Annotated in this window: 51 protein-coding genes (1 of these 51 cut by a window edge); 28 read left to right on the top strand and 23 right to left on the bottom strand. The window is 47.3% G+C overall.

Features of this window, described 5'->3' with window-relative positions:
• Positions 1-1,243 carry the 5' portion of a PhoH family protein gene (locus OS145_RS01735; protein ID WP_006954261.1) on the bottom strand. The gene continues 161 nt to the left of window position 1, outside the view, so 1,243 of the gene's 1,404 nt are visible here — the first part of the coding sequence; it begins with the start codon at positions 1,241-1,243; the stop codon falls past the left edge of the window.
• A gap of 135 nt (positions 1,244-1,378) precedes the next feature.
• Between OS145_RS01735 and rapA the strand changes: the two genes are divergently transcribed.
• From rapA to OS145_RS01750, 3 genes are read left to right on the top strand one after another with little or no spacing between them, the layout of a single operon-like run.
• Positions 1,379-4,033 carry an RNA polymerase-associated protein RapA gene (gene rapA / locus OS145_RS01740; RefSeq protein ID WP_006954262.1) on the top strand — a complete coding sequence of 885 codons (2,655 nt, stop codon included), beginning with the start codon at positions 1,379-1,381 and terminating at the stop codon, positions 4,031-4,033.
• A complete protein-coding gene (locus tag OS145_RS01745; protein ID WP_006954263.1) occupies positions 4,033-4,689 on the top strand; it encodes a pseudouridine synthase in 657 nt (218 codons plus the stop codon). Before rapA ends, OS145_RS01745 begins: the two co-directional genes overlap by 1 nt.
• A gap of 41 nt (positions 4,690-4,730) precedes the next feature.
• Positions 4,731-5,525, top strand: a complete 795-nt coding sequence (locus tag OS145_RS01750; RefSeq protein WP_006954264.1) for a DUF3530 family protein — start codon at positions 4,731-4,733, stop codon at positions 5,523-5,525.
• 3 nt (positions 5,526-5,528) lie between these two features.
• On the opposite strand, the gene djlA is transcribed toward OS145_RS01750, so the two are convergent.
• The 3 genes from djlA to OS145_RS01765 are packed head-to-tail and all read right to left on the bottom strand — an operon-like array spanning position 5,529 to position 8,034.
• Entirely contained in the window at positions 5,529-6,362 is an 834-nt protein-coding gene (gene djlA / locus OS145_RS01755) for a co-chaperone DjlA (protein ID WP_006954265.1), read from the bottom strand.
• Complete coding sequence (gene murU, locus OS145_RS01760; protein WP_006954267.1) at positions 6,362-7,039, bottom strand: N-acetylmuramate alpha-1-phosphate uridylyltransferase MurU; 678 nt, start codon at positions 7,037-7,039, stop codon at positions 6,362-6,364. The genes djlA and murU overlap by 1 nt, the downstream gene beginning before the upstream one ends.
• Positions 7,036-8,034 (bottom strand): aminoglycoside phosphotransferase family protein, encoded by a 999-nt coding sequence (locus tag OS145_RS01765; protein ID WP_006954269.1) that lies wholly within the window; start codon positions 8,032-8,034, stop codon positions 7,036-7,038. Before OS145_RS01765 ends, murU begins: the two co-directional genes overlap by 4 nt.
• Before the next feature lie 138 nt (positions 8,035-8,172).
• Between OS145_RS01765 and OS145_RS01770 the strand changes: the two genes are divergently transcribed.
• From OS145_RS01770 to OS145_RS01800, 7 genes are read left to right on the top strand one after another with little or no spacing between them, the layout of a single operon-like run.
• Positions 8,173-10,467 (top strand): LPS-assembly protein LptD, encoded by a 2,295-nt coding sequence (locus OS145_RS01770; protein WP_006954272.1) that lies wholly within the window; start codon positions 8,173-8,175, stop codon positions 10,465-10,467.
• A gap of 11 nt (positions 10,468-10,478) precedes the next feature.
• Positions 10,479-11,777 carry a peptidylprolyl isomerase SurA gene (gene surA, locus OS145_RS01775; protein WP_006954274.1) on the top strand — a complete coding sequence of 433 codons (1,299 nt, stop codon included), beginning with the start codon at positions 10,479-10,481 and terminating at the stop codon, positions 11,775-11,777.
• Position 11,778: 1 nt separating this feature from the next.
• A complete protein-coding gene (gene pdxA, locus OS145_RS01780; protein ID WP_006954276.1) occupies positions 11,779-12,765 on the top strand; it encodes a 4-hydroxythreonine-4-phosphate dehydrogenase PdxA in 987 nt (328 codons plus the stop codon).
• Positions 12,762-13,571, top strand: a complete 810-nt coding sequence (gene rsmA / locus OS145_RS01785; protein ID WP_006954278.1) for a 16S rRNA (adenine(1518)-N(6)/adenine(1519)-N(6))-dimethyltransferase RsmA — start codon at positions 12,762-12,764, stop codon at positions 13,569-13,571. The genes pdxA and rsmA overlap by 4 nt, the downstream gene beginning before the upstream one ends.
• A complete protein-coding gene (gene apaG / locus OS145_RS01790; RefSeq protein ID WP_006954280.1) occupies positions 13,568-13,945 on the top strand; it encodes a Co2+/Mg2+ efflux facilitator ApaG/CorD in 378 nt (125 codons plus the stop codon). Before rsmA ends, apaG begins: the two co-directional genes overlap by 4 nt.
• Before the next feature lie 4 nt (positions 13,946-13,949).
• Positions 13,950-14,762, top strand: a complete 813-nt coding sequence (locus OS145_RS01795; protein ID WP_040487580.1) for a symmetrical bis(5'-nucleosyl)-tetraphosphatase — start codon at positions 13,950-13,952, stop codon at positions 14,760-14,762.
• 25 nt (positions 14,763-14,787) lie between these two features.
• On the top strand, positions 14,788-16,788 hold the full coding sequence (locus tag OS145_RS01800; protein ID WP_006954284.1) for a methyl-accepting chemotaxis protein: 2,001 nt from the start codon (positions 14,788-14,790) through the stop codon (positions 16,786-16,788).
• Between the two features lie 63 nt (positions 16,789-16,851).
• Here the strand turns inward: OS145_RS01800 and tyrS are convergent, their stop codons facing one another.
• The gene (gene tyrS / locus OS145_RS01805) at positions 16,852-18,054 is read right to left on the bottom strand and encodes a tyrosine--tRNA ligase (RefSeq protein ID WP_006954286.1); all 1,203 of its coding nucleotides are present in this window, start codon (positions 18,052-18,054) and stop codon (positions 16,852-16,854) included.
• 163 nt (positions 18,055-18,217) lie between these two features.
• Between tyrS and OS145_RS01810 the strand changes: the two genes are divergently transcribed.
• Both OS145_RS01810 and OS145_RS01815 read left to right on the top strand, forming a co-directional pair.
• Positions 18,218-19,534: a peptidoglycan DD-metalloendopeptidase family protein gene (locus tag OS145_RS01810; protein ID WP_006954288.1), complete on the top strand. Its 1,317-nt coding sequence runs from the start codon at positions 18,218-18,220 to the stop codon at positions 19,532-19,534.
• Entirely contained in the window at positions 19,534-20,643 is a 1,110-nt protein-coding gene (locus OS145_RS01815; RefSeq protein ID WP_006954289.1) for an anhydro-N-acetylmuramic acid kinase, read from the top strand. Before OS145_RS01810 ends, OS145_RS01815 begins: the two co-directional genes overlap by 1 nt.
• A gap of 2 nt (positions 20,644-20,645) precedes the next feature.
• On the opposite strand, the gene pepQ is transcribed toward OS145_RS01815, so the two are convergent.
• The 3 genes from pepQ to OS145_RS01830 all read right to left on the bottom strand — a co-directional run bounded on the left by pepQ (position 20,646) and on the right by OS145_RS01830 (position 23,186).
• Complete coding sequence (gene pepQ, locus OS145_RS01820; protein WP_006954291.1) at positions 20,646-21,962, bottom strand: Xaa-Pro dipeptidase; 1,317 nt, start codon at positions 21,960-21,962, stop codon at positions 20,646-20,648.
• A 68-nt stretch (positions 21,963-22,030) separates the two neighbouring features.
• Entirely contained in the window at positions 22,031-22,375 is a 345-nt protein-coding gene (erpA, locus tag OS145_RS01825; RefSeq protein WP_006954293.1) for an iron-sulfur cluster insertion protein ErpA, read from the bottom strand.
• A gap of 58 nt (positions 22,376-22,433) precedes the next feature.
• A complete protein-coding gene (locus tag OS145_RS01830) occupies positions 22,434-23,186 on the bottom strand; it encodes a DUF6776 family protein (protein ID WP_006954295.1) in 753 nt (250 codons plus the stop codon).
• Between the two features lie 90 nt (positions 23,187-23,276).
• Here OS145_RS01830 and OS145_RS01835 point away from each other — a divergent pair, with 90 nt between their 5' ends.
• The 4 genes from OS145_RS01835 to hemL all read left to right on the top strand — a co-directional run bounded on the left by OS145_RS01835 (position 23,277) and on the right by hemL (position 27,816).
• On the top strand, positions 23,277-24,974 hold the full coding sequence (locus OS145_RS01835) for a chloride channel protein (RefSeq protein ID WP_006954297.1): 1,698 nt from the start codon (positions 23,277-23,279) through the stop codon (positions 24,972-24,974).
• Between the two features lie 17 nt (positions 24,975-24,991).
• Entirely contained in the window at positions 24,992-25,423 is a 432-nt protein-coding gene (gene hemJ / locus OS145_RS01840; protein ID WP_006954299.1) for a protoporphyrinogen oxidase HemJ, read from the top strand.
• A 69-nt stretch (positions 25,424-25,492) separates the two neighbouring features.
• Positions 25,493-26,500, top strand: a complete 1,008-nt coding sequence (locus OS145_RS01845; protein WP_006954301.1) for an aspartate carbamoyltransferase — start codon at positions 25,493-25,495, stop codon at positions 26,498-26,500.
• Between the two features lie 29 nt (positions 26,501-26,529).
• Positions 26,530-27,816 carry a glutamate-1-semialdehyde 2,1-aminomutase gene (hemL, locus tag OS145_RS01850; RefSeq protein WP_006954303.1) on the top strand — a complete coding sequence of 429 codons (1,287 nt, stop codon included), beginning with the start codon at positions 26,530-26,532 and terminating at the stop codon, positions 27,814-27,816.
• On the opposite strand, the gene mrcB is transcribed toward hemL, so the two are convergent.
• The 3 genes from mrcB to pepB are packed head-to-tail and all read right to left on the bottom strand — an operon-like array spanning position 27,813 to position 33,887.
• Positions 27,813-30,080 (bottom strand): penicillin-binding protein 1B, encoded by a 2,268-nt coding sequence (mrcB, locus tag OS145_RS01855; protein WP_006954304.1) that lies wholly within the window; start codon positions 30,078-30,080, stop codon positions 27,813-27,815. The genes hemL and mrcB overlap by 4 nt on opposite strands.
• Positions 30,070-32,568 (bottom strand): ATP-dependent helicase HrpB, encoded by a 2,499-nt coding sequence (hrpB, locus tag OS145_RS01860; protein WP_006954305.1) that lies wholly within the window; start codon positions 32,566-32,568, stop codon positions 30,070-30,072. The genes mrcB and hrpB overlap by 11 nt, the downstream gene beginning before the upstream one ends.
• A gap of 20 nt (positions 32,569-32,588) precedes the next feature.
• Positions 32,589-33,887, bottom strand: a complete 1,299-nt coding sequence (pepB, locus tag OS145_RS01865; protein ID WP_006954306.1) for an aminopeptidase PepB — start codon at positions 33,885-33,887, stop codon at positions 32,589-32,591.
• 57 nt (positions 33,888-33,944) lie between these two features.
• Here pepB and sfsA point away from each other — a divergent pair, with 57 nt between their 5' ends.
• The 7 genes from sfsA (at position 33,945) to panC (ending at position 39,728) form a co-directional block, all read left to right on the top strand.
• Entirely contained in the window at positions 33,945-34,664 is a 720-nt protein-coding gene (gene sfsA / locus OS145_RS01870; protein WP_006954307.1) for a DNA/RNA nuclease SfsA, read from the top strand.
• 129 nt (positions 34,665-34,793) lie between these two features.
• Positions 34,794-35,243 carry an RNA polymerase-binding protein DksA gene (gene dksA, locus OS145_RS01875; protein WP_006954308.1) on the top strand — a complete coding sequence of 150 codons (450 nt, stop codon included), beginning with the start codon at positions 34,794-34,796 and terminating at the stop codon, positions 35,241-35,243.
• Positions 35,236-36,111: a tRNA glutamyl-Q(34) synthetase GluQRS gene (gluQRS, locus tag OS145_RS01880; RefSeq protein WP_006954309.1), complete on the top strand. Its 876-nt coding sequence runs from the start codon at positions 35,236-35,238 to the stop codon at positions 36,109-36,111. Before dksA ends, gluQRS begins: the two co-directional genes overlap by 8 nt.
• A 94-nt stretch (positions 36,112-36,205) precedes the next feature.
• Positions 36,206-37,570, top strand: a complete 1,365-nt coding sequence (pcnB, locus tag OS145_RS01885; RefSeq protein ID WP_006954310.1) for a polynucleotide adenylyltransferase PcnB — start codon at positions 36,206-36,208, stop codon at positions 37,568-37,570.
• Positions 37,563-38,075 (top strand): 2-amino-4-hydroxy-6-hydroxymethyldihydropteridine diphosphokinase, encoded by a 513-nt coding sequence (folK, locus tag OS145_RS01890; protein WP_006954311.1) that lies wholly within the window; start codon positions 37,563-37,565, stop codon positions 38,073-38,075. Before pcnB ends, folK begins: the two co-directional genes overlap by 8 nt.
• A 10-nt stretch (positions 38,076-38,085) precedes the next feature.
• On the top strand, positions 38,086-38,883 hold the full coding sequence (gene panB, locus OS145_RS01895; protein ID WP_006954312.1) for a 3-methyl-2-oxobutanoate hydroxymethyltransferase: 798 nt from the start codon (positions 38,086-38,088) through the stop codon (positions 38,881-38,883).
• A 2-nt stretch (positions 38,884-38,885) separates the two neighbouring features.
• Positions 38,886-39,728 (top strand): pantoate--beta-alanine ligase, encoded by an 843-nt coding sequence (panC, locus tag OS145_RS01900; protein WP_006954313.1) that lies wholly within the window; start codon positions 38,886-38,888, stop codon positions 39,726-39,728.
• On the opposite strand, the gene panP is transcribed toward panC, so the two are convergent.
• The 6 genes from panP to mpl are packed head-to-tail and all read right to left on the bottom strand — an operon-like array spanning position 39,705 to position 45,779.
• On the bottom strand, positions 39,705-41,366 hold the full coding sequence (panP, locus tag OS145_RS01905; protein WP_040487582.1) for a pyridoxal-dependent aspartate 1-decarboxylase PanP: 1,662 nt from the start codon (positions 41,364-41,366) through the stop codon (positions 39,705-39,707). The two genes, panC and panP, sit on opposite strands and share 24 nt — an antisense overlap.
• A 4-nt stretch (positions 41,367-41,370) precedes the next feature.
• Entirely contained in the window at positions 41,371-42,075 is a 705-nt protein-coding gene (gene trmB, locus OS145_RS01910) for a tRNA (guanine(46)-N(7))-methyltransferase TrmB (RefSeq protein WP_006954315.1), read from the bottom strand.
• Positions 42,072-42,848 carry an ABC transporter permease gene (locus OS145_RS01915; RefSeq protein WP_006954316.1) on the bottom strand — a complete coding sequence of 259 codons (777 nt, stop codon included), beginning with the start codon at positions 42,846-42,848 and terminating at the stop codon, positions 42,072-42,074. The genes trmB and OS145_RS01915 overlap by 4 nt, the downstream gene beginning before the upstream one ends.
• Positions 42,845-43,780 carry an ABC transporter ATP-binding protein gene (locus OS145_RS01920; RefSeq protein WP_006954317.1) on the bottom strand — a complete coding sequence of 312 codons (936 nt, stop codon included), beginning with the start codon at positions 43,778-43,780 and terminating at the stop codon, positions 42,845-42,847. The genes OS145_RS01915 and OS145_RS01920 overlap by 4 nt, the downstream gene beginning before the upstream one ends.
• Positions 43,781-43,789: 9 nt before the next feature.
• Positions 43,790-44,425 (bottom strand): flavin prenyltransferase UbiX, encoded by a 636-nt coding sequence (locus OS145_RS01925; protein WP_006954318.1) that lies wholly within the window; start codon positions 44,423-44,425, stop codon positions 43,790-43,792.
• A gap of 22 nt (positions 44,426-44,447) precedes the next feature.
• Positions 44,448-45,779, bottom strand: a complete 1,332-nt coding sequence (mpl, locus tag OS145_RS01930; protein WP_006954319.1) for a UDP-N-acetylmuramate:L-alanyl-gamma-D-glutamyl-meso-diaminopimelate ligase — start codon at positions 45,777-45,779, stop codon at positions 44,448-44,450.
• 129 nt (positions 45,780-45,908) lie between these two features.
• On the opposite strand from mpl, the gene OS145_RS01935 reads away from it, so the two are divergent.
• From OS145_RS01935 to OS145_RS01955, 5 genes are all read left to right on the top strand, one after another.
• Positions 45,909-46,883 carry a class 1 fructose-bisphosphatase gene (locus tag OS145_RS01935; protein ID WP_006954320.1) on the top strand — a complete coding sequence of 325 codons (975 nt, stop codon included), beginning with the start codon at positions 45,909-45,911 and terminating at the stop codon, positions 46,881-46,883.
• An 80-nt stretch (positions 46,884-46,963) separates the two neighbouring features.
• The gene (ppa, locus tag OS145_RS01940; RefSeq protein ID WP_006954321.1) at positions 46,964-47,491 is read left to right on the top strand and encodes an inorganic diphosphatase; all 528 of its coding nucleotides are present in this window, start codon (positions 46,964-46,966) and stop codon (positions 47,489-47,491) included.
• Between the two features lie 2 nt (positions 47,492-47,493).
• Positions 47,494-48,201: an ABC transporter ATP-binding protein gene (locus OS145_RS01945; RefSeq protein WP_006954322.1), complete on the top strand. Its 708-nt coding sequence runs from the start codon at positions 47,494-47,496 to the stop codon at positions 48,199-48,201.
• Positions 48,194-49,447: an ABC transporter permease gene (locus OS145_RS01950; RefSeq protein WP_006954323.1), complete on the top strand. Its 1,254-nt coding sequence runs from the start codon at positions 48,194-48,196 to the stop codon at positions 49,445-49,447. The genes OS145_RS01945 and OS145_RS01950 overlap by 8 nt, the downstream gene beginning before the upstream one ends.
• On the top strand, positions 49,444-49,932 hold the full coding sequence (locus tag OS145_RS01955; protein ID WP_006954324.1) for a DUF3299 domain-containing protein: 489 nt from the start codon (positions 49,444-49,446) through the stop codon (positions 49,930-49,932). Before OS145_RS01950 ends, OS145_RS01955 begins: the two co-directional genes overlap by 4 nt.
• A 5-nt stretch (positions 49,933-49,937) precedes the next feature.
• On the opposite strand, the gene OS145_RS01960 is transcribed toward OS145_RS01955, so the two are convergent.
• The 6 genes from OS145_RS01960 to OS145_RS01985 all read right to left on the bottom strand — a co-directional run bounded on the left by OS145_RS01960 (position 49,938) and on the right by OS145_RS01985 (position 57,336).
• Positions 49,938-52,154 carry a GGDEF/EAL domain-containing response regulator gene (locus OS145_RS01960; RefSeq protein ID WP_006954325.1) on the bottom strand — a complete coding sequence of 739 codons (2,217 nt, stop codon included), beginning with the start codon at positions 52,152-52,154 and terminating at the stop codon, positions 49,938-49,940.
• Positions 52,155-52,233: 79 nt separating this feature from the next.
• A complete protein-coding gene (locus tag OS145_RS01965) occupies positions 52,234-52,944 on the bottom strand; it encodes a TIGR04219 family outer membrane beta-barrel protein (RefSeq protein WP_006954326.1) in 711 nt (236 codons plus the stop codon).
• 22 nt (positions 52,945-52,966) lie between these two features.
• Positions 52,967-53,968 (bottom strand): DUF2333 family protein, encoded by a 1,002-nt coding sequence (locus OS145_RS01970; RefSeq protein ID WP_006954327.1) that lies wholly within the window; start codon positions 53,966-53,968, stop codon positions 52,967-52,969.
• Between the two features lie 6 nt (positions 53,969-53,974).
• Positions 53,975-54,394: a copper chaperone PCu(A)C gene (locus OS145_RS01975; protein WP_006954328.1), complete on the bottom strand. Its 420-nt coding sequence runs from the start codon at positions 54,392-54,394 to the stop codon at positions 53,975-53,977.
• Positions 54,395-54,429: 35 nt separating this feature from the next.
• Complete coding sequence (locus OS145_RS01980) at positions 54,430-54,753, bottom strand: hypothetical protein (RefSeq protein WP_006954329.1); 324 nt, start codon at positions 54,751-54,753, stop codon at positions 54,430-54,432.
• 171 nt (positions 54,754-54,924) lie between these two features.
• Positions 54,925-57,336: a TonB-dependent receptor plug domain-containing protein gene (locus OS145_RS01985; protein ID WP_006954330.1), complete on the bottom strand. Its 2,412-nt coding sequence runs from the start codon at positions 57,334-57,336 to the stop codon at positions 54,925-54,927.
• Between the last annotated feature and the right edge of the window lie 335 nt (positions 57,337-57,671).

Consider the following 57,671-nt stretch of genomic DNA (forward strand, 5'->3'; position numbering starts at 1 on the left):
ACACGACCAGTTTCGTATTCTCACCACAACGGGTAATTATTGTTTTTAGCTGTGATGCGGTTAAGTTTTGTGCTTCATCAAGTATAACCACCGCATTTTGAATACTGCGACCACGCATGAAGTTTAATGACTTGAACTGGATATTCGCTTTCGTCATGATGTAATTGAGACTCGAGTCCATGCTCTCATCATTCTTATGCAATACTTCAAGAGAATCCGTTATAGCTGATAACCAAGGCGCCATTTTCTCCTCTTCTGTCCCCGGTAAAAAGCCAATAGACTCAGCGATCTCTGGCGTGTTTCGGGTAACAATAATTTTCTCGTAGATCCCCTTTTCGACCACCATTTCTAATGCCGCAGCAAGCGCTAATAGCGTCTTACCACTACCCGCCGGCCCCGTCAGAATGACCATGTCCAAGCTTGTGTCAAGCAGTGCGTGCATCGCCATCGCTTGATATATATTCTTAGGGTGAATCCCCCACGCGCTGTAACCCATTAAGCGCTCATGTCCCAAATCCATCAGCGTTACAGAGGTATCGTCAAAAGTGTCCACCCGAGCTGCGAAATGTTCTGTTTCATCGATAAAATATTCGTTATAGAAAATTTGCGGCATGTGTTCGCGCGAAACCGTGTGATAGGCATCTCGCCCCTCTTGCAACGTACTGACATCACCCACTTGTTGCCAAAAGTCCCCTTCAAACTGATAGAAACCTTTCGTCAATAAACGAATATCATCAATTAATTGGTCTGTGCGATAATCCTCAACATGTTTTACGCCCGCACCTTTGGCTTTTAGGCGCATATTGATATCTTTTGTCACCAAAGTGACCGTGCTACCCGCAAACTTAATTTGCAGTTCTAACGCCACTTGAATAATACGGTGGTCATTTTCATTGAGCGCCAAAGCAGACGCACTTTGCTTCAACTCGTAGTCAGGGAAAATAGCTAACGTGCCGCTCGCTTGGTGGTCGCCACTTAACTGCGTCAAAGGGACACCTTTAACTATCTGCTCAGGTGTTGCATCCTTTAACACCTCCTCCAATGAACGAATCGCAACACGCGCATCTCGGCTCACGTCCTTATTGCGATCCTTAATATTATCTAACTCTTCTAACACGACCATAGGAATAACGACGTTATGCTCATCGAAGCTGAGAAAAGCGAGAGGATCATGCAATAGAATATTGGTATCTAAAACGAAGTACTTAGTAGCTTGGGAGGTTTGACTAACATTTGCGGTCATAGCGTACACCTTTTGTTATCGTTTGATTAAAGCTTAGACCAAAATTCGTGACACAGGGATGACAGTCGCATTGTTTTTTTCTAATCTCCCCATTACTATTGCCGACCTTTAAAGTTAGCGCATAGGAAGGACGAAGTGAGCGAGTTTAGTTTAGGGCAACGTTGGTTAAGCGAAACTGAAACAGATTTAGGCCTTGGCGTAGTCACTGCCGTGGATGGACGCCAGGTATCGGTGATGTTCCCTAGCACAGGGGAAACACGAATGTACGCTAAATCCGACGCACCTCTCGCTCGATTTGTGCTGAATGAAGGACAAGAAGCAACACATGCTGATCAATGGCGTTTTATCGTCACCGAAGCAAAAGAGCATCAAGGGTTAGCCATCTATTTCGGTGAACGCGAAGACTCAGGCGAAGAGGTGATGGTGCCAGAGTCCCAGTTAGCTCATCAAATTGATACCAATCCAGCATTAACGCGCTTTATTGCAGGGCAAGCCGATCGCCACGATCTGTATCTTCTGCGCATGCAAGGCCAACAACAATTAGCGCGCTGGCAACAAAGCCCTGTCGCGGGTCTCCTAGGCGCACGTGTGAATCTGTTAGCGCACCAGTGTTACGTCGCATCAACCGTGGCGAACCGCTACCACCCTCGAGTTATGCTCGCTGACGAGGTCGGCTTAGGAAAAACCATCGAAGCGGGCATGATTATCAAGCGCCAGCATGTCACGGGGCGTAGCCAACGTATACTAATTGCCGTACCCGATAGCCTCCGTCACCAATGGCTTGTTGAGATGAAGCGCCGATTTGCGCTTGATTTCAGTGTGTTTGATGAAGCCAGAATCCGAGAAGCGCAACTCGATAGTGATAATCCATTTTCTACTGAACAATTAGTGATTATCAACAACAAAATCCTACACGATGAACAGTGGCATGACGCACTCATGGGTGCCGAATTTGACATGTTGGTGGTCGACGAAGCCCATCACCTTAATGACAGTACACGGGGCTATGAACACTTTGCTCAGCTAGCGAAAGCCATCCCAGGCTTATTGTTATTAACCGCAACACCTGAGCAAGAAGGTAACGAGGGACACTTTAAGCGTTTGCAGTTACTTGACCCAGACCGCTTTAACGATTTTAGCGCGTTTGAGGAGGAGCAAACTCATTATCGCGAACTGGCAGATAAAGCGACGGAGCTTAAAGGAGAGGAACTCGACGAACTCCTTGATGAACACGGCACAGGCCGGGTTATGTTTAGAAACCGCCGTCAAAATGTCGGTGGATTCCCAGCGCGTCAATTTCACTCGGTTAAACTACCTGAGCCCGAGGATGACATGCGTGAACCTTGGTGGCTGGGCGACCCCCGTGTGACTTGGCTTATTGACCATATAAAAGGTAACCGGGATGACAAAACGTTGCTTATTTGCCACAGCGCGAAAACGGTAAATGAGCTCGCCGAAGCATTGCGTGTGCTTGAAGGGATAAACGCTGCCGTTTTCCACGAAGGTATGTCATTACTTGAACGCGACCGCGCTGCCGAGTTCTTTGCCGACGATGATAATGGCAGCCCGATTTTATTGTGCTCAGAGATAGGTAGCGAGGGGCGGAACTTTCAGTTTGTGCATCAACTCGTACTATTCGACTTACCTGAAAACCCAGACTTACTTGAGCAACGGATAGGACGACTTGACCGTATCGGGCAAACCCATGATATCGCGATCTACCTGCCCTACACCGAAGACTCCGACGAGGGCATTTTACTGCCTTGGTATCACACGATGAATGCATTCGAACAATGTAATCCCGTCGGACGCCGCATGTATGACGACTTTTCTCAGCAGATTAAAAAGGCTTTGCTAAGCTGCCAGCCGCTTCCGAAAGAAGTGCTGCAGCAGAGCGCAGAGTTACATCAGCAACTGATGGCCGAGGTTGAAGCGGGTCGCGATAAACTACAAGAGTTAAATGCATGCCGTCCAGAACAGGCTAAGTCGGTAATCTTGGCTATAGAAGAAAGCAGCGACGTATCAACTCTGGATGAGTTTATGACCACATTCTGGGAGCGCTTTGGTATCGATATCGAAGAACTCGACGAAAACCGAGTGTTCGTTAAACCGAGCGAGCATATGCGCGTCGAGGCTATTCCAGGCCTGCAAGAAGAAGGGATGACCATCACCTTTGACCGCACCACGGCACTTAATTACGAGGATATCGAATTCTTAAGTTGGGACCACCCTCACGTGCAAGAGGCCTTGGATATAGTGACCCAGCAAGACTTCGGTAGCGTCTGCGTTACTAAGCTAAATAACAAAGCGCTGCCTGAGGGCGCCTGGTTCATGGAGGTTGACTTTAGTGCACAGATTAACGCCCCCCAAAGCGCGGTAGCTCAGGAGTTCTTTCCGCTTCAGAACCATCGTATATTGCTTGATAGCCAAGGGCGGGAACTGACGAGCAAAGTGCCACGCGATGCATTAACCAAGCAAGCCGACTTTATGGATAAAAAAACCTCACGGCAAATTTTAAAGCAGTTGCGTGATATCACTAAGTCGCACTTAGAAGTAGCGCGTAGCTCTGCTGAAGCTTGGTTAGAGCAACAAAGCGCTGCTATCGGTTCGCGTATCAGTGAAAACTTAGGAAAGGAACTTGAACGTCTGACCAAACTAAAGCAGCGCAATCCTTCCGTACGCGAATCTGAAATTGAAGCTATCAAAATGCGCCAGCAAACCTTATTAGAATCGCTAAAACAACCGCAGCTTTCGTTGTTTGCCGTGCGTATTTTGGTCAATCATCACTAATGGCACTGCTTCACTATCAACCACCAACCAACCCTTATCTCAAGATAATACATCGAGATAATGCGTTGGTTGTGGTCGACAAGCCCGCAGGACTGCTTAGCGTACCAGGGAAATTACTCGAACATCGAGATTCCGTTTACACTCGCCTCGCTCGCATATTTCCTGATATCAAGTTAGTACACCGGCTAGATATGGCCACGTCGGGTGTGATGGTGTTTGCGCTTGGTAAAGCCGCGCAAAGCCACCTAAGTAGACAGTTTCAACAACGAACTCCAAAGAAAACCTACTTGGCAAAAGTGTGGGGAGCATTGCCCGCTGACAATGGCTGTATCGATTTACCACTTAGCTGCGACTGGCCTAATCGACCGAAGCAACAAGTCGACTTTTTCAATGGCAAGCCCAGTCAAACCTTTTACCGAGTGCTAAAACGTCAAGCTCAGGGATGCACTGTCAAACTATCACCCTACACAGGTCGTTCACATCAGCTACGGGTGCACATGTTGGCATTAAACTGTCCTATTTTAGGTGATAAGTTTTATGCACACTCAGCCGCTTTTGAGGCGGCTGAACGACTGCTCTTACATGCATTTGAACTGCGTATTACACACCCTCAGACCGAGCAAACGCTAACCTTCACCAGCCCCTGCCCGTTTTAGCTAAAGTTTAAAGAATTTCAGTCTTATGACGATAACAAAGCATGAATATTATGCGCGTTGCCATCCTGTTGTTTGTCATCTGCTGGTCTGTTATTTCACACGGACAGGATGATCGTGCTCGTTTCGTCCCCCCTGACGAGATCGTCTGGCTCAAAGACGCGACAGAGAAAGACGTACAGTATTTAGCACTGCAACTTGAGCCATTAAGAAGCTTCGAACGAGGGCAGTTTGTTGCCTTGCCGGACTGGGGTCTACACCCCTTGCAATCTTCGCTCATTAAATCCAGTTATCATGAAGCGTCGAAGATGGGTTGGCGTAGTTGGGGATTGACACCACCGAGTATGCTTATCCAACCCACCTCGTTAGCGCATCACACCCCTGACTCTGAGTTTACTCAACCCGATGATAACGCACTGGAGCCTTATAGAGCCGCGTTATTTAAGCGCCTTGAAGCACTGAATGAAAAAGTGAGTCAACACCCCGGTTTCGTTGTGTGGCTTGTTGAGGGAATCAGTGGTGCGCTCTGGATTGATTGGATCAATAAAAATCCTTCAGCCGCGCCCGATGCGGTCATCTTGTTGGATGTGTATCTGCCGCAGCCAGCACTTAATCGAGTCCTAGGCACCAAAATCGCTAAGCTCACCTTCCCGGTACTCGATATTAAATCAGCTTCAGCCAACCGATGGGTCGCTAAGCAATGGTCTATGCATGAAACACTTAGCCAAAAATATCAACAATTAAGCTATCGACCGCGTAGCTTATTGACCCGTCCCCCAGAAGCCGCCAACGAACTAAAGAGTGTCATTCAAGGTTGGTTTAAATTCCATGGCTTTTAATAGCTACCGTATGTCACGGTGTTTTTTGATTGCTTCATAGGCTGATTGGATATCCTGGGCGCGTTTTTGTGCTTCTTTCATCACATGCTCCGGCAACCCTTTTGACGCAAGCTTGTCAGGATGATGGCGCGCCATCAGCTTGCGATACGCTTTTTTAATCTCCGCATCTGACTGTTCTGGCTTCACTCCTAACACTTCATATGCATCTTGAAGTTCATTACGCGACGGCTTAGCCTGTTGGCTCCCCGCGTTTCCTTGCGAACGGTGTTGATGAAACCTAAATGCGGCTTTCTGCATCGCAAGCCACTGATCAATCTGAAACCGCCTGAAACCCAGCGCTTTACCAACATTAACAAGGACTTCATGCTCACCTCGATCAAGTACACCGTCATTAAGAGCCAAAGCCATCAACTGTTCCATAAAGACCTGAAATACCTCACGGTTGCCATAAAATGACTCCCTAAACCGCTTCATCGTATCTTCCAGTGGAAAAGTCGCCTGCTTCCCTTCTCGAAACGCCTCTTGCGCCTCTCCTCTCGCTTCAGAATCGAGTCGGAATCGGTCCATCAGTTCCGATGCTTGTGCAATATCTCGCTCGGTCACGCGTCCTTTTGCTTTAGCAAGATGTCCCATCACTGCAAACAGGGTATATAAAAATAATGCATCTTTATCGGCATCACGTTTGCCACTCATAAACTGCCCAAAACCACCACGGCTGGCAAAGTCCTGAGCCATTCCTCGGTCAAACCAGTGTCCGATTAATACGCCGATGATAGCTCCGGGCAATCGCAAAAACAGATAGCCCGCTAGCGCACCAATCACCTTTCCCCAAATCATTATGTTTCCTCTACTTCTTGATTTAACTGACTCAAACGCGTTGGCGTTCCCACATCCGTCCAAGCACCTTTTAGTAGACTCCCCGCCACTTTTCTCTGATTAATTGCATCGAGCAGCAAGGGCTTCAATGGCCTATACCCATCGCCGTAACCGGCAAAAAATGCTGGGTCATATAAGCCAATGCCGGCGAACGTAAATCCAGTCTGCTCGAGAGACTGGGCTACTACCCGGCCATCTTGCAAGGCAAAGTCGCCGCTGAGGTTATGTTCAGGGTTATCGACGAGTAATAGGTGAGCCAAGTCGTTCGTCTCAAGTTGAGTTGGCAAGTCTGTTAAGTCGGATGAGATAAAAATATCGCCATTAATGACCCAAAAAGGCGCTGTTCCCAGCATTGGTAGAGCATTAATGATGCCGCCCGCTGTTTCTAACCCACCGTCAGGTTCGGGAGAATAAATAATCTTCACTCCCCAACGTGAACCATCGCCAAGCTGAGACTCGATTTGATCCCCTAACCAAGCATGATTAATCACAATTTGCGAGACCCCGGCCCCCACCAACTTCTCAATGATGTACTCGATCAAAGGTTTGCCCGCAACGGTTAAAAGTGGTTTTGGGGTCAAGTTAGTCAGAGGTTGCATACGCTTTCCGCGACCTGCGGCCAGTATCATCGCTCTCATGAGTTTTCCCATTTGGGTATAATACGTTGGGTCAGCCATTGGTGGTAGTTACTTAATTCCGGATAACGTGCACTGACTTTACTCAGATAGCCTAATGTACGAGGCACGTCTTTCAAGTAACCGGTTTTATCATCACGGTGCGCTAGTCGGGCAAAAATGCCTGCGGCTTTCGTATGCCGCTGAAGTCCCATCCAGTCGAACCAGCGTTGCCACTGTTCTGGCTCAATATCTGCACTTAGTAGCCCATCCTCCTGCAGTTGGCTCCGTAACCGTTGAGATAGCTCATCGACTAACTCATCAGGCCACTCAATGTAACAATCTCTCAGTAGCGAGACCGCGTCATAGGTAATCGGCCCGATAACCGCATCTTGAAAGTCGATAACACCAAGCCCTTTAGGCGTCACCATCAAGTTGCGGGAGTGATAATCTCGGTGCACACCAACCTGTGGCTGAGCAAATGCATTACTCACTATCAGCTCGCAGAATTCAGACCATAGTTCGTCGTCGCGATCATCCCAGTCAAGATCGAGGTGCTGCATCAACAACCAATCTTTAAACAATGCCAGTTCGCGATCTAACAATGCTCGATCAAAGCGTGGTAAATCGCCTTCCGCTGTTGCCGTCACCCCCATAACTCGTGGCAAAATCGAAAGCGCTTGATCATAGTATTGGCGTGCGTTTTGCGCTTGGAGTTTCGACAATAGTACCGTGTGGCCCAAGTCTGTCTGCAACATGTATCCCTGCTTCAAATCAACGTTCAATACCAGCGGCACGGGAATATTTGCCGCTTGATAAGCGTCCGCTACGAGAAGAAAAGGGCGCATATCTTCTTTATCGGGTGGGCAATCAACAGCAATTAAGCTACGTTGACCATCTGAAGCTCGAAAGTAGCGTCTAAAACTCGCGTCACCAGAAACCACTTCCAGTTGCGTTTGAGGATACCCCGTCTGCGCCTCACACCATGCTGCCAGACCAATCTCACGAGAATCTTCCAAAATGCCCCCTCTGTGTGCCATTATTTGGCAAATTTAATCTCTATTTATGCGTACTAAAATAGCAGAATACGCAGATTTGCTTTATTATACCAAGCTTGTCTCTAATCATTAATTAACAACTCAAAACGGATTAGTATCTTGCCATTGCGTTACAAAGTTGCCAAAGCGTCCGCTGTCTTATTTACCTTACTCAGCGCGTCAGTTTCTGCTCAGCAGGAGCTTACTAATGTGTGCTCAGCCCGCTATAATCAGTGGCGTTTCGAAGAACCCGACTTCGACGTTTCTGCACAACTCCCTGGTAGCATATTAGTCCACTCTGATAACTCCAATGTCAGCAACAATGGCGAAGCGTTATTCTCTGGTAACGTGAGTATCCGTCAGGATGGTCAATGGCTTCTCACTGAGTCTGCACGGATCAATCAAGAAAAACAAACCATCGATGCGAATCAAGGCGTTCTGTTTTCTGACGGTTATATTCAAGTCAAAGGTCAATCGTTTAATTATAATGGCGTTTCAGCAACCGCCGAATTACGCGATACTGAATATCGAATGAAAACCACACAAGCGCGTGGCGAAGCCCAGCTACTGCGTTTATCTGAGCAGCACGTCAATCTGTTTTCTTCAAGTTTCACGACCTGTCCAACGACAGATCCGGCTTGGAAACTGACTGCTGATCGAATCGAAATCAGTCAATCAGAAGACTTTGGTGAGGCATGGGGCGCTAAAGTTGAGTTGTTCGATATCCCCGTTATTTATTTACCGTATTTTACGTTTCCAGTTAACGATAAACGTAAAACAGGGTTTCTTTATCCGACCATTGATACCTCATCTGTCAGTGGCCTTGAGGTAGAAGTCCCTTATTACTTTAATATTGCGCCGAATATGGATGCAACGCTTGCTCCCGTATACATTAGTAAGCGCGGGACAATGTTAAAAACAGAGTACCGCTTTCTAACCGATAGCTATGGTGGTCAAATCAATCTTGAGTACCTTCAAAGCGACTCACTTCGACTCGATAACGCCGATCGCTATTTATGGCATATTGATCAGCAAGCGCAACTCGGCGAGCACTGGCGCGCCTATGTGGATGCAACGCAAATCAGTGATGACAACTATCTCAATGATTTTGGTAGTGATTTTGCGGGGCGAGCAGACACCCACTTGTACCGTGTGGCGCAAGTTGATTATTTAAAGGATAACTTTTTTGCACGCATCCGTGCTGAAGACTACGAACTACTAGGGCAATATCAAAGCCCGTTTAGAACACTGCCACAAATTTCAATGCGTTACGATGAAGGTGCATACACGGGCTTTAACTGGGCGATCGAAAGCGAACTCACCTACTTTCAAAGCCAAGACGACTCAAACGTATACGCGACACGCGCCCACCTTCAACCCAGCTTAAGTTACGCGCTCGAAGCGCCTGCTTACGATGGTGAAGCTGAAATCACTTATTTATATACGCACTATCGTCAACAAGGGACAAGCCCTGAGCTCGACGAGTCCGTGTCGCGCGCGTTGCCAAGAGCTCGCTTAAGAGGTCGCCTGCACCTAGAGCGCTTTTTTGACGGCGACGGCGTTGACGCATACCGCCAAACATTGGTACCACAACTTCAATACCTCTACGTCCCGTACAAAGACCAGTCTAATATCGGCATCTATGATACATCGCTGATGCAAGACGATTATTACGGCCTGTTCCGCGCCCAGCGCTATTCCGGTTTAGACCGCATTGCAGAAGCGAATCAAATAACCTATGGTGCCACAACAAGCATTTTTGATAAGCGCGAGCGTGAACTGTTGCGCTTTGCGTTTGGCCAAATTTATTATTTTGATAAAAGTCGGACCGAGCTATTGCAGCAAAATACGTCGCGGACATCCAGCAATACAGAATGGGTTGCCGACTTAACATGGGCGATTACCCCTCATTGGAGTATCAAGAGCGCGTTACAATACGATACGGAACTAAATCAAACACGAAAGAGTCAGACCGCTTTAGAATATCGCTTTGACAATAAAAACTTGCTTCAAGTGAATCATCGTAAAGCAACCAATATTTTAAATAGCGATATTGAACAAGTCGGCGCGCAAGCGGTTTGGGAAATTAATAACCAATGGCAGGTCGCTGCTAACATTTACTATGATTTGGTAAATCGCCGCACCAATGATGCCATTCTTGGGGTGCAGTACAGCAGTTGTTGTTGGGCGCTACGTGTAAGTGCGTACCGTCGAATCAACCTGAATTTAGAGCCTGCTATGGCTGGAGCGGCAAACGCTGGTATGATGCAAAGCACGTTTGCGGCACCCGAATTTGACAACGGTGTTAGCTTACAGTTTATCATCAGCGGCCTTTCAAGCGACGGAAGCAGTCTGATCGAAATGTTAGAGAAAAGCATTTACGGCTACAGACGACCTTTTTACTTAAGTAACTAGTGGTACAAATAATGAAACAGTTAGTTAAATTCAGCACATCAGTCAGTATCGCGTTGATGATGTGCATAACCGCAACGGTGGCGCATGCACAACAAGTGCTGGACCGCGTGGCAGTTATTGTCGACGATGGCGTTATTTTAGAAAGCCAAATTGAGCAGCTTATAAAACAAGTAAAACAATCCGAAAACTTCTCATCGGCTAATGCACCATCAGACAAGGTGCTACGCACGCAAGCGACCGAACGCTTGATCCAGCAGGAGCTTCAGCTGCAGATGGCGGAACGCATGGGTATTGAGGTATCGGAAGCTCAGCTTGACCAAGCCATCTCGAGGATAGCGCAGGATCGCGGCATGAGTGTCGACGAGCTGCGCGAGAATACAATTAACTCTGGGCAAAGCTGGCCGGCATTTCGCGAGCAGATTAAAACTGAGATAATCACGAGCCAAGTTGAGCGAGCCGCTGTTCAGAGACGTGTTTCTGTCACGCCACAAGAAGTAGAGAATTTAGTCAACTTGATTGAGCAAAATGACGCTTCACCTACAGAGTACCGTTTACGCCAAATTTTGATTGGTGTTGACTCTGACGCACCGAATGAAAAGCAGGAAGCGGCCAAACGTCGCGCGCAAGCCGTCATCGATCGCCTCGAGGAAGGTGAAGACTTTTCGCAACTTGCTATTCGTTCATCGTCAGGCTCAAATGCGCTAGACGGCGGTGATCTTGGCTGGATGACTGAGAATTCCATGCCGACATTGTTCGCAGAGGTCGTAAAAGGTAAATCAAAAGGTGAAATTATTGGCCCTATCCGCAGCGGCGTGGGCTTTCATATTTTACAAGTCGCAGATAAGCGAGGCGAGCAAGTCGTCGAAGTACAGGAAGTCAAAGCGCGACATATTCTTATTAAGCCATCAGTGATTTTATCGGATAACAAAGCCAAAGAAATGCTTGCTCAGTTTCGTGAGCAAATCTTAAGTGGTGAAAAAACATTTGCCGAATTGGCGAAAGAGCACTCCGCTGATCCAGGGTCCGCATCACGCGGAGGGGACTTAGGTTGGTCACGTCCAGATCGGTATGCCGAAGAATTCAAACAACGCGTCAGTACGTTGGAAAAAGGTGTGATCAGCGAACCTTTCCGCACCCAATTTGGCTGGCATATTGTAGAGGTGACTGACCGCCGCACGCTCGATGCCACGCAGGAAAGTAAACGCGACAAGGCATACCAAATGCTATTCTCGCGCAAGTATCGAGAAGAAGTGGACACGTGGCGACAAGAAATGCGCGATCGTGCTTATGTTCGCGTCGTAGCCAAGTAAAATGCGACCATTACTCGCTTTTACCCCCGGCGAGCCCGCCGGGGTAGGTCCCGATTTAGCCGTTATGATGGCACAACAGCATTGGCAAGCAGATATTGTTGCCATTGCGGATGCAGGCTTACTCAAACAACGAGCCACGGAACTCAACCTGCCACTTGAACTCATTCCCTATGAAGGTGCCCGCCCTCAGTCGCCAATGCAACCAGGTCAGTTGCTTATAAAACACGTTCCCCTTGCTGAAACCGCAATTGCTGGAGCGCTGAACGTCGCTAACGGTCAATACGTTGTGGAGACCCTATCCATTGCCTCGGATGGTAATTTAAGCGGAGAGTTTGACGCTATCGTTACCGGGCCTGTACACAAAGGTATTATTAACGAAGCAGGTGTCGCTTTTTCTGGTCATACCGAGTTTTTTGCGAATAAAGCAGACTGTTCTGATGTTGTAATGATGCTGGCAACAGAAGGGTTACGCGTTGCGTTAGTAACCACTCACATTCCGCTTGCTTACGTATCAAAAGCGATTACACCTGAACGTCTAGAGAAGATTATCACAATCTTGGACGCGGATTTGCGACAAAAATTTGGAGAGGAGCAACCCAACATATTAGTGTGCGGATTGAATCCGCATGCCGGCGAGGGAGGTCATCTCGGGCATGAGGAAGAAACAATTATTGCGCCCGTAATAAGGTCATTACAAACTAGGGGAATGACGGTGTCTGGCCCTTACCCTGCTGATACAGTCTTTCAGCCCAAGTACTTGGAGTCGGCGTCAGCTGTCGTTGCGATGTACCACGATCAAGGTCTACCTGTGTTAAAATATAAAGGCTTTGGCAAAGCGGTGAATATTACACTCGGATTACCTTATATTCGAACATCAGTCGACCATGGTACGGCATTGGATATGGCAGGCAGTCCAGCGATTAACTCAGGTAGCTGTCAACTCGCCATAAAGACAGCAATTGATATGGTAAATAACTCAAAATTATGAGCAAAACTCACTTAGGTCACCGAGCGCGAAAGCGATTTGGTCAAAACTTTCTAAATGATGAACACATTATCGAATCAATTGTCGATGCGATTCATCCACAGCCAGGTGAAAATTTAGTTGAGATAGGACCAGGCCTAGCTGCATTAACCGAGCCAGTGGCAGAAAGGTGCCAGCAACTTCGCGTTGTAGAGTTAGACAGAGATCTCGCCGACCGTTTAGAGACCCATCCGTTTTTGAGTCAGCATTTGGACGTCATTCGTGGCGATGCCATGAAAATCGACTTTAAAGCGTTCGCCTCTCCTGAGCAAAAACTACGCGTGTTTGGTAATTTACCTTATAATATTTCGACACCTCTAATTTTTCATTTGTTAAAGTTCAGCGATTATGTCGAGGATATGCACTTCATGTTACAAAAAGAAGTGGTTGATCGATTAACAGCTGAGCCTGGCAGTAAAACATATGGTCGTATCACCGTGAGTGTGCAACAACGCTGCGAGGTTCAAAAAGTATTGGATGTGCCACCTGAAGCATTTACTCCACCGCCTAAAGTTGAATCAGCTGTTGTGCGTTTGCGACCCTACGTGAAGAGCCCAACGCCTGTAAAGGATGTTCAACAATTGCAGTCGTTATGTTTGACAGCTTTTAATCAAAGACGTAAAACAATTAAAAACAACCTTAAAAAGCTCATTGATGATACGCAATTAGAGGCACTAGGCATTAACCCGAGTGCTCGCCCAGAAACACTCACAGTTGCTGACTATTGTAGAATATCGGATTGGCTGACGGATAATCAGAAGTCCTTATGACGGTAAAAACACAAGTCCATATCGAAGTTTCTACGCAATATATTGCGGCTCAATCTAACCCTAATCAGGGTCAATATGTGTTTTCGTATACCATAAAGATTAGTAATAACGCTGCCCAAGACGTGACACTTAAAAGTCGCGAGTGGCGTATTACTGATGCTGAAGGAAAAATCACCCGCGTCGCTGGCGAAGGGGTCATTGGCCAGCAGCCAACGATTGCGCCAGGAAAGTCATTTAGTTATACCAGCGGTACTGTTATTGCGACTCCAGTCGGCATGATGGAGGGTCATTACTTAATGTTTTCTGAGCAAGGTGAACAGTTTAAGGTGCCAATTCCCTCATTTCGTTTAGCCATTCCCAATATTATTCATTAGATCGATGGCGACATATATAGTTGGTGATATCCAAGGCTGTTATTCCGAACTTATGGAGCTACTGAATCAGGTAGGCTTTTCCCATAAATCGGACTCACTGTGGTGCGTTGGTGATATCGTTGCGCGAGGGCCTGACTCAAAAGCTTCGATAGATTTCTTCCTTAATAGCGGCTCTTCTGTAAACACGGTACTTGGCAATCATGATCTGAACTTATTAGCTATCCTGTTGGGTGCGCGCGAAGTGAATCCAAAGGACAAATTAGAGGCTGTTATTTCATCGTCTAGACGACTTGATTATATCGACTGGATCCGTCAGCAACCATTACTACATCATTTCAAGCACCACAACACGTTGTTATGCCATGCTGGCGTCTATCCGCTTTGGTCAACTCAGCAGGCGGCTGAGCATGCAAACGAAGTTGAACAGTTACTAACCAGTGATGACATGCCGCGGTTAGTAAACCATATGTTTTCTAATCAACCTAGCAATTGGCGCTCAAGTCTTAGTGGATTTGACCGATACCGATTTATAATCAATGCGTTTACGCGCATGCGTTTTTGTAGCAAAACCGGTGAGCTGGACTTTCACCGAAAAAACCATCCACGAATAGACACGGACGCTCAGTGGAAACCCTGGTTTGAATTGTCCCATAGTAATGACCGCATTGTTTTCGGACACTGGGCGGCACTCATGGGAGAAACTCAAAATACGAAATATATTGGTTTAGACACAGGTTGTGTTTGGGGTCAACACATGACGCTTTTTCATTTAGAGGAAGCGAAATACTTTACACAGCCTGCTCTGTCCCAACTGTAGTTGTAGCGATGCTGAGGACTATCTTATGAAAATGACTGTTGCAATGCGAGTTATTGGTGGCTTCGCACTGATTACTTTGCTTTTGCTTGTGATCAGTTTGAGCTCACTGTTTAACATTAACAGTATAGGCTCATCGGTTGAACGTTTAAATGATAAGGCAGTTCCTGCCCTAGAAAGCGTAGCGGGTCTTAAAGTCGACGTATTGCAGCTCGGCGCTCTGCAAAGTGAAACGTATTACGATGAGTCATTAGATCAGCTCCAAAGCCACACTCAAAGCTTCTCCAGCACAAGACAACAGTTTTCGAATTCGCTTGATCAAACCATGAACTTAATTCGAGGCGAAGGTTATTCGAAGCTCGTTGAGCGACTGGAAACCGATGCTAATAAGTATGTCGACTCGATAGACAATCTATTCGCACAGCAACGCAAATATTTAGAGCTAGAGCAAACGGCAAAAGCTCAGTTAGACGACATCGCATTTAATATTGATGACGCATCAATCATGATGCTTGATACCTCAGACATGTCAGACGTGCCTGAGGTTAAACAGCTAGCACGCTCCATAGAATCATCTTTATCGTCGTTAGTAACACTGATGTACGATTTAAGTAAAGCAGATGCAATTGATCGCGCAGAAGTAATTCAGAGCGAGATCGGGATCAATATCGATTCACTGCGCCCACGTTTAGACAGCTTGGAGTCTGCGGTAACGAGTGATAACGAAAAATTGGTCAATGACGGACTTACTCTTATTCGCGGTGCTCTGAGCAATTTGCAAGGCGCGGGGTCTTACCCAGATAACATTGTCGCGCGTTTGAAAACACGTGATGTCGAACAACAAACGTTAGCTCAATCGAAACAAGAATTGGATGGGTTGATTGAGTTAGCAAATGAACTACAAGCTGCTGTGCGTAGCATCGCTGACGAAACACGCACTAATGTTGAGTCATCCATCTCGACCTCAAGCTGGATAAATAGCATTTTAACTATTGTATCTATTGCGCTTGCCGTCGTGATATCGTGGGTAACCGTCCGAAGCATCAGCAACCCGCTCGGCAAAGTAAACCACATGCTCAATATTATGGCCGAGGGAAATCTCACTGAGCGTGTTGCATATGATTCGCAAGATGAGTTTGGTACGCTCGCTGAGAATACCAATAAGCTAACCGACAACCTGCGTAAACTGATCGAAGGTATTGCGAATCGAGCAACACAGTTGGCAACGGCAGCGGAAGAGTCCTCAAGCGTCTCGGATCAAACCACACACGCGATTGAAGAACAACGCAGTCAAATCGAGCAAGTTGCAACAGCAACTCAAGAAATGAATAGCACGGCGAGTGAAATGGCAAGTGGCGCCGACCAAGCGTTAGCTGAAATCCAACATTCCGACCAAGAAGCTAAACGAGTACGCGGTATTTCAGAACAGAACCGCGCTACAATTGAACAGCTTGCAAAAGAAATAGAAGGTGCCTCTTCGGTCATCAATCAGCTTTCTGAAAACAGTAAAAATATCGGCGGTATTTTGGATGTGATCCGCGGTATTGCCGACCAAACCAACCTATTGGCGCTCAACGCGGCTATTGAAGCAGCGCGTGCGGGTGAGCAAGGACGCGGATTTGCAGTCGTTGCCGACGAGGTGCGCACGTTGGCGAGTCGAACTCAAGAGTCGACTGAAGAAATTCAAAGTATGATCGAATCTCTGCAAACCGACTCTCAACGTGCTGTCGAAGTGATGGAGCGCGGTCGGGCACAGGCGGAGCAAAGTGTACAGCAGACCGACGAGGCCGCTTCAGCACTCAATGCAATCACCGAGTCAGTACATCAAGCGGCGGATAGCAGCACTCACATTGCCAGTGCAGCGCAAGAGCAAAGCCGTACGGCGCATGATATCAGTGAGCGTCTGGAAGCCATCGTATCCATTGCAGAACAAACCGCGTCGGGTTCGAAACAAACAGCGCAGGCATCCAATGAAGTTGCCAAGTTGGCAGATGAATTACAAGACTCAATTAAGAGCTTCACCGTTTAAATTAGGTGATTATCCAAAAAAGGCTTGCCCAGTGGGCAAGCCTTTTTTTATCGCCATCGCGAATTAAACAAAGATAATTTTAGCAAATTTGCGCTTGCCGACTTGATATACGCCTGAATCTTCTTTTGTGCACATCAGTTTCGTGTCAGTGATTTTCTCACCATCCCGCTTGACGGCTGACTGTTTAATCATACGCATCGCATCAGATGTTGACGATACCAACCCCGCCTCCTTCAAGGCGTTGCCAATGGCGATACCGTCGTCTCCAACTTTGACTTCAACTTCTTTGATATCATCCGGTATCGCATTTTTCTGGAACCGCTGGATAAAGTCTTGTTCCGCCTTATCTGCTGCTGCTTCATCATGGAAGCGCGCAATGATTTCCTTAGCTAGAAGAACTTTGATATTACGCGGGTTTTCACCATCAGCGACTTGCTGTTTAAAGTCTTCGACTTGTTCCAACGGACGGAAGCTCAATAACTCAAAGTAACGCCACATCAGTTCATCTGATATCGACATGACCTTGCCGAACATCTCGTTAGCGGGCTCAGTAATACCAATATAGTTATTCAATGACTTCGACATTTTTTGAACGCCGTCGAGCCCTTCGAGTAAAGGCATCATGATGACCGTTTGAGGGCGCTGCCCTTCTTCTTTCTGAAGCTCGCGTCCCATCAACAAGTTAAAACGCTGGTCGGTACCCCCCATTTCAACATCGGCCTTGAGTTCGACAGAATCCCAGCCTTGCACAAGAGGATACAAAAACTCATGAATCGCGATAGACTGATTGGCCTGATAGCGCTTCTTGAAATCATCTCGCTCTAACATGCGAGCCACAGTTTGGCGCGCTGCTAGTTTAATCATGCCATCCGCGCCGAGATTATTCATCCACTCTGAATTAAAGCGAATTTCTGTTTTCGTCGGATCGAGAATTTTAAAAACTTGCTCTTTGTAAGTTTCCGCGTTTGCCAGAACATCCTCTCGCGTTAACGGTTTACGCGTAACGTTTTTGCCCGTCGGATCACCAATCATCCCGGTGAAGTCACCAATGAGGAAAACCACCTTATGGCCATAATCCTGAAATACACGCAGCTTATTAATTAAGACCGTGTGGCCTAAATGAAGATCCGGTGCGGTCGGATCAAAGCCTGCCTTGATAATCAGAGGTTTACCCTGCTCTAGCTTGTCAGCAAGTTCACTCTCGATAAGGACTTCATCGGCACCGCGTGTAATTTCTGCTATTGCTTCGGCCACCTGAGGGGTCATTGAGCCAATCTCCTACGTCGTGAATAAAGTGTAAAAGTGTTAGTTTACGCCATTTATAGCCCTGTTTTAACCTCTTTAATACTGGTATTCTTGAATTTTTCATATTATCCTCAAGAAAATCGCCTTGAGCGAAGTTTAAACAAATAACGAAGTGCGCAACCAAATGAATGTCCAAGCAGTACATAAAATCAAACAGTTTATCGTTGATTTACCTCGCTCCCATAGAGTGCTAATCAGCTCTGTGAGTGCGCTGTTATTCTTGTTGCTGTTCGTGCCAACCGAACAAGCAACCGCCTCTAAAAATAGCACAAAGCCAGAGCAGCTTTTGCCGGGTCAACGCTATCAGCTTGATCTCGTTTTTGAGCCCGAGCAACAAGTCGATAATCAACAGCCTGAACTTTTCTGGCAAACCTACGTGGTTAAAAGTGGCGATAGTTTAGCTAAGATATTTGATACGCTGGGCTTTTCCGCACAGCAACTTTATCGGGTAACGCATTCGGGTAGCGAGGCGAAAAAATTACGCAATATGCATCCCGGCGATGAGCTCCGCATTGCAACCGATAGCAACGACGAGCTCGTGCAACTGGTTCATCATATTAGCGGTTTGCAAACCTTAATTATCACACGACAGAACGAAGACTTTGTATCTGAAATCGAAACGCGCGAAGTAGAGACGCGTACGGAGTTTGCTCATGCTGTCATCGATAGCAGCTTTTGGAGCGCTGCGATGAACGCGGGAATGACCGATAACCAGATCATGAGCGTCGCAAATATTTTTGGTTGGGATATCGACTTTGCACTCGATCTGCGTAAAGGAGATGAGTTTAGCGTATTATTCGAGCGCGAGTTCGTCGACGGTGAGTTTGTTGGTTACGGCAAAATTCTAGCGGCCGAGTTTGTTAATCAGGGCGAAGTTTTTCAAGCTGTATTGAACGCGGAAAACGGTCGTTATTACACACCGGAAGGTCGTGCGATGCGCAAAACTTTCTTGCGTTCACCGGTCAACTTCACATACGTTAGCTCAAACTTTAATCCGCGTCGACTGCATCCGGTCACGGGTCGAGTACGTCCTCACAATGGGACCGACTATGTCGCGGCGGTTGGTACGCCGGTCATGTCCGCCGGTGACGGTCGCGTAATTAAGGCAAGTTATAATTCACTCAATGGTAACTATGTGTTTATTCAGCATGGTGAGCGTTACGTTACTAAGTATCTTCACTTGAGTCGTAAACATGTCAAAACGGGCGACCGCGTTTCACAGGGGCAGATTATAGGTCGAGTGGGTTCTACAGGTCGTGTGACGGGTGCTCATTTACATTATGAATTCTTAGTTAATGGCGTACACCGTAACCCACGTACCGTGGAGTTGCCAAAAGCTAAATCGCTTTCAGAGTCGGAGCTGCCAGCATTTAGAGCACATGCCCAGCAACTCGTTGCGGTACTCAACGACAACAAGCGAATCTATCTGGCAATGCGCTGATGAGCTTGTATATTGGTTTGATGTCCGGCACCAGCATGGACGCTGTTGATGCGGTGCTATGTGACATCAAACCCGATAGAGTTCAATTTATTGATGCACACGCAGTTTCCATTCCAAACGAGCTAAAGCAACGGCTCGAACACGCCTGTCGTCCTGATCTATCCGTTACCGATTATCAATACCTTGCTCGCGAATACGCAGCGTTATGTGCTGACGCTACGTTGCAACTGATCGAGAAGGCTAAAGTCGAAAAACAAGCAATTTCAGCCGTTGCCAGCCATGGTCAAACGCTTTGGCACGCTCCTCCAAAGCACAGCGGACAGGTCGGCTATAGCATTCAGCTCAATGATGCCGATTGGCTATCAGTTCAAGTAGGCCTACCGGTTATTTTTGATTTTCGTGCTCGTGATCTCGCACTTGGCGGTCAAGGTGCACCGTTGGTACCGGCTTTTCATCAGTTTATTTTTACAAACACTCATCGAACCCCTATTGCAATACTGAACCTTGGTGGTATTGCTAATATCAGCTATTTAGATACTCAAAAGGGCATCGCGCTTGGTTTTGATACGGGCCCAGCCAACACCCTGCTCGATCAGTGGATCGAGCGTCACCAAGGGAAACGGTTTGATCAGCAAGGTCGATGGGCGCAACAAGGCATATTACAGGTCAAGCTGTTAGAAGATCTACTCAATGATCCATTCTTTCAGAACCCTCCCCCTAAGAGCAGTGGTCGGGAGCATTTCAATTTAGCTTGGTTGGAGCGCTTTATAGATCAGCCATATCGCCCACAAGATGTGCAACGCACGTTACTAGAATTAACCGCTAAAAGTGCTGTGGATAGCTTTCAATGGTTACCCGAGATTCCTACTCAGCTCATTGTATGCGGTGGCGGTGCGTTTAATTCGTTTTTACTGGAGCGCATTGCTCAGTACCTGCCCGACAAGGTGACATTGGCAGACAGTGCCCAATACGGTGTCGCGCCTCAACACGTTGAGGCAATGGCATTTGCTTGGCTAGGATGGTGTTTTGACAATAACAAACCAGCCAACCTGCCCGCAGTGACGGGCGCCAGTCGGCTGGGTACTTTAGGTAAACGCGTTAACGCATAGTATTATTCAGCGCCGAGCTCTTTAAACGCATCACGCGTTAAATTTTCATTCTCGGTTTCGCCCACCACAATACTATCCTCAATACGCACGCCGCCGTATGGACGAAGTTCATCCACGCGTTGCCAATTGATATCTGAGCTACCTTCGAACTCCTCAAGCAACTGGTCAACAACGTATAAGCCTGGCTCAATCGTGAACACTTGTCCTACTTCCACATCGCGTAACAAGCGTAAGAATGGGTGGCGTTCATTACGTGGGTAACTATCACCTTTATCATTCTTTAAGAAGCCCCCTACATCGTGCACTTGTAGTCCAATGAAGTGACCTAAACCATGCGGCATAAAGGCACTGGTGATACCTTTTTCATACGCTGACGCTGCGTCAATCGTGATAAAGTCGAACTGCTCTAAGATAGCCGCAATTTTATGGTGCATCGACACGTGTAAGTCGTAATAGCTCACCCCCGGCTTGATTTCAGTCAGGAGCTCTTGTTGTGCAGCATCGACGGCGCTAATCAAATCGGCGTAAAAACCTTCTTCTTTCGCGTAAGTGCGTGTGATATCAGCGCAATAGCCCTTATATAATGAACCCGCGTCAATCAGAAACGACCGGCTCACAGCAGGTGCTTCAGTGTCGTACACATCATAGTGCAGAATCGCAGGGTGTTCATTTAACGCGACGATACTATTGTAAGGAACCTGAGACTCGCGGAAGTTCATCGCAGCTAAGTAGTCCGCATGAATTTCGAGCTCACTTTTGCCTGCATAGAAGGCTTCTTTAGCTGCGACATGCGCTTTTGCTGCAAGCTTATTGGCTTCGCGTAAGTTATTTACTTCCCATTCAGTTTTAACCGCTCGATGAAAGTGCAAGTGGTCAATTAAGCCCTGTGGGTTACGCGCTTTCACGTTCCAGCTACAGACCGGTTCGGCAAAGTCTTCGCCAATAAATGCTGAGTTCTCAAGCTCACTCCCCAGATCGGCAACCATCGCATCTAAACTATCGATGATTTTTAAATCAACGTGTTGCTGCCAATCTTCTTCTGGGATTTTCGCTTGCGAGTGCCAAAAATCGCGTGCTTGAAACAAATAAACAATTGGCTTACCGGCACCTTTTTTGTAGAACACAGCACTTTTGGGGCTTTCAAGTACAGGTACCCAATATTTAAACAGAGGGTTTACTTTATATGGTGCGGGGTTGTCATCTAGAAACGCAACGCGTGGTTGACCTGCGTAGACCAACACAGACTCAAACTGATTGTCCTCTAGCGCCTTGTCAAAACGCTGCGTAACCGTTTCTAAATGCTTTGCGTATAAACTCATAATACTCCCTCAAATCGGAATGGATAGGAGTATTCTACCTAAACGCTGAAATGAATTCAGCCTATTGGCTAAATTGAGAAGCTCGACCCGCAACCACAGGTCGTTGTCGCATTTGGATTGTTCACAAAAAAGCGCGAACCTTGAAGGCCTTCTTCGTAATCGACAACGCCACCCACTAAGTATTGTAAACTCATAGGGTCAACAACGAGCGTAACGCCATCCTTATCGATCTGCATATCACCCGCGTTTATCTGCTCTTCGAAGGTAAAGCCATATTGAAATCCCGAGCAACCGCCTCCCGTGACATACACACGAAGCTTTAGGTTTGGATTCTCTTCTTCGGAAATTAACTTTTTAACTTGGGCCGCCGCATGTTCTGAGAACTCGATCGGCATTGCTTGCTCTACTGCCATAACATCACCTTGGTGAGCGTATTCAATACGCAATTTTCGCTTATATCGGGCGTTAAGGTCAAGATTGCTGGTTACTTTCTAACTCAAGTGAGCGGTTCTTACGTATACTTTGTGTCCAGTAAAACCGACGTTCCAATTGTCCTTGTCCACCCTGAGTGAGCGTCACCCTAACATCGACGTGCTCAGGAAGTACGCCTTCTGGTAAAATAAAGTCACCTTCGAGCAAACTAAAATAGCGCATTGAAAATGCGTGAGGTCGTGGTTCAATATTCGCTAGCTCAAGTAAGTTGTAGCGTTTCACCGTTTTTTCACCGGTTCGTGCCTGCAATTCGATGGTGATATTACCTTCGACAAATTGTCGCCGCTGCTCAATCTGTAAGAGAGCGAGAGAGAAATGGAAGTGTCGCTTATTGGCATTTGGTGTTAACGCAAATGACTCAATCACCACCCCACCTTGCTCGAGCTCAGGCGCCATAATCTTCTGATAAAAAGCGACATCTCGTCGTAGCGCATAGTTGTCATTTTGCAGCTCTGTCAGCTCTGCCTGCAACTCTTCATTTGCTGAGCGCTCAATATCAAGTTCAACACTCAACACATTGGTTTGATATTCTAAACCTTCAATTTGTTGGTAAAGTTGATCGAGACGCTCGCTTTGTTGCGCTACGGTTTTTTCGTCAACGTCAGCCAAACGTCCACCTAACCAGTAAGCAAAGTAAATACTTACACACAGCAGTGATATGATGCCGAGATAGAAAGCCAGCGGACCTATACGCTGTTTGAGTTTTTTAGGCAGATTTGTAAACTTCATCATTTGTTAACGTCTGTTTATTCTCGGTATTCATGGTATGTTAGTGCGTATTAATGACCCACTCACCTGCGAGCTGCGTGTAGGACAAAAAACATGCAATTTTCCCGGCAAGCGATAATTAAACGAGCGCGTAAACAACTCGCCGCCCCGACAACAACGGTTGCTATCTGTTTATTAGGGCTACTCGGTGGCATTGTCGCGGCTCTTTTTATTGTCGTATTCCGGTTCGCTATTGACCAAAGTGCCTATCTTGTCGGTAATGTGACTCACTGGCAACAGCCTTTACCGACTTTTTCTCGGTTTGCTCTACCAGTTGGTGCCGCGCTGGCTTTGTTCGTTTTATTTAAGCTATCCAGAGCTAAGCGCGTTCGTCTCGGTATCCCTTACGTAATCCATCGTATGAAACAGCAATATGGCATGCTTCCCTGGCGTAGTACGGTGAATCAATTTTTTGGTGGTATTATTGCATTGGCGGCAGGGTTTAGTGTCGGAAGAGAGGGACCGGCTGTGCATTTAGGCGCGGCAGCCAGCACTTGGTTAGGTTATCACATTGATACACCCAAAAACGCAGTACGTACACTTGCTGCATGCGGAATCGCAGCGGCAATAGCAGCATCTTTCAATACACCATTGGCGGCAATGGTGTTGGTGATGGAAGTCGTGCTGCGCGAATATAAAGTTCATATCTTTATTCCCGTCATGCTAGCAGCCGTTGCAGGGTCTATTATCACTGACCAAATTTTTGGTCCCGCCACCGAGTTAACGTTGTTGAAAGGGCAAGAATTGCCAGAGTCTCAGTTTGGCTTTGTCATACTGCTTGGTATATCGGTTGGTATTATCGGCGTGCTATTTAAAAAGCTCATGCTAGACGTCATGAACACGGTAAAAGACACCGCAATGCTTACGCGGTTGCTATTCGCAGGACTCATTACCGCTTTTCTCGCTGTCATAATCCCAACCAGTCTTGGCCCGGGTCTATCGACGATTCAACAAGTCGTTCAGTTCCAAGATCAACAAGCCGTACTCTTAACATTACTACTTGCTAAGCTCGTCGCGAGCGCTATTGCCTTGGGCATGGGAACACCCGGTGGCTTAATCGGCGCCGCCTTTGGCGTGGGTGCAGCGGTCGCCGCGTTATTCGTCAATATCCTCGTGCAATATCAGTTAATTGGCGCGGAGCACTTAGACTCCTATATATTATTAGGCATGGCTGGAATACTGGCTGCGTGTATTCACGCGCCTATGGCCGCTCTACTCGCCATTGTAGAGCTCTCAGGCAGTGTCGAAATCATTGTACCCGCAATGCTGGTTATCGTTCCTGCCTATTTGATTTCGTCCCAACTGTTTAGGTCAAAGTCTGTCTTTATCGCACAGCTAGAATTACAAGACCTGCCCTATCAAATTCCTCCTGTCGCCGTCGCGTTGCAAAAAACAGGAGTTGAACATGTCATGGAGACACAATTTAAATTGTTGCTGGAGCCGACCCAAAACGAGCTCTTAGATGTATTAGAAAAAGCGAGTAACCAAACCGTTATTGTCATGAATGTCGACGACAACAACCTTCCGCAGTATCGAATTGTTACTTACGATATAGGCGCTGGCGACAGTCCTTCACTTAATTACATGCCCATTAAGGGCCTCAAGGTCACTTCGACCTTGTCTGAAGTGTGGGATGAACTGAGTGGTCAGCGTCGAGGCGCTGTCTACATTTTTGATCAAGACAATGGCGAACCCTGCGGTATTGTGACCTGGGAAATCGTACGTCGCGCACTACAACGAGAACTTGCCTAAGAGGAGCTGTACCCACGATGTCCACTTTGCTTTGGATTAAAGCCTTGCATGTCATATTTATGGTGGCATGGTTTGCCGGGATATTCTATCTACCCCGTTTGTTTGTCTATCACGCCATGTCCAATCAACCAGCCGTTGATGAACAATTTAAAATAATGGAACGAAAATTACTCTATTTTGTAACGCCGTTTGCCGTTCTAACTTTAATTTTTGGTGTAACTTTAATGGCTATGTACGGTAGTGCTTGGATTGCAGCTTCTGGCTGGCTGCACGTAAAGCTGGTCCTGGTCGCTTTACTGTATGGGTATCACGGCTACTGCTTTAAATTACTAAGTGACTTTAAAAACAACCGTAATAAGCGCAGCCATCGTTTTTATCGCGTTTTTAACGAATTCCCCGTGTTATTGTTATTTGCCATTGTCATTTTAGCGATAGTGAAGCCGTTCTGATTTTTTTGCAGACAATATCTGATATACTGAGCGTCCAGTGACATCCGCTGGCAAAGGGCTTTATACGTTATGAATTTCACCGGCTCCAACATCCTCTCGGTCAACCAATTTGATCGCGACAGTGTCGAATACATTTTCTCCGTTGCGGATAAAATGCAACCCTACGCGCGACGTCAAAAGCGCACAAAAGTGCTCGAAGGCGCCATTCTCGGGAACTTGTTTTTTGAGCCCTCCACCCGCACACGGGTCAGCTTTGGCACTGCTTTCAACCTACTCGGTGGTGAGGTGCGCGAAACAACCGGTATGGAAAGTTCTGCGATTGCTAAAGGTGAATCACTTTATGACACGGCTCGTGTGTTGAGTAGCTATAGCGATGTTATCGCAATGCGACACCCGAAATCGGGTTCAGTCGCTGAGTTTTCTGAAGGTAGCCGCGTTCCAGTGATTAATGGAGGCGATGGTGCCAATGAACACCCAACACAAGCCTTACTCGATTTGTATACCATTGAAAAAGAGCTTGCCTACCACGGCCAGACTATTGATAACATGCATATTTGCATGATCGGCGACCTCAAGTATGGACGCACTGTACACTCGTTGTCGAAGTTGCTGACCATGTATAAAAATGTTCGCTTTACTTTAATTTCGCCGCGCGAACTATCAATGCCGAGCTCAGTGCTCGATGCACTCGATACCGCGGGTCATGCCTTCCATATCACAGAAACGATGGAGGGTATCGTCGATGCGGATATCGTCTACCAAACGCGTATCCAGCAAGAACGTTTTGCATCTCCTCAAGATGCTGACCAATACCGCGGACGTTTTCGGTTAAACCAAGATATCTACACCAAGCATTACAAACCTAATACCGTCATCATGCACCCGTTACCGCGTGATTCGCGCTCAGAAGCAAACGAATTAGATAACGATCTGAACCAAAATCCGAATTTAGCGATATTCAGACAAGCCGATAATGGCGTCTTAATTCGGATGGCACTGTTCGCGCTCACCTTGGGTGTTGTCGATCAGGTCGACCAATATGAGTGCCCGGTAAACTGGTACAGCGATAAGCGTTAAATCTGTCAAACAAGTTTAAGGAACTGTTCATGAGTCGTTCAGAACAATTATTTACGCAAGCACAAATTAGTATTCCAGGCGGCGTAAATTCGCCGGTACGTGCATTTAACGGTGTGGGCGGCAGCCCTATTTTTATTGAGCGCGCCGATGGTGCATACATGTTTGATGCCGATGGTCAGCGCTACATTGATTACGTGGGTTCTTGGGGTCCGATGATCCTAGGTCATAATAATCAAGTCGTTTTAGACGCCACCATCACAGCAGCGCAGCGGGGTTTAAGCTTTGGTACACCGACCGAAGTCGAAATCACCATGGCAGAGAAGATCCGTGAGTTGGTACCGTCTATTGAAAAAGTACGCATGGTGAACTCTGGCACCGAGGCGACCATGACAGCGATTCGTTTAGCGCGTGGCTATACCGGTCGCGATAAGATCCTTAAGTTTGAGGGTAACTATCACGGTCACGCCGACGCACTCTTGGTTAAGGCTGGCTCCGGTGCTCTGACCCTTGGCGTACCCAATTCACCGGGTATCCCAGAAGATTTTGCAAAGCACACGTTGACAGTTGAGTACAACAATATTGACTCTGTTAAAGATATTTTTGCTCAGTATGGCGACCAAATCGCCTGTATTATTGTTGAACCCGTTGCTGGCAATATGAACTGTATCCCTCCCGTACCTGGCTTCCTAGAAGGCTTACGCACGATTTGTGACGACTACAGTTCAGTACTTATTTTTGATGAAGTCATGAGTGGCTTCCGTGCGGCCCCAGGTGGCGCACAAGAGCGTTACAACGTAACTCCCGATCTAACCACCTTGGGTAAAGTCATTGGTGGCGGTATGCCTGTGGGTGCCTTCGGAGGTAAAAAGGAAGTCATGGACCATATCGCGCCAACGGGTCCGGTCTACCAAGCAGGTACCTTATCCGGCAACCCAGTAGCCATGTCGGCAGGACTTGCCGCACTGTCACAATTAAGTCAGGAAGGACTTTACGAGCAGTTATACGCGCGTGTCGATCAATTACTCGACGGCATGCAACAACTCGCGGACGAGGCGGGTATCCCGTTTACCACTAATCGCGCCGGTTCGATGTTTGGTTTCTTCTTCACTAAAGAGAAACAAGTGACTTCATATAAACAAGCTACCGAGTGCAATATGGAGCACTTTAAAGCGTTTTATCACAGCATGCTCAAGCAAGGTGTCTATTTAGCACCTTCTGCCTTCGAAGGTGGATTTATGTCTGCTGCTCACTCCGAACAAGACATTGAAGACACTTTGGCGGCTGCTAAGATCGCGTTTAGCGAACTCTCAGCTTAACCACCAAATAGACGCTCAAGCCAGCTTTTCTCCTCCACTTGGGCGTCACAATTCATATTTTCAGCAAGCGGTTTAGGTATAGCAGGTAAAACAATCGCTTGCTGACAATTATCCGGAATCCTCGTGCCTTGTTTTTGGTGAAAGCTCTGGAACGTCAATCCTTCGACAGGAACGAGCGATAGCGGCTCTGGCTTAACTTGCTGATAAAAGCGTGACACCATTGGTAAGGCGCCCGAACTGCCGCTTAACCAAGTGGTTTTGTTATCATCTGTACCGAGCCAAGCAGTCACCACATAGCGTCCATCGATAGATACAAACCAGCTGTCTTTGTAGTCATTTGTAGTCCCTGTTTTGCCAGCCATCGGTGTCCCCGGAAACGCCTCGCCTAACGCATGTGCCGTCCCTTTACTGACTACCCCTGCCATCGCATAGCGAGTTAAGTACGCGACTTTAGAACTTAATACACGTTTTTTAACCTCTTTTGCATTTTCGTACACCGGTAGCCCGTCGTGCGTAGTAATCGCATTGATCGCTTTCAATGGTTGAAATACACCGTCATTTGCAATGCTAGAAAATACCCGGGAAACCGCTAGGGGTGACATTTCGACAGCACCCAGTGTAAGGGATGGATAGTCACGAATCGGTGTTACTACACCCATTTTTCTTAATTGGGTAATCAGCCTCTCAACACCTACTTGCAAACCAATACGGACTGCTGGCAGATTGCGCGAATAAACGAGCGCGTCATAAATTGTCATGTCTCCCCAAAACTCGTCATCGTAGTTTTGGGGCTTCCACGGCTTACCACGCTCATCCGTTAACGTAACGGCCTCATCAACAACGTGACTATTCAGACCCATTGTCTCGGACTCGCTCATTGCGGTGGCATAAATAATGGGTTTAATGAGTGAGCCTATCGGTCTCAACGCCTTAATCGCACGGTTAAAGCCAACTTGATTCGCATTGCGACCACCGACCAAGGCGACAATATTTCCATGTTGGTAATCACTGACGACGAAAGCACCTTCTAAGTCTTGAATCTCCCGACCAGGAATACCATCAGCCATGACGCGTTCAGCGCGATGCTGTGCTTCGATATCCAGTGCTGTGAAGATTTTGAGACCATTTTCTTGCCAATTTGGTGGTAGCTTGATGCGACTAAGCTCATCTTTTACACGCTCAAGATAGTGAGGAAAGCTATCCTCTACTAGTCGACGCGAAGCACGTACTTTGATGTCAGTCTCGATCGCTGCGATAAAATCCGGTTTACTCAATAAATCGTTTTCATACATTAGCCTTAACACGAGATCTCGGCGCTGACGTACGCGTTCAGGATAACGTCTCGGGTCATAGTAAGAAGGTCCTTTAACCATCGCAATCAGCATTGCCACCTGATCAGCGGTTAGTTCCTGCACCTGACGCCCAAAGTAATAATGACTTGCAAGCCCTACCCCATGAATCGCATGGCGTCCGTCTTGACCAAAATAAACTTCATTAAAGTAAGTTTCGAGGATCGTGTTTTTGTCGAACCGATAATCGATGACTAATGACATCATCGCTTCGTGGAACTTACGCCACAATGTTTGTTCGCGTGTCAGATAGAGGTTCTTAACGAGCTGTTGAGTCAGCGTGCTACCACCTTGCACCGTTCGACCCGCGCGGATATTTGCAGCGAGTGCACGCAGCACTGAGAGAGGTGAAACGCCAGAGTGATGGTAGAAATTTTTGTCTTCAACCAATATTAGTGTCTCAGTCATCAGGCTCGGGATCATCTCTAATCCCACTAACAAGCGATCTTCATTGCTCAGCGAGTTAATGCGACCAATGAGCTGAGGCTCCAGTTGAATGTGCTGTAGCTGACGTCCGTCTGGCCAACTCACAATGGTTGCAATTTTTCCACGATGAAAGTTTAGCTCAACGCGTTGCGACATCTTGGGCCCGTCAGCAAAGTCAAACGGCCTTCGATGCACCATGAGTCTATCGCCAGCAACCGAAAAGTATCCTGTTGCTTCGGTTGAACTACTGCGCTGGTAACTTAAACGCTCAAGTACATCAATCACTTGCGCCTGACTTATCGAATCACCCACACGAAGTGTTTTTTCCGCCGCATAGACCAGTGCAGGCGCCTGATAGCGTTGATTGGCAAAAACTCGCGTGAGGGTGGCGTCCAAATAGATTAGATAGAAAGCCGAAATAACGACCACAATCAGCCCGAGTTTTAGGCCTGTTTTAATAATGTAGTTTAACCAGGGTTTACTTGTCATTCAGTTGTCGCTTCGTTTTTACTGTAGCAATTGCGTGTGTCGGATCATCGGGCCATGGATGCTTCGGATACCGTCCGCGCATCTCCTTTTTAACTTCCTGATAGCCTGAACGCCAAAAAGAAGCCAAATCATGCGTTCGTTGCAATAACCGACCTGCCGGTGAGAGCAAATCTATTGCAATGGCGACTTGTCCGTTTAGCACGGTAGGTGATGCGACTTCACCAAAAGCTTCTTGCAACTTTATTGCAACCTTTGGTGAGCGCTCAGACTCTGTGCCACTCGGATAATCAATGATGACGCGTCGACCACTGGGCGCCAACCAATGCGTCGGGCACCACTTATCCAACAGTTGCTGCCCCTCGTAAGTCAGCGTATTGAGTAACGCCTCATTTGGTTGCCATCCCCTCAACTGTCTTAAGCTCGTCATACCATGCCAATAAGGCAATGCCCAATCGGCCAAGTGCTCAAGTAAGTCCGTTTCATACGGGGCGATATTAAACAGTTCAGGTCGTGCGCGATATAGAAATTGTAGCCTGGCTAATAACCCCGCGGTACCGCTGTTCCAGCCGATGGCGCTAAGGCCTTCAGCCCGCAACCAATGAGTCAAAGCATCATTAAGTGCGTCTCTTGTTAATGCGGCGGGCTCCTGATGCCTATCCAAGACAAGTGCGCCACACATCTGCTCACTGGTTTTTATGAGCCGCTCGCCGTCTTTAGTCCAATTGTAAACCTCTCGTTCGACCAAACCTACTGCGGGATGACTCAGCAGCCTGTGTTTGTCGATCGATAAATATCCGATCAGCCGGTTATGACGTTGCTTTTCGCTCAAGCTCAGTTGCGTAGCGATAAAGTAGGATGAGTTGTTTCGATTACCAAATGAGTTCTGCAAATCGTAAATACGCGCCCCACTTGCAAGTTGTGCCTCATCAGTCCTATCCTGATAAGCAATGCGGTCAGCAAAGCCAAATAATACGGCCTCTTCGATATCTTCAAACTGTGTAGCGCCTTGCCGTTCGATTGAAAATACCTGACACCAATACGCAAACCGCTTCCACCATATCGAACCGCGTGTTGCGTTACGAAAATGTTGCTGAGCGGAAATCACGCTATCACTATTTGTGAAGCGTTTATCGGGCTGCTCATAAGTCGCTAGCCACTGCGCTAGTGCGCGCTGCTTTCCTTCAGGAAGTTTACCCCGGGCGTGTAATGCTATACACGACAGTCTAATATCGGTTCCAAAGCCAGCGACTTCTTGTCCCGCAAGCGTTAGTCGTTGCTCTTTTAACAACCCCATATCAGTCAGCGTGTCTTTAGCGGCTTCGACTAACGCGCTATCCGGTGGAGTAAACCAGTTAAGCTCCTCTACTTCTGTTCCCCACGCTTTGACTTGAACGATCAAATCCGTTAGCTCTTGAGTGGCTACATCGGGTGGGCTATACGCGGCTAAGCGCTGTTGAGTATCTTCACTCCATAATCGGTAGGCTCTACCAGGCTGCTGTCTCGCTGCACGACCTGCCCGTTGCTCACTATTGGATTTAGCGATCATTGCCGTTGTGAGACGACTGTCTCGATATTGAGGCAAATATACGGATTGTCGTTCTCGCCCCGTATCAACTACCGTATCAATACCTTCAATGGTGAGTGAGGTCTCAGCGATATTAGTAGCCAAAACCACCCGTTTACTAGCGCCCGCACGAATCACCTGCTGTTGCACATCGGCGGTTAGGCTACCATGCAAAATAGACACATCCTCACCTATTAACGTCTCCTGTAGACGTTGCTCAACATACTTGATCTCGCGCATCCCAGGCAAGAATACTAACACTCCTTTACGTGCGTGTTGAAAAGCTTCCACAATAACCGGTACGCTCTCTTCTAACCATCGTTCTAGGCGAGAGGGGGGTCGATAATGAACATCAAGATCAAACCGTTTCACGTCTACTGAGAGCAACTCAAAGCGTTGTTCTGTCGCGTTCGTGAGCCAGGTCGTTAGCGCTTCCCCCGGTAAGGTAGCCGACATGATTATCAAATTTAGCTCGGGCCGTAATGGCAGCAAGTCTAGCACCAAGCCAAGGCTCAAGTCGCTGTGTATGTTACGTTCGTGAAATTCGTCAAAAATGACAGTGGTAATCTCATGTAACTCGGGATCTTGTTGCAACCAGCGAGTGAATATACCCTCTGTAATAACCATTAGCCGTGTATCTTGGCTGCGTTTTGAATCGCCGCGAATACTGTAGCCGATGGTTTTACCGACAGATTCATTGAGTTGTTCTGCTAGAAAATTCGCTATTGATAGGGCAGCGACTCGCCGCGGTTGTAATAAAACAATGAGCCCTTCATTGTCACCGTGAAGAGCACTTGAAGCCAGTAAATGTAAGGGTAGAGCGGTCGATTTACCTGCCCCGGGAGGGGCTTCTATAACAACTCGAGCGCCTGGGCAGCGCTCGAGTAAAGATAGCTTAATCGCATCAATCGGTAGGTTTAACACGTCAGCCTACTCGTCATACATTAATCAGCCAATAAGGTTGCAGCGATTGTGCGTGCGCCCATCGCTGTCGCGCCCGCAGCCCACATTGGCGTTGATGACTTCTGATACGCACCGGCCAAATCAAAGTGCAACCAACCTTGTCCATCATTCGGTGCAAAACGCAGTAAAAAGCCAGCCGCGTTGCTTGCACCACCTGCACCGCCACCTTTCTGTGGACGACTATTCGCACAGTCTGCAAAAGGTGAAGGTGTATTTTCCATATGCCATGTTGCCAACGGCAAGCGCCATAAAAGCTCGTTCTCTTGTGCAGCGCAGTTCAGCGCAAGCGCCGCTGCCTGTTCATCAATACTGAACACCGCATTAAACTCATTGCCCACAGCCATTTGCGCGGCACCGGTCAGCGTCGCAGCATCGATCACCTGCTTAGCCCCCGCTTCACCTGCAGCCATTAAGCCATCGGCTAGCACGAGTCGCCCTTCAGCATCGGTATTGACCACTTCCACGCGAAGCCCATTTTTATAAGTAATGATATCGCCCAGCTTGTAGGCTTTGCCACTGATCATGTTCTCTGCGCAGCACAAGAATAGCTTCACGCGTTTATTCAGGCCTCGACGAATGGCCGTTGAAAGTGCACCGGCGAGCGTCGCGGCGCCACCCATATCGCACTTCATGCTCAACATACCTTCACTTGGCTTGATACTATAACCGCCCGAGTCATACGTAATACCTTTACCCACGAGCGCGTAATCAACAGGCGCGTTTTCATCGCCCGTCGGGTTGTAATCGATGACAGCCAGCACAGGCGCATGTTGGCTCGCGCGACCGACAGTATAAATACCCATCCAACCTTCGTTTTTGAGTTCATCGCCGACAATAAAACGTGCACTGACATTCTCTGGCGCAATACTCTTTAAATGCTCACTGACGCGCTCAGCTAAGCTTAACGGATAGATTTCTTCGGCCGACAAGTTCACCAGTTCGCGAGTAAATTGATTAGCCGCTCGCATATCATCAAGCTGTGAGGCGACTCCTTCATCGGTTTCGTTCCATGCCACTGTATTGTCTGACATGGTTGAATTAAAACCTTGATAGAATGCCCACTGACTTTCCATATCCCAACCCGCGCCAGCGAGTTGAACTGAAGCATAACCCTGTCCATCAAGATGACGGCCTGCTTTTTGGATTTTCCGTAAGTTTTCAACGCTGTCCGATCCAACATGAACGTTAACGCCTTGGTCGGAGTGACTCACTAAAGCCGACTGCTTTAAGAACGCCGCAGGTTTATCTAAAGTTAGAAAAACATTTACTGAACTAGACATCAGAATCATCTCCCATTAATTTGTCGATGCGTTTACTTTAGGGTTATAAGGACAGTCATGCAATTTAACAAGCCACTCGAAGTGGGTATCTTACACCAACGATATAAACGATTTTTAGCGGATATCGAGTTTGCTGCACAACCCCAAAGTATCGAAACAGTTCATTGCCCTAACACCGGCGCCATGACAGGCTGCGCGGAACCAGGCTACAAAGTATGGTGTAGTGTATCAGATAATCCCAAGCGCAAATATGCAAAGACTTGGGAGTTAGCACAAAACTTTGCCAGTGATTGGATTGTTATCAATACCCAGCGGGCAAACCAAGTTGCCGGTGAGGCATTACAGCAGGGGCTTATCACCGAGCTCGCTGAGTTCAACGAGTGGCTTGCTGAACAACGCTACGGCGAGCAAAACAGTCGTATTGATTGGCTCGGTGAAAGTAATACGGGCGCAAAGTGTTACGTAGAGGTCAAAAGCGTCACCCTGGTTGAGCAACAATGCGGCTACTTCCCCGACACCGTGAGCGCTCGAGCAATAAAGCACGTGCAAGAGCTCGAACACATGCGTGAGCAAGGTCACCGAGCGGTAATGCTATACGTCTGCATGCACTCTGGCGCAGACCACGTAAAACCTGCCGCCCACATCGATCCAAAATATGCAAACGCCTGTATTAATGCAGCGCAAAAAGGCGTCGAGTTTTATGCATTAAGCACCGATATAAATGAGCAAGGTATACGAGCTACCGGTGTGTTACCTGTCATGCTGAGTCACGAATAATACAGGCTGTATGAGTGTTCAAAAAGTACGAAAAGACGTTGCCTTAGGATGGCCTTTCTGCTATATGTAGCGTCCTTTTTTTCAGCTTGTTTAATTTAAGAGCAGCGAATTAACTGTAGGAGAACCATGATGCCAGAGGGCAAGAAGAAAACGCATGGCATCCTGGCGCTTGCCGGGCTAGAGCCGTATCAAGAGAAGCCGGGCGAAGAATACATGAATGATGAGCAATTAGCTCACTTTCGCAAAATTCTAGAAGAGTGGCGCCGCCAATTACGCCAGGAAGTGGACCGTACGGTTCACCACATGAAAGATGAAGCTGCAAACTTCCCTGATCCGGTCGATAGAGCCGCTCAAGAGGAAGAGTTCAGTATTGAGTTGCGCACGCGTGATCGCGAACGCAAACTTATCAAAAAGATCGAGAAAACTCTGCAAAAAATCGAGGAAGATGACTTCGGTTTCTGCGATTCATGTGGCATCGAAATTGGCATCCGCCGGTTAGAGGCACGCCCAACAGCCGACCTTTGTGTCGACTGCAAAACGCTTGCAGAGATTAAAGAAAAACAGATGACCGGTGCTTAAACCGATTCAACCTCAGTCTTCTGATAGCTATCGGGGTCGGTTTGCACCGACCCCGTCGGGTCCTTTGCACTTTGGCTCACTTGTTGCCGCATTGGGCAGCTTCTTGGATGCACGCGCGCACCACGGTCAATGGCTCGTGCGCATCGAAGATGTTGATAAAACCCGTGCCGTCCCCGATGCCGACACGCAGATACTCAAACAACTGGAAGCCCACAATTTACATTGGGACGAAACAGTTATTTACCAAAGCCAGCGCGACGACGTCTATGCGCGCGTGCTCGCTGATATCAGCGCGCAAACTTATCAATGTGATTGTAGCCGAAAACAAATACGTGCCCAGGGCGAGTATTACACTGGTTACTGCAGAACACGCCAACCACGCCCGACTCCTTATGCTATCCGCTTCAAAAACGACAACGCGAAAACTCACTTATTTGACCGTCGTCACCAGTACGTCGAGGCAGAGGTCCAGTTTGCCCAAGAAGATTTTATTCTACGCCGCCGTGATGGTTTGTTTGCCTACCAATTAGCTGTCGTGGTCGATGATCTAGCACAAGGCATCACCGATATTGTGCGCGGTTCGGACTTGTTAATTCCTAGCTTCTGGCAAGCAACACTGTGGCAAACATTAGGCGGAAGAACCCCTCGCTGGTTGCACCTGCCCTTAGTTACTGACCCTAACGGACGCAAACTGAGCAAGCAAAATCACGCGCCAGCGATTGATGCAACGCATCCAATAGCGAACCTCATCGCAGCCGCCAAGGTGTTATCACTCTCCCTAGGGGATGCCAACGATTATGATAGTGTCGATGCAGTGTTGACTGCAGCGATTCTACAATGGCAATCACAGTGGCAAATGATCGTATAATAAAGGTACAATATGCGCGCCCATCAATGAGCGTGCAGACTAAAAGCGGAGAACAGTCATTATCAAGCAATTCAAAAAGCTAGCTGAACGAGCAATGTCAAGCTTTAAAAAATCATCGAATAGCCGTTTACCACAGCTAACTAAGCTGACTCGCGATCAGCATCCAATATCTCGCAAAAATATAAGCGATAACGCGCTTAAAGTTTTATATCGCCTCCATAACTCAGGCTTTGAAGCCTATTTAGTGGGCGGGTGTGTACGCGATCTGCTTCTAGGTATTCAACCGAAAGACTTCGATGTCACTACCAACGCAACGCCTGAGCAGGTAAAAAAATTATTTCGCAACTGTCGCCTTGTCGGTAGACGTTTTCGCTTAGCACATATCGTATTCGGGAAAGATATTATTGAAGTCGCGACCTTCCGCGGGCATCACAAAGAAGACGATAGTGAAGCAGCATCACAAACACGTAAACAACCGACAGCCAAAACCGATGAGCAAGGTTTTTTAGTGCGCGACAATGTTTATGGCTCAATCGAAGAAGATGCTGAGCGACGCGACTTTACTGTTAATGCGATGTACTACAATATTGCTGATTTCTGCATTTACGACTTTGCGGGTGGCAAAAAAGACTTAGACGCCGGTGTCATACGACTGATTGGCGATGCTGAACAACGCTACCGTGAAGACCCAGTGCGTATGTTGCGAGCCATTCGCTTTGCCACAAAGCTTAACATGCAGATGGATAAGCATGTCCAAGAGCCTATTGTCGAAATGGCATCGCTTCTCAGGAACATCCCACCCGCACGGTTGTTTGACGAATTCCTGAAAATGTTTATGGCAGGTAAAGCCAGCGCGAACTTTGAAATGATGGTGCAGCACAACTTGTTCCAACAGATGTTCCCGGTGCTTAAAACCTATTTAAAAGATGAGCAGTCACCCGCGATAGCTCTTATCCAACGTGCACTCTCGGACACTGATAAACGAGTCAATAACGAGCAGCGCGTCACACCCGCTTATTTGTTAGCGGTAATGCTCTGGTATCCAATGGAAGCACGTCGCTCACAATTGGAGGTTGAGTCAGGACTGCCACCGATGGATGCGCTCAATATTGCCTCTGCCGACGTGATCGATAGGCAAAACCAAACGGTTGCTGTACCAAAACGTTTTTCGCTCCCCGTCCGTGATATGTGGCAATTACAGCTGCGCTTACAAAGTACCCGTGGTGGAAAGGCGATGAAGGTGCTTGAACATAAAAAGTTTCGCGCGGCATACGACTTCCTCATGCTGCGCGCCGAAGTTGAAGGTTCTAATGAGTTGATTGAGCTGAGTCAGTTTTGGACTAAGGCACAGAAAGCGCCTAATAAGGTCATTGGCAAAAAGCCAGGCCGCTCAGGACCTAAACGCCGTCGGCGACCTCGATCACGCAAAAAACCGAAGGGCTCTGAGAGTAATGAGTAATGCCTTTATTGCGTTGGGCGCTAATTTGGGTGACCCAGCGCAACAGCTCAAACAGGCGTTGTTGCACCTGAGCCAATCAGCGCATCTCAACTTGATCAATGTATCGTCGCTTTACCATTCCAAACCTATGGGACCACAAGACCAGCCCGACTACGTCAATGCCGTTTGCCAAGTCGAATGTCATGATTTAACGGCTGAGCAACTGTTAGCGCTTCTCCATCACGTCGAAGACGAATTTGGACGACAAAGAATTCGTCACTGGGGCGAAAGGACACTCGATCTCGATTTACTGCTATTTGATGACGTTCGTTCCGATACTGAAGTGCTTAAACTACCGCATCCAGGTATTTATGAGCGTCGCTTCGTATTACAGCCGCTAGCTGAGTTTGCCCCACAGCTCAAATTACCCAATAATAATACGGTAGCACAGCAACTTGCCATGCTTACTGATGAACCGCTTGCCGTGTTATGCTCACATTCTGAACTCATGACTTTGCTCAGTTAAGGATAGTCCTATGGTTGCGATGACCATTGCCAAACTACAAAAAAAGAAACAACAAGGCGAGAAAATTGCTTCTCTTACGGCATACGATGCAAGCTTTGCAAAACTAATGGTTGAGCAAGGCGTTGATTGCATTTTGGTAGGCGACTCACTCGGCAATGTTGTGCAAGGCCGTTCGTCGACTGTGCCGGTCACAATGACGGACATGGTTTATCACACTGAATGCGTTCGTCGTGGCGCACCAGAAGCCTTTATCATGAGCGACTTGCCGTTTATGAGCTACGGCACGCTAACCGATACTTTAAAAAACGCGGCTCAGCTTATGCAGGCAGGGGCCAATATGGTGAAGCTCGAAGGGGGTGACTGGCTCGTTGATTCGGTTAAAGCACTCACCCAACGCGGCATCCCGGTCTGTGCACACCTTGGTTTACTTCCCCAGTCCGTCAATGTGCTAGGTGGTTACCGTGTACAAGGTAAACAAGAGGCGCAAGCAGTGCAGCTGATTGAACAAGCAAGACAGCTCGAAGCTGCCGGCGCACAATTACTCGTACTCGAGTGTATTCCCAATTCTTTAGGCAAACGCGTCACCGAAGCACTCACCATTCCTACTATTGGCATTGGCGCGGGTCCTGACACCGATGGCCAGATCTTAGTGATGCATGACATGCTCGGTATGAACAGTGAGTACTTACCAAAGTTCGCTAAAAACTTTTTGGAAGAAGGTGATGGGATAGCCGGTGCTTTTCGTCAGTTTAGCGAACAAGTGAAGTCGGGTGACTTTCCTGAATTAAAGCATAGCTACGAGGGCTAGTTATGTTAGTACTAAAAAACTTAAAAAGTATGCGTCAGTGGCGCTCGGAACAAACCACTTCGGTTGCTTTAGTGCCTACCATGGGCAATTTACATGAAGGTCACTTGAGCCTAGTTAAAAAGGCACAAACACTGGCAGATAAAGTTGTCGTCAGCATCTTTGTGAATCCCATGCAATTTGGAGCAGGCGAAGACCTTGATAGTTACCCACGAACGTTGGAGCAAGACTGCCGTCTGTTAAGTGATGCCGGTGCGCACGCAGTCTTCACACCTACTGTCGATGAGGTTTACCCACGCGGACTCGAGCAACAAACCCGCGTCGAGGTTCCCGGCATCAGCGACATACTATGCGGTGCGAGCCGCCCAGGCCACTTTACCGGCGTGGCGACTATCGTATGTAAGCTGTTTAACATGGCACAACCCGACGTTGCGGTGTTTGGTGAGAAGGATTTTCAGCAACTGCAAGTCATTCGTTTAATGGCGAGCGACCTCTCATTACCCGTTCAGGTTATCGGTGCACCGATACAACGTGAAAGCTCGGGTTTAGCGATGAGTTCAAGGAATGGATACTTATCAACTTCGCAACGAGAGCAGGCAAGTCTTATTTATCAGCAGCTGTGTTGGGTCAAGCAACACTTGAGTAGCGCCTCTAAAGCCACTTCGTTATGCCGACAAGCAAGCCAACAGCTTTCGCAACATGGTTTTGCAGTCGATTATTTTGAAGTCCGAAATGCTAAGGACCTGACACCTGCCTCGAACGATGCCACTGAATGGGTAGTTTTGGCGGCTGCCAAACTCGGCAGCACGCGCTTGATTGATAACTTACGCGTCGCGAATCAAACCTAACTCGCGCATTTCAGTGTGTAACGCCCCTCTTAGGCTCGTTGCTTTCTCAGCAATTTCGCGTTGTTCCGCGATAATTTCACGTAGCATGTCATGGGTCGTGAGCGGATTCGCTAATACGACCCTAAAAACTACAGTCGGCACACGGTAGTAATGCTCAGGTGTCAGCTTTGTACGCGACACGAATGAGCGACCACTTTCACGCTGCCGCTTCTGAATGTAGCGCGTGAGTGCATTAAGATGCGGAGTTAGGCGCTCCACTTGCTCAACATTGGCTGCTTCCAGCGCTAGCTTCACGCGCTTAGGTACAAAGCGATAGGTTAATAAACACAACTCGGGCTCTGTGATAACCTCAAAGTCATCTTGTTCGGCGATCAAACTAGAGAAGTAGCGTGCCTTTTCAAGACTGTTATTTATCAGCAGTTCGTAACCACGACGTCCGATTACATGCATAGCGGAAAAGACCATCATTGCCATACCCGGTCGTGAACCTTCCATGGTATGAGAGCCTAAGTCTTTAGAGCCCTGACGGATAATATATTCGGCATGATGTTCAATCGCCTTAACCATCGCGGGGTCCTTGAACAGCACCAAGCCCGCGCCCATGGGCACATACATTTGCTTATGCGCATCAATGGTGACACTATCAGCGCGCTCTATGCCACTTAATAAATGTCGATAATCGTTGGACAATAACGTCGCACCACCCCACGCCGCATCAACATGAAAGTGAATACCTAATTGCTCAGCAATATCAGCCATGTCAGCCAATGGGTCTATATGCCCAGTCTCTGTGGTTCCCGCGACGCCTACTATCGACAGCACTTCGCCGCCTTGTTCACGTACGTCCTGACAGGCCTGTCGCAACGCATCAATCTTAATTCGATTATTAGCATCGGTAGCGACGGCCACTAAATTCTTACGACCAATGCCCAGCACATCAGCGGCCTTGCTCAACGAGTAATGTCCGCGTTCCGAAACTAATACCACCAAGCGCTTGTAATTATAATGCGCCAGTCCCGCAGCTAAGCCTTCTGCGGCTATCCCCGCAAAGTCACCGTCTGGCTTCAACAGTTGGTTGCGCGCTACCCAAAGTGCGGTCATATTCGCCACGGTCCCGCCCGAACAAAATGCGCCAAGTGAATGTTGTGCACTATGCATCCAGCGGTTGTAAAACGATGACTCGCGTTGGTAAACCAAGTGATGCAGCATACCAATGACATTACGCTCAAGCGGCGTAAATGCTTTGGAGGTTTCAATTTTGACAAGGTTTTGATTGAGACCAACCATCAATTTCGCGAGCGGCATCAAAAAGTAGGGTAGTGCCGACGTCATATGGCCGATAAACTTCGGTGAAGCTGTATGTACTGAGTGCGCAACTAATTTCTCAAGTAAAAACTCAGTATGGTCTGAGACAAACTGCGGATTTTCTGGAATCGACGCTTTCTCAAAGTCGCGCTCGATATCTTGTAGTGGCTTTTCTTTTGCCACGATATGATCGCCCAAGAATCCTAAAAGGTTTTCAGACAGATCTTTCTCGATTCGGCTTAGCGTTGAGTCGGGCGCCTCGGGCAACGTAAAAATCCGATACAAAGACTCTTGGTTTACTTCCGCGTATGACTTATCGTCAACGTCATTCATATGCTTACCTGTCCACATTCTCAACTGCAGTAACTGCAGCCGTTAAATCAGCGGTTAACCGCCATAGTGCCTGTCCACTGGCTAAATATTTACGCTCAAAAGGTGTCATCGCCTGCTCAGGATCCATCGCAAGGTAACCCACCGAAGCATCCACCTGATTGAGACTTAACGCTTGCGCGACCTCGAGCAAGTAGGTACTCCAATTAGAACGCATCTGTAACTGGCCACCTATTTGAACCACCGCAGGCCACACGGGTGAGCCATGCCAGCGTCGAGATAAATGCGCCTGCTTGGGCCATGGATTCGGGTATAAAATTGTATGCAATTCAACGGGCCACTCAGCTGCCGCAACCAAACGCCAGAAATCGAGTAAATCTGCTCTCACCAGATAGTAACGCTGTCCTCGCGATGAGCCCTCGTAAAAGTCATGTTTATCTAATCGATGACTCGACTTATCGACCCCCACGACTAAGGCGTCAGGATATTGTTCTGCCAACTTAGCGGTACTCTCACCGACACCGCAGCACGAGTCTAAAATAATCGGTCCCTGCCATGATTGCACAGGCTCATTCACCGCATCAAATGCTGCTTGGTTATGAGCCTGTATGGGCTTTAAAAACTCCGACCCCCAGTGCCGACGAGCGACACTCAGGGTATCTTCATGAGGACCTGTTTGGTTCGAGTGTACTGGGCGTGCTTCTTGGTTCACGAACGAATTCCCTTACCTTTTTCTAGCAAGTAATAGGCACCTGAGAAAAACACCACGTTAAAAGCAATTAAAACCCACATGGCAGTCGCAATACCCACATCTGACTGACCTAAAAAGCCATAGCGGAATCCATTTACCATATATAAGATTGGGTTTGCCATCGACACGTTCTGCCAGAACTCAGGTAGCAATGACACCGAGTAAAACACACCACCGAGATAAGTTAGCGGTGTTAAAACGAAAGTCGGTACGATAGATATGTCGTCAAATGTCTTACCGAATACACCATTCAGTAAACCACCTAGAGCAAATAGCGTTGAGGTTAATACCACGGTCAGAATGACATAGCCAATGTGCGCGATGCTAATATCGACAAACATAAAGGAGACGAATGTCACAATGACCGCCACGATCATTGCACGTGCCATACCACCACCAACATAACCAAGAATAATGGCCCACGTCGGTACCGGCGAGACCAGCATCTCTTCAATGTTGCGTTGAAACTTTGCGCTAAAAAACGACGAAGCCACGTTGGAGTAGGAGTTAGTAATCACCGACATCATGATAAGGCCCGGTACGATGAACTCCATATAAGTCACACCACTCATGGTGCCGATACGCTCACCCACAATGCTACCGAAAATGACAAAATAGAGTGTCATGGTAATTGCAGGCGGCACTAAAGTTTGCACCCAAATACGCAGAAAACGCGTGCACTCTTTTATCCAAATTGTTTTTAGCGCTATGATATTGGCCGATGCGTTACTCATTGACTACTCTCCTCTTGTTTTCGGCCGTTCTCAACCATATGAACAAATAACTCTTCGAGACGGTTGGCCTTGTTTCTCATCGATAAGACCTTCGCGCCTTGCCCGCTCAGCTGCTCAAATACGTTATTCAAGCCAGCGTCTTTCTCGACATCAACTTCGAGGGTGTTATCGTCGCTCCAGCGACTGTCGAAACCATCGATTGAGATGTCTTTATGACCTTCTGCCAAATCTAGAATAAAGGTTTCACGGCTTAATTGAGTAAGCAGCTTCTTGATAGAAGTATTCTCCACAATACGACCCGCATCGATAATGCCAATATTACGACATAACATCTCAGCTTCCTCTAGATAGTGAGTCGTTAAAATGATGGTGATGCCTTCTTTATTAATTTGTGTGAGGTAATCCCACATCGAACGGCGTAGCTCGATATCAACCCCAGCAGTCGGTTCATCTAAAATCAGTAATTTGGGCTCGTGCAACAAGGCGCGTGCGATCATGAGCCGACGCTTCATGCCGCCTGAGAGCGCGCGTGCAGGCTGGTCACGTTTGTCCCATAACCCCAATTGCTTTAGATATTTCTCTGAACGTTGATGCGCCAACTTTCGTGGTACGCCATAATAACCCGCTTGGTTAACGACGATCTGACGTACTGTTTCAAACTGGTTAAAGTTAAACTCTTGTGGTACGAGGCCAATTTGTCTTTTTAAATCGGCAAGCTGCGTATCAAGGTCATACCCAAACACCGTTACCTTGCCTTCGGTCTTATTGACAAGGCTTGAGATAACGCCAATGGTTGTAGACTTACCTGCGCCATTAGGACCTAGTAACGCATAAAAGTCACCTTCTTGAACTGTTAAATCGATCCCTTTAAGTGCTTCAAAGCCACCCTTATAGACTTTTCTTAACCCTTTGATTTCTAGTGCATTAGTCATTACTAAAGTTTACTCCTTTCCATAGCCCCAACGGTGCATCAACGACTGTTCAAGACCTAAGTGATCTAGCATCCGAGCGACCATGAAGTCGATTAAATCGTCGATCGTCTCCGGTTGGTGGTAAAAACCCGGTGCAGCGGGCATAACCGTGACTCCCTGCTCACTCAACTGCAACATATGACGCAAGTGTATTGCCGAAAGTGGGGTTTCGCGTGGAACTAGTATCAATTGCCCGCGTTCCTTGAGAACGACATCGGCAGCTCGCTCGATCAAGGTATTACTGCTACCTAACGCCACTGATGACAAAGTACTTGTCGAGCAGGGACAAATAATCATTCGCTTAGGCGCGGCGGAGCCCGAAGCAACCGGTGAAAACCACTCTTCTTTACCGAATACTTGTAGCTGGTTTGAGACAACTTCAACGCCGCGTTTTTCAAGCAACTCGACCCATTGCTGCTGCATCTTTTCAGGGGCCGCAGATAAGCTTACGTTATGTTCAGTTGCCATCACCACACGAGCCGCACTCGAGACAAGTAAATAAACCTGTTGCTTCTGCTGCAGAAGACATTCTATCAAACGAATAGCGTAAGGGGCACCCGATGCTCCAGTAATTGCGACCGTGATGCGGTTATCTTCAGATCTCATTATTAACTACCCAACTCATGATTTATGTTGCTTGTAGAGCTTTGACTAAGCGATTTTGCATACCCTCGAACCCACCGTTACTCATAATAACCACCGTATCACCCGGTACTAGATCGTCGATAGCATGTTGCAACATTGCTTCTGTGTCACCAAATACACGCGCATTAGGCACTGCGCTGGCAATGTCCCACTCGATCGATTCAGGTGCGAATATATTAATACTATCCGCATCGGCAAGTGCGTTTGCCAAAGCGTCTTTATGGACACCGCTTTTCATCGTATTTGAACGAGGTTCAAGCAATACCACTAGTCGTCCTGTTTCGCTCTTTTTAAGCGCATCCACCGTGGTTTTAATGGCGGTAGGATGATGTGCAAAGTCATCGAACACTTTTATCCCGCGGTACTCAAGCAATAACTCCAATCGCCGCTTAGGGGCCTTAAATGTTGCTAACGCTTCAGCCGCCTGTTGCGGTAATACGCCAACATGGAAAGCCGCGATCATTGCCATCACAGCATTGTGCATATTATGAGTACCCACTAGAGGCAACTTAACAGCGACTTCGTTATCGTCTCGACGAAGATTAAATAACGACGCATCCGCTGAGTTAGCATGGTAATGCCAGTCTTTGCCAACCCTTACCACGTCACTCCAACAACCCTTTGTGATCACCTGTTCGATGGCATCAACCTGGTCGGGAATGATGACTTGCCCATTTCCAGGAACAATTCGTAATAAATGGGCAAACTGCTTTTGAATATCAGCTAACGTGTCGAAAATGTCAGCGTGATCAAACTCAAGATTGTTGATAACTAGAGTATTCGGTGAATAATGAACAAATTTAGATCGCTTATCAAAGAATGCAGTATCGTATTCATCCGCCTCGATAATAAAAAAATCGCTTTCACCCAGTGCTGCACTCACATTAAAGTTACCGGGTACGCCTCCAATCAAAAAGCCAGGCTGATAGCCATTCGCTTGCAGAATCCAAGTAAGCATACTGGCAGTTGTGGTTTTACCGTGCGTTCCAGAAACAGCAAGCACCCAACGCTGACCCAAAACATTGTCATGCAACCACTGGGCTCCTGAGCAATAACTGAGCTTCTGGTTCAGTACCGCCTCAACTTCAGGGTTGCCGCGACTCAGAGCGTTGCCAATGATGACAAGTTCGACCGTTTTATCGATATTCTCCGCACGGTAGCCCTCGATGAGATCAATACCCAAAGCTCGCAACTGATCACTCATCGGCGGGTAAACCTGTTGGTCGGAGCCTGTAACCTGATGACCCAGTTCGGTTGCTAAACGGGCGATACCGCCCATAAATGTGCCACAGATGCCAATAATATGAATATGCATAGTCAATTTTCGAGCTAAAATAAAACGCTAAGTGTATCACTCACGCGCACAATCAACAGGATTTTTGCGCAGAATTAATGTACGATACGCGTCCATACACCTGTCACGAAAAAAAGGGAATGGAACGACATGAAACGCCTGCTTCCAACGCTCCGTGCTGATAATGCACCTGAAGGACTGATTTCAGTTCTTAATACCATACAAATTGCCGCCAAAGAGATCTCTTTTCGGCTGCATCAAGGCGCCCTCGCCGGGGTATTGGGCTCAACACTGGACGAAAATATCCAGGGTGAAACGCAGAAAAAGCTCGACGTAGTCGCAAACCAATTGCTCAAAACCTTATTGCTTGAGTCTCCTCGTGTACACGCAATTGCCTCGGAAGAAGAGGACAGCATTGTATTGAGCCCGAATTCAGGCGAGTACTTAGTTGCTTTTGATCCGCTTGATGGCAGCTCAAACATCGATATCAATGGTACAGTGGGTACTATTTTTTCGGTTTTACCCAAGCCAGAAAATAGCGCCAATGACGAATCTATGTTTCTGCAAAAAGGGCGTAACCAAGTTGCGGCCGGATACGTACTTTATGGTCCCTCGACTATGTTGGTAATGACAACAGGATCGCATGTCCGCACCTACACGCTTGACCAAACAGTAGGTGAGTTTTTATTGACTAAGGACACTGCGTCTATCCCAGCGGACACGCAAGAATTTGCAATAAATATGTCTAATCAACGCCACTGGGGTACTGCGGTGCGCGAGTACGTCGAACACCTGCTTTTAGGTGAGGATGGCCCTCGACAAAAGAATTTTAATATGCGTTGGAACGCGGCAATGGTTTCTGATGTCCACCGTTTAGTCACTCGTGGCGGCTTATTTACATATCCGTGGGATGCTCGTAACCCTGACAAGCCGTATAAACTGCGCTTAATGTACGAGGCTGCACCAATGGCTATGATTGTAGAGAAGGCGGGCGGCTCGGCAAGTAATGGCTATGTGCCCATTTTAGATATTGAGCCTGAGCAGATTCACCAACGTGTAGCTGTTGTCATGGGCTCGACAAATGAAGTACAAAAATGCGTTGAATATCATGAGAAGCATGGGTAAGACCTTAGCTTAATCCCTTGCCCCGATAGCGACAAACGATATAATTTAGTGGTTAACAATTAACTGATGTAGGAAACATTATGAGTTTAGGTAACGTACCTGCGGGTAACAATCTTCCCGATGAAGTGAACGTAATCATTGAGATTCCAGCAAATGCTGACCCGATTAAATATGAAGTCGACAAAGACACTGGCACCCTTTGGGTTGATCGTTTCATGGCGACGCCAATGTTCTACCCATGCAATTATGGTTTTGTGAACCATACCTTGTCTCTCGACGGTGACCCCGTTGACGTGCTTGTTCCTACACCTTATCCATTGCAAGCCGGCTCGGTCATTAAATGCCGCCCTGTCGGCGTGCTTAAAATGAGCGACGAATCAGGCGAAGATGCGAAAGTCGTTGCTGTCCCGGTGAGTAAGCTGACTAAAGAATACGACCATGTTCAGGACATTGATGACCTTCCTGAATTACTTCGTGCACAAATCACGCACTTCTTTGAGCGTTACAAAGAACTCGAAAAAGGCAAGTGGGTCAAAGTCGAAGGCTGGGGTAACGCAGCAGACGCGAAAGAGGAAATCGAGTCCTCTTACAAACGCGCTCAGAAGTAATTATGGCTTATGCCATAGAAATCGACCACCTTGCCTTTGCGTGGCAAGGTGGTCAACTCACTTTAGATATTCCCCACTGGCAAGTAGAAACGGGTGAATCTGTTTTGCTCCGCGGACCGAGTGGCAGTGGTAAGTCGACGTTATTATCGTTGCTTGCGGGTGTCAACTTAGCTCAACAGGGGAATGTGAGTTTACTCGACCAGTCCTTATCTAACCTCAGTGGCCGCAAGCGCGATAGATTTCGTGCCGATCACATTGGCTATATTTTTCAGCAATTCAATTTACTCCCATACTTAAGCGCGCTCGACAACGTGCTCCTGGCAACTCAATTTTCTCCTAAACGCCGCCAGCGCGTAGCCGAAAGTGGCCAGTCGGCGGAACAGCTCGCTATTCAATACTTACAACGGCTCGGTCTTAGTGCCTCGCAGCAACAACAAGCGGCGGCTAACTTGAGTGTGGGTCAACAGCAACGCGTGGCAGCTGCAAGAGCATTGCTCGGTGCACCCGAGTTACTGATCGCGGACGAACCGACTTCAGCGCTCGATAGCGATCGCAGAGATGATTTTATAAAACTTTTGCTCGAACTCAGCGAACAGAATAATACAACCGTATTATTTGTGACGCACGATGCGAGTCTCGGGCAGTATTTTAATCGTCATGTTGAGTTAAGCGACATCAATCGAGCAGCGGGAGGTTCACCCCATGCTTAAACTTGCTATTAAAAGCTTGGCTAATCGCAAAACCAGTGCGCTACTGACGGTTATTGCAATCGCTGTCAGCGTCGCGCTGTTACTCGCCGTTGAACGCGTAAAAGAACAAGTGCAGGCAAATTTTGCCAATACCGTATCGGGCACCGATCTCATCGTCGGCCCCAGAAGCGGCGACGTACAGCTGCTACTCGCATCCGTTTTTCATATCGGAGCACTCAACAATAGCATGAGCTGGCAAAGCTATGAGAGGCTAAGCCAAAATCGACAGGTCGAATGGTCGGTACCCATCTCTCTAGGAGATAGCGTTAGTGGCATGCCGGTTGTTGCGACAACCGCCGGTTATTTCCAGCATTTTAAGTATGCCAACCAACAGCCACTTAAATTGCAGCACGGCGAGTGGTTTAATCATTCTGAGCAAGCCGTATTAGGTGCTGATGCCGCAGAAAAGTTGGCCTTTAATGTTGGTGACCAACTCATTATCGCACATGGCACAGGCGGCATAAGCTTTAGCCAACACAGTGGACATCCAATTGATGTTGTTGGCGTTTTGAAACGCACAGGCACCCCTGTTGATCAATCAGTATATGTCGACTTAGAAACCCTAGAAGACATTCACAGTGGTACACCAGATGCCAACGCCGACGATAAGTCTCATCATAGCCATGATGAGCATGCGGATCATCATCATCCAACCAACGCGATTAGTGCCGCTTTGATTGGACTAAAATCTCGCCAGATGGCGTTGTTTATGCAGCGAGATATTAATACCGCAGACGGCGAGCCTCTAACTGCTTTGATGCCTGGTCAAACACTGCAACAGTTGTGGAAAACACTGCGTGTTTTTCAACAAGCACTTAATGGTATCTCTGCAATAGTCGTTATTATTGGACTCCTCGGTATGCTGACCATTTTGCTCGCAAGTTTACGCGAACGCAGTCGAGAGATGGCTGTGTTAAGAGCGGTAGGTGCGGGTCCTGGCACGCTGTTCACGTTGTTGGTCACTGAGGCAGTATTATTAACGATCATTGCTACGGCGTCGGGGCTGGCGTTGTTATATATCCTGCAAATTTCCCTTGCCGGCGTGATTCAGCAGCAAACGGGATTATTGTTTGCTCTGCAGTGGCCTACCGCTGCAGAATGGTGGAGAATGTTATTTGTGGTTGTTGCAGGCTTCTTAATGAGTCTTGTACCTGCTTGGCGCGCTTACCGCCAATCACTTGCAGACGGTTTAACGGTGAAAGTATGAAGTATAGTTTGAAAGTAATGATGAGCACGGCGTTGCTATTTCTGGCGAGTCAGAACATGGCGTTCGCAAGCGAAAAAATTGGTTGGAAAGATTTAGTACCTGAAGGCTTTACCCCTCCCCCCGTAAAGCCTCAGTCGTATTACGACCAAAACCCTGAAGAAGCAGAGCAAAAGTTTCTTGATGCACCTGTTGTACAGGCGCTAGATGGCAAGAAAGTCAAAATTCCTGGCTATGTCGTACAACTGGAAGGCAACGCGGATGCGGTTACAGAGTTCTTATTAGTCCCGTATTTTGGTGCTTGTATCCATGTGCCACCACCGCCTCCTAACCAGATTATCCACGTTAAGTTCGAAGAAGGTGTTCCTTACGAGAACACCTACGATGCGGTTTGGGTCGAAGGAACTATCTCAACTCAACGGACAGACAGTGATCTAGCGGTTACGGGCTATTCAATGAAAGCTGATAGCGTCACGGTTTATCAGTAACGATATTATTCTATGTTGGCGGATTGTTTAGCAAGCAGCTCCGCCAACCGTTGTGCTGGCATGGGTTTCGCGAAATGAAACCCCTGTGCCTCCGCCACCTGTAAGTTTTTGAAATAACTCACTTGCTCTTCAAGCTCAATACCCTCTGCTAACACACTCATTCCCAGTCGATGAGCCATATTCACAATAGTCTCAATAATGATACGGCCACTGTCTTCATTTGAGTTGTGTACAAATGTCTTGTCGATTTTAATACGATCGAGTGGAAGTTTCTGAAGATAACTCAACGATGAGAAGCCGACGCCAAAATCATCAATAGCCACATGAATACCTTGCCGTTTTAGACGGTAAAGTATATCGGCCACAAGATCAGGGTCTTCCATCACAATACTCTCAGTGATTTCCAGTTCAAGTCGGTCTGGGCTGACATTATGGTTTTGTAACTGCTGTTCGACTAACTCAGGAAAATCACGCATTCTAAATTGCGGCACTGATACGTTGACAGCAACGCGAAGTTCGGGCAAACCTAGCTCGTCAAACTGGCGGATCTGCTGGCACGCCTCTTCAATGACCCAAGCACCGATATCAACGATTAATCCTGAATATTCTGCCAGCGGAATGAACTCGCCAGGAGAGATAAAACTACCATCGCGCTGCGGCCACCGCAGTAAGCTCTCAACCCCAATAATCCGTTTTGAAGCTAAACAGACTTGCGGCTGATACCACACCTCTAACCGTCTTTCTGCGAAATCCGCCCGCAGCATGCGTACAATATGTAATCGACGCTGAGTTTCCTGCTCCATATAAGGCAGATAGTAATTATGACGCTCAAAGGAATTCTTCTTCGCATTTTTAAGTGCAATATAGGCCTGCTTAAGCAAGCTCTTACCGCTCTCATGCTCGCTATTCGATGCAGCAGTAAAGCCACAGGTAATGCTCAATGGAATATGATGCTCTCCCGCTCTATACGGAAGTCTAAATAACTCATTCAGATTACGGGGCGAGATAATTTCTTCGGGACCAATTAAACCAAAGACATCAGCGGCAATGCGTGAAATAAAAACCTCTGGCCCCAGTTGCTCACTCAAGCGCAAAGCGACCGACCGAAGTAATAAGTTGCCAACATCCTGGCCTAGCCCATCATTCACATCAGAAAAATGGTCGATATCCATAATTGAAACGACAATATGTTCATCTTTCTGCTTTGCGAGGTCTGATAGGCGTTTAGAAAACTCGCTTCGATTTGCGACACCTGTCAATGGATCACGATAAGCCGCGGCACGCAACTCCTCAAACAAGTTCGCGTTTTCAAATCCCACGGCAATATTGGCGAGAAACACCTCGAGTAACTCTTGGTCATAATTCTCCAGCAACTCTTCTGTTTCTATGTAAGCAGCGGCTTGATGAACTTGTCCATCGATGAAAAATACGGAAGCGCCCTGTAATTGAATATGACGCTTTTCCCGCAAGCACTGTTTCACCGCTTCTTCTATAAATGCCGAATTAAGACTCGAAATTGAGCGATTAATACTTCCAGCGAAATGCCCTGCTGCCCCAAGTACAAGAATGTCATCATCTTTATGTGGCGCTCGCGCTCCTACGATACCCTCGGCTGACAACCCCAATAGCGAAGCTAACTGAGTCACCACGCCCTCAGAAAAATTCACAATAGAGTGCTTTTCCATCAGATTCGATGCAGAGTGAATAATTTTTCGTAACCCGCGGCGGTTTTCGTTGATAGTACGTAGTTGTTGGTATGAACGGATGGCAGCAAAAACAGTGGTTAACAAGCGACTTCGGGTCAGTTCCGTTTTTGTTTTGTAGTCGTTTATATCATAATCTTTGATAACACTTTCTTCTGGCGCGTAACCGGGTTGACCGGTGCGTAGCACAATTCGAACTTCTTCGTTACGTAATTCATTACGTATGGCTCGTGCAACCTTGAGTCCAGCATCATCGGATTCCATGACAACATCCAACAACACCATTGCGATGTCGTCATGGTCAGCCAGCATATCCATTGCTTGCTGACCATTATAAGCATGAATGAACTCAAGCGACTTGTCAGCAATCAGCACATCCGAAAGCGCCATTTTAGTCACGGCATGAATCTCTTGATCATCGTCGACGATCAAGATTTTCCAACTCTCTAATGCACTAACAGCCCTCGTTTCCTCCTCATCGTCGATAAGAAACAGCGGCTCTTCATTTTTACTGCTCATTCTTGCCTGCAATTTGTTAATTCCGATATAACAATCTAGCCATATCGAACTTTAACTGCAAGTATTTATAACAGGCTATCTAGAAATGAACGTCAACTGACACGAACGGACCCGAGAACCGAATATCACTGTACGTATCGTCGATATCATCGAGCTTAATTTCCATATCGCGATACCCTAAACGCACGCTCGCGTCTATCGCCGCATTATCTAAGAACTGATACTCGACTGATGCACTAACATCGCGGATATCGCTATCGTCAAAACTTAATGCGCTCGCCTCAGCATTGATCCACCAAGAAGTGAATGGTAGTCCGATTTTTGTTGATGCGTAAGCCATCGGTACCGTACCAGAGAAATCAACGGGAGTAACAGCGGCATCTGCGACGATATAACGAGTGTTTCCATCAAAGCGTTTTGCATTGACACCTAAGTCAATCGAGACGATATCGTTGTCAAAGATTTCATAATAAAGAATATAATCAACGTGACTAAAATCGCTTTTTGGATTTATGCCATCTCCGTCGACCGTCATGTCATTCCAACGTGCTTTAAAATTCGGAATTAAGGGTATTGGATGTTCAAGTGCAACATAGTAGCTGGAGAACGTCTCACCTTGATCATCATAATTGCCTAACTGTACTAACGGATCAAAAGCTGAAATCGAACCATCGACATTTCCATCCCAATACTGCCCACCAGCAAACACACCTAATACGGTGTCGGCACTCGCTGCCATAGGAGCTAGCGCTAAACCAGCAAGTGGTAATACCTTCGCAAAGTGCTTCATAGTGTTATCCTATTTAAGTTGTTCAGCCTTGTGCTAATAAGCTACGTAATTCAATAAGCGCAGCGTTTGCACGAGAAATATAATTAGCCATGACTAATGAATGATTTGCCATCAATCCAAATCCAGAACCATTAAGGACCATTGGGCTCCATAACGTCTTCTGCGTTGACTCTAATTCACTAATTATCTGTTGCAAGCTAATTAACGCATTTTTATCTTCTAGGATATCCCTGAAATCGATTTCAACGGCTTTTAAATAGTGGAGTAAAGCCCAAGAAGCGCCGCGGGCCTCGTAAAAGACATCGTCAATTTTCCACCAGCTCGTTTGCTCACGGACGATACGAGGCGTTGGCGTTGACTGTCGTGCATTCGCATCACCCGCCAAGGTGACATCGGGCTCTACTCGCGCAACACTGGCACTCAAGCGGCGAGATAGAGAACCTAAACGCTTCTCTACTTCTGCAACCCACGCACGCAAATTATCGGCTCGAGAGTAAAATTGAGCTGAGTGATCGTTAGGATCTGCAAGTGCCAAACGATACTGCTTAAGTTGACTTATCACTTCACTGAATTCACTTTCGGGTGATGGCGCAAACCAACTGGTATGATCAATATTCATTGCCGGCTGAGCTACGACAAGAAAAGTGTTCTCAGCTGATTGGGACTGTGAGCGGCTATACTCGTTACGCATAACTAACAGCAAATCACGGGTCATTTGGACAACCCCATATTCCCAGGCAGGAATATCGTCGACCCAGGCAAACGGTGGCAGAAGGTCATTACTCATATAACCGCCGCGCTTATTTAGCAGCGTATCCAACACATCAATGGCCGCCGTTGAAGTTGCGAAACCGTTTACGGGCTCTAGATTGAGACGCTTAGCTTCGGCTTCAACACGTTGTTCAACGTCAAACGTGTCTGGCTCTTCAGAAAACCACCACGCAACTATCCACAGTAAGATTAGAAAGGATACTAATGAAATGAGTAACCACTTTACACTTAACTTTAATTTGCCTATTCGCATAGCCTGTTATCGACCCTCAATCGGAATTAAAATAGTTTGTGTCTGATTATTATCGTACGAAATGGTCAGATTAAAAGTTTCCCCCTGAGACAAAGGCTGTTTCAACCCCATCAACATGAAGTGATAACCTCCACTTTGAAATACAACTTGCTCGTTGGGAGCAATCGCAAGTTCAGGAACATGCATCATCGACATCATGCCATCTTTCATTTTATGCGTATGGATCTGAGTCATTTTACTGACATTTGAAGATACGCTTTTAATCACTATGGTGGCAGCCGAGTTGTTTTTTATTGTTGCGAACGCGACGCCATTATTTGAGCCTGGGATTGACTCTTTCGCGCGCGCATCAGTAATAGTCAGCGCATCTTGCGCTATAGCTCCGCTAGAAACCATGAGCGCAAGACCAAAGAAGAGTTTTAACATGATATTCACCTCAATTATTGATCATTGAGATGATGTTACACGGTTTTGCGTCGATCCCGAAATACAAAGTAAAGAATCAGCAAACAAATGATAAGCGGCCAAAACATACCAATCCCGGTAAATATCAAGGCAAGAAAACCTGCACCAAGTCCTAGTAGGACGCTACCAAACACAGTCATCACGACAAAAAATACTAATCCAACAATGGCGAAACCGATCAATAGACTGATTGTAAATTCAATGACTGAGCCGACCGCAAAACCCAACCCCGAAAGTATCTCTGGGGCGAAAAATAGCGCGCCCACAATCACTAATGCAATGAGCCAACCTTTACCGGCACTTCGTTTATACGTGGACATATTGTTCTCCTCAACTATTCACTTCAGTGAATATAATTCAAATGTCATGCCAATATATAAGTGATTGTTTATTAGAACATTTTTATATTTACGGTGTTTATTTTCAAAGTTATTAAGCGTTAAATATAAAAAAACCGCCACTTTGTGGCGGTTTTGACTAACTCGATTTTATTAGAAACGGTATTCAACTTCTGTATAAACATAGCCGCCATTAAATCCAATTGGCGAGTTAGTAAGTGGATATTTGAAGATACCATTAAATTGATTACCTTCACCCCGTTCGTCTGGGTATTCGTTGAACAGGTTTTGCGCTCCGACCGTGATATCAAACTGATCATTTAGCGCGTAACTCACTGTAATGTCAGTAATCCAATTCGGTCCGTAAGTCTCTTTGCCACTGGAATAATTGATACTATAAGTACCAAAGTAACTCAATTGAACGTTGCTAGTCCAACGACCTAATTGGTGAGTCAAACCAAGTGAAGCACTACTTGAGGGAACCGACTCTGTCATTCTCACTCGTTCGTCTTCATCAAAAAGAACTTGCTCTAAACCATCAAGTAGCGGCGGTAAGTTTACAGAGTCAATCTCGGTATCATTGTAGCCATATGCAAGTTGCGCTTTGAGTGACCCATAATTATTAAGTTCGAAATCTTTGCTCACAACAAGGTCAATACCCTGAGTGGTGGTATCCACTGCGTTCACAAAGAATCGAGCGTTATCGGCGTTAGTTTGCGCTAAAGCATCAGCCACGGCCTGCGAATCAGTAGGCGAGACGTCACCTGATAGAATGATACGATCATCTATCGCTATCTGATACGCATCCAATGTCACCGCGAGACCATTATAACCTTTCCACACTAAGCCTAAACTGTAACTCTGTGACTCTTCTGGCTGCAAACGACCGATGTTGAGTGCGTTAGCTACGTCGCTCAGATTGTTAAAAGTTCCTGATTGTTCTGGTACTAAACCGTCACCTCTATCAACAAACAAAGTCGATACATTGGTAAAGTAAAGTTGCTGAACACTCGGAGCTCGAAAGCCAGTATTCACTGCACCACGAATAGCCAACCTGTCTGTAATGTCGTAACGACCTGATAGCTTCCAGCTTGTATTATCACCAAAGTCAGAGTAGTCCTCGTACCGAACGGCTGCGCCCCACATAAAATCAGTGGTCAGCTGGTTCTCTGCTTCTAAATAAATACCGACGTTATCGCGACTTTGATCGACTTCCGAATCCGGAGTGAAGCCACTGAAACCCTGACTACCGGACGGACGATCTTGATAACCTCCATCAATATAAGAGGCCTCTTCACCCGCTGTAATTTGATAAGTGTTTTTTCTATAGCTAATTCCCGTCGCTATTGATAAGTCGGAATTATTAAAAAACGGCAAAAATCGCTGAGCGTCAATGGTGACGTTTGTCTCTTTATTTTCCAACGTGCCTGCTTCAAATGACGTCGGTGTTTGAGTCGGCCCTAAAGAGGCATTCAAAGAGTTTTCAACGTTATATTGAAACTCGCTAACGCCATGACCCGCACTGACATCAATCGTCCACTCCCCCTGCAACCATTCGTAGCCTAAATATGCAGAGTAGTCTTTAACGTCTGGTGCAAGGATTGGCAAAAAACCATCTGGATAGATTTCAGTCAGCGTATTAGATTGCAATGCACGACGATAAAACGCACCCGATTCCGATGAGCGGTCACTTACGCCAGCAAAGGCATACAAAGTGCCGCCTTCAACCACTTCTTGCTCATAGTTTGCGAATAAGGCAGCGTTCTCATATTCTGCATCACCCACGTGAAAGCTGTAGCGATCGAATGTTTCTTCTCTTGGATCAGGCTCTCCGTTAGGCAATTCTGGATACTGCTGACGAGGATCAGGACCCGCGCGATTGGTACGGTTCTTATGATGAAATTCGCCGGATAGCGTTAGTGAGCCGTTGTCACCGACCTTAAACCCACCACTAGCAGATAGCTTATACTGCTCCCCGTCGCCTTCGTAGGTTTGACCGACTTGTGCATTAGCTGTGCCGCCAGAATCGTTGTCTTTAAGCACGATATTGATCACCCCAGCAATTGCGTCCGAACCGTAAAGTGCTGCAGCACCGTCGCGTAACACTTCGATTCGCTTAATCGCTGAAATAGGAATCGCATTCAAGTCTACATTGGAACTACCGCGGCCAGTTGTGCCACTTAAGTGTACTAGGGCCGACTTATGACGACGTTTGCCATTCACCAATACTAAGGTGTGATCTGGGGATAATCCCCGTAGAGACGCTGGGCGCACCGCATCAGTTCCGTCAGTAACCGATGAAGACGGGAAATTAAAACTCGGTACTGCGTATTGAAGCGCTTTCGCCGTCTCGGTAATACCCGTAGCTGCTAAATCGTCAGCTGAAATAATATCGACAGGTGCAGCACCATCGGTAGCAGTTCGGTAAGAAAGACGTGAACCTACAACCTGTATTACCTCTTCAACATCCGCCTCAGCTTGATCTTGCTGCTGAGCTAATACGGGTAAGCTACCCAACGACGTTGCCGTAGCAACGGCGAGCGTGATTGCATTATATTTATTCATTACTGCTCTCCATGGGCCATAACACAAAGAATTTATGCAAGGCAATATACCAGTAGTTAGCAATACGAAGATAATACAGTTTACGATTATATATAAACAAAAATTATAGGTAGCGTGCGCATTCTGCGCACGGGCCGGTGTGAATGGTCGCGCACAATGCGCGACGTACAGGGAGCGGTCGTAGCGTGCGCCTTGGGCGCACGGGGCGGTGTGGATTGTCGCGCACAATGCGCGACGTACGTGACGCGGGCGTAGCGTGCGCCTTGGGCGCACGGGGCGGTGTGGATTGTCGCGCACAATGCGCGACCTACGTGGCACGGTCGTAGCGTGCGCAT

This window comes from Idiomarina baltica OS145 (genome assembly GCF_000152885.1).
GTDB classification, from domain to species: Bacteria; Pseudomonadota; Gammaproteobacteria; order Enterobacterales; family Alteromonadaceae; genus Idiomarina; species Idiomarina baltica.

Excerpts from the sequence above, each read along its gene's own strand:
- OS145_RS01745 (WP_006954263.1), top strand. The coding sequence starts at position 4,033 with ATGGCACTGCTTCACTATCAACCACCAACCAACCCTTATCTCAAGATA.
- OS145_RS01750 (WP_006954264.1), top strand. The coding sequence starts at position 4,731 with ATGAATATTATGCGCGTTGCCATCCTGTTGTTTGTCATCTGCTGGTCT.
- djlA (WP_006954265.1), bottom strand. The coding sequence starts at position 6,362 with ATGATTTGGGGAAAGGTGATTGGTGCGCTAGCGGGCTATCTGTTTTTG.
- murU (WP_006954267.1), bottom strand. The coding sequence starts at position 7,039 with ATGAGAGCGATGATACTGGCCGCAGGTCGCGGAAAGCGTATGCAACCT.
- surA (WP_006954274.1), top strand. The coding sequence starts at position 10,479 with ATGAAACAGTTAGTTAAATTCAGCACATCAGTCAGTATCGCGTTGATG.
- pdxA (WP_006954276.1), top strand. The coding sequence starts at position 11,779 with ATGCGACCATTACTCGCTTTTACCCCCGGCGAGCCCGCCGGGGTAGGT.
- rsmA (WP_006954278.1), top strand. The coding sequence starts at position 12,762 with ATGAGCAAAACTCACTTAGGTCACCGAGCGCGAAAGCGATTTGGTCAA.
- apaG (WP_006954280.1), top strand. The coding sequence starts at position 13,568 with ATGACGGTAAAAACACAAGTCCATATCGAAGTTTCTACGCAATATATT.
- OS145_RS01795 (WP_040487580.1), top strand. The coding sequence starts at position 13,950 with ATGGCGACATATATAGTTGGTGATATCCAAGGCTGTTATTCCGAACTT.
- OS145_RS01800 (WP_006954284.1), top strand. The coding sequence starts at position 14,788 with ATGAAAATGACTGTTGCAATGCGAGTTATTGGTGGCTTCGCACTGATT.
- tyrS (WP_006954286.1), bottom strand. The coding sequence starts at position 18,054 with ATGACCCCTCAGGTGGCCGAAGCAATAGCAGAAATTACACGCGGTGCC.
- OS145_RS01810 (WP_006954288.1), top strand. The coding sequence starts at position 18,218 with ATGAATGTCCAAGCAGTACATAAAATCAAACAGTTTATCGTTGATTTA.
- OS145_RS01815 (WP_006954289.1), top strand. The coding sequence starts at position 19,534 with ATGAGCTTGTATATTGGTTTGATGTCCGGCACCAGCATGGACGCTGTT.
- pepQ (WP_006954291.1), bottom strand. The coding sequence starts at position 21,962 with ATGAGTTTATACGCAAAGCATTTAGAAACGGTTACGCAGCGTTTTGAC.
- erpA (WP_006954293.1), bottom strand. The coding sequence starts at position 22,375 with ATGGCAGTAGAGCAAGCAATGCCGATCGAGTTCTCAGAACATGCGGCG.
- OS145_RS01830 (WP_006954295.1), bottom strand. The coding sequence starts at position 23,186 with ATGATGAAGTTTACAAATCTGCCTAAAAAACTCAAACAGCGTATAGGT.
- OS145_RS01835 (WP_006954297.1), top strand. The coding sequence starts at position 23,277 with ATGCAATTTTCCCGGCAAGCGATAATTAAACGAGCGCGTAAACAACTC.
- hemJ (WP_006954299.1), top strand. The coding sequence starts at position 24,992 with ATGTCCACTTTGCTTTGGATTAAAGCCTTGCATGTCATATTTATGGTG.
- OS145_RS01845 (WP_006954301.1), top strand. The coding sequence starts at position 25,493 with ATGAATTTCACCGGCTCCAACATCCTCTCGGTCAACCAATTTGATCGC.
- hemL (WP_006954303.1), top strand. The coding sequence starts at position 26,530 with ATGAGTCGTTCAGAACAATTATTTACGCAAGCACAAATTAGTATTCCA.
- mrcB (WP_006954304.1), bottom strand. The coding sequence starts at position 30,080 with ATGACAAGTAAACCCTGGTTAAACTACATTATTAAAACAGGCCTAAAA.
- pepB (WP_006954306.1), bottom strand. The coding sequence starts at position 33,887 with ATGTCTAGTTCAGTAAATGTTTTTCTAACTTTAGATAAACCTGCGGCG.
- sfsA (WP_006954307.1), top strand. The coding sequence starts at position 33,945 with ATGCAATTTAACAAGCCACTCGAAGTGGGTATCTTACACCAACGATAT.
- dksA (WP_006954308.1), top strand. The coding sequence starts at position 34,794 with ATGCCAGAGGGCAAGAAGAAAACGCATGGCATCCTGGCGCTTGCCGGG.
- pcnB (WP_006954310.1), top strand. The coding sequence starts at position 36,206 with ATGTCAAGCTTTAAAAAATCATCGAATAGCCGTTTACCACAGCTAACT.
- folK (WP_006954311.1), top strand. The coding sequence starts at position 37,563 with ATGAGTAATGCCTTTATTGCGTTGGGCGCTAATTTGGGTGACCCAGCG.
- panB (WP_006954312.1), top strand. The coding sequence starts at position 38,086 with ATGGTTGCGATGACCATTGCCAAACTACAAAAAAAGAAACAACAAGGC.
- panC (WP_006954313.1), top strand. The coding sequence starts at position 38,886 with ATGTTAGTACTAAAAAACTTAAAAAGTATGCGTCAGTGGCGCTCGGAA.
- panP (WP_040487582.1), bottom strand. The coding sequence starts at position 41,366 with ATGAATGACGTTGACGATAAGTCATACGCGGAAGTAAACCAAGAGTCT.
- OS145_RS01915 (WP_006954316.1), bottom strand. The coding sequence starts at position 42,848 with ATGAGTAACGCATCGGCCAATATCATAGCGCTAAAAACAATTTGGATA.
- OS145_RS01920 (WP_006954317.1), bottom strand. The coding sequence starts at position 43,780 with ATGACTAATGCACTAGAAATCAAAGGGTTAAGAAAAGTCTATAAGGGT.
- OS145_RS01925 (WP_006954318.1), bottom strand. The coding sequence starts at position 44,425 with ATGAGATCTGAAGATAACCGCATCACGGTCGCAATTACTGGAGCATCG.
- mpl (WP_006954319.1), bottom strand. The coding sequence starts at position 45,779 with ATGCATATTCATATTATTGGCATCTGTGGCACATTTATGGGCGGTATC.
- OS145_RS01935 (WP_006954320.1), top strand. The coding sequence starts at position 45,909 with ATGAAACGCCTGCTTCCAACGCTCCGTGCTGATAATGCACCTGAAGGA.
- ppa (WP_006954321.1), top strand. The coding sequence starts at position 46,964 with ATGAGTTTAGGTAACGTACCTGCGGGTAACAATCTTCCCGATGAAGTG.
- OS145_RS01945 (WP_006954322.1), top strand. The coding sequence starts at position 47,494 with ATGGCTTATGCCATAGAAATCGACCACCTTGCCTTTGCGTGGCAAGGT.
- OS145_RS01950 (WP_006954323.1), top strand. The coding sequence starts at position 48,194 with ATGCTTAAACTTGCTATTAAAAGCTTGGCTAATCGCAAAACCAGTGCG.
- OS145_RS01955 (WP_006954324.1), top strand. The coding sequence starts at position 49,444 with ATGAAGTATAGTTTGAAAGTAATGATGAGCACGGCGTTGCTATTTCTG.
- OS145_RS01960 (WP_006954325.1), bottom strand. The coding sequence starts at position 52,154 with ATGAGCAGTAAAAATGAAGAGCCGCTGTTTCTTATCGACGATGAGGAG.
- OS145_RS01965 (WP_006954326.1), bottom strand. The coding sequence starts at position 52,944 with ATGAAGCACTTTGCGAAGGTATTACCACTTGCTGGTTTAGCGCTAGCT.
- OS145_RS01970 (WP_006954327.1), bottom strand. The coding sequence starts at position 53,968 with ATGCGAATAGGCAAATTAAAGTTAAGTGTAAAGTGGTTACTCATTTCA.
- OS145_RS01975 (WP_006954328.1), bottom strand. The coding sequence starts at position 54,394 with ATGTTAAAACTCTTCTTTGGTCTTGCGCTCATGGTTTCTAGCGGAGCT.
- OS145_RS01980 (WP_006954329.1), bottom strand. The coding sequence starts at position 54,753 with ATGTCCACGTATAAACGAAGTGCCGGTAAAGGTTGGCTCATTGCATTA.
- OS145_RS01985 (WP_006954330.1), bottom strand. The coding sequence starts at position 57,336 with ATGAATAAATATAATGCAATCACGCTCGCCGTTGCTACGGCAACGTCG.